This window comes from Streptomyces sp. NPDC002328 (genome assembly GCF_042890065.1).
Classification (GTDB): domain Bacteria; phylum Actinomycetota; class Actinomycetes; order Streptomycetales; family Streptomycetaceae; genus Streptomyces.
The window spans coordinates 1,128,544-1,186,214 of sequence record NZ_JBIARQ010000001.1; the positions used below are offsets into that span (position 1 = coordinate 1,128,544).

The following is a 57,671-nucleotide window of genomic DNA, read 5'->3' on the forward strand; positions in this document are numbered from 1 at the left end:
CGTCGGCGAGGTCGTCCTGCACGAATGGGACCCTGACGCCCGCAGCTGCACGTTCCGCACGCTGCTCGGGCCCCGGGGGCGCGACCGGGGGCTCGGCACCGAGGCGACCCGGCTCATCGTCGGCCATGGCTTCGAGCGACTGGGGCTGCACCGGATCCAGTTGGAGCTGTACGGCGACAACGCCCGCGCCCGCCGCGCCTACGAGAAGGTCGGTTTCGTGGTGGAGGGGGTGCGGCGGGAAGCCGCGTTCCGGGGCGGGGTGTGGGTGGACGAGATCCTGATGGCGCTCCTGGACCGGGAGTGGGCCGCCCTCACCGCCACGGCTCGATGACCGTCACCCCGGCCCCCGGCGCCGTCCCCATCGCGGCCAGCGCCTCCGGTACGGCGTCCAGCGCGATCGTCGACGTCACCAGCAGGTCGGGGCGCACCGCACCCGCCCGGACCAGTTCGAGCATCTCCGGATAGGCGTGGGCGGCCATGCCGTGGCTGCCGAGGAGTTCGAGCTCCAGGGCGACGGCGCGGGCCAGCGGGACGGGGGTGGTGCCGTCCGCCGAGGGCAGCAGGCCGACCTGGACGTGCCGGCCGCGGCGGCGCAGGCCGTTCACCGACGCGGCGCAGGTGGCCGGCGAGCCGAGGGCGTCGAGGGAGAGGTGGGCGCCGCCGGCGGTCAGCTCACGGACCGCCGCCGCGGTGTCCGGCGTCTCCCGCGCGTCCACGCACGCCGCGGCGCCGAACTTCCGGGCGAGGTCCAGCGCCTTCGGGGAGACGTCCACGGCGACCACCCTCGCCCCCGAGGCGGCCGCGATCATCACCGCCGACAGGCCCACCCCGCCGCAGCCGTGCACCGCCGTCCACTCCCCCGCCGCGACCCTGCCCTGCCGCACGACCGCCCGGAACGCGGTGGCGAACCGGCAGCCGAGGGAGGCGGCGGTGGCGTACGACAGGTCGTCGGGGACGGCGACCAGGTTCACGTCGGCGTGGTCCAGGGCCACGTACTGGGCGAAGGAGCCCCAGTGCGTGAAGCCGGGCTGGGTCTGGCGCTCGCACACCTGGTGGTCGCCCGCCGCGCAGGCGGGGCAGGCGCCGCAGCCGCACACGAAGGGCACGGTGACCCGGTCGCCGGGGCTCCAGCGCGTGACCCGGGCGCCCACCTCCTCGACGACCCCGGCGAGTTCATGACCGGGGACGTGCGGCAGGGCGATGTCCGGGTCGTGGCCCATCCAGCCGTGCCAGTCGCTGCGGCACAGGCCGGTGGCCTCGACCCGCACCACCACTCCATGGGGTGCGGGCCGGGGGTCGGCCACCTCCCGCACCTCGGCGGGTTCCCCGTACCGCTCGAAGACCACTGCCCGCATCCCACGACTCCCTCGGCCGGCTTCCGGACTCCCCGGGCATCACCCGGAGATCACCCAGCACGCTAGCCGCTGCGCGGAGAGGGCTCTGTGTCAGCGTCGGGCCGTGGTCGCCTGGCGGGCGGGTTCCGGGGCGTCCTCGGGGGCGGGGTGCTCCGCGGCGGCGAGGTGCTCCGCGGGCGGGTTCACCGGTGCCGGCTCGCCTTCGCTCAGGCCGAAGCGTCGGTGGAACCTGCGCAGCGGCGCCGGCGCCCACCAGGTGGCCCGGCCCGTGAGGCGCATGATCGCCGGGACCAGGAGGCTGCGGACGACCATCGCGTCCATCAGGACCGCCAGCGCGATGCCCAGGCCGAGCATCTTGGTGTTGGTCACGCGCGAGGTGCCTATCGCGACCATCACCACGGCCAGGATGACGGCCGCCGCGGTGATCAGACCGCCCGTGCGCTGAAGGCCCAGCCTCACCGCCCCCTCGTGGTCCCCGGTCCGGTCGTACTCCTCCTTGATGCGGGAGAGCAGGAAGACGCCGTAGTCCATGGAGAGGCCGAAGGCGACGCAGAACATCAGGACGGGCAGCGTCGTCTCGATGGAGCCGGGGCTGGTGAAGCCCAGGAGTCCGGAGAGGTGGCCGTCCTGGAAGACCCAGACCACCGCGCCGAACATCGCCGTCAGACTCAGGGCGTTGAGCAGCACCGCCTGGACCGGTATGAGCACGCTGCCCGTGAGCAGGAAGACCAGGAGCAGGGTGACGATCGCGATGAAGGCCACCGCCCAGGGGAGCTGCTCGGCGATCGCGTGCTTGGAGTCGACCAGGACGGCCGCCGTGCCGGTCACCTTGGTGTCGAAGGGGGCGTCCAGCGCGCGCAGGTCGCCGACCAGGCGCTGCGCGGCGTCGTCGACGGCCTCGCCCTCGGGCTGCACCGTGAAGTAGGCCGTGTCGCCGTTCACCAACGGGCCGTCCACCCGGGCCACTTCGGGCAGGTCGGCGACGCGGGCCTTGTAGCCCGCGTACTGGGCCTCGGTCGCGCTGCCCTCGGCGAGGACGTCGAGGCCGCCGCCGGGACTGCCCGGGAAGCCGTCGCGGATGTGCTGCTGCACCACGTGGGACTCGGCCGTGGAGGGCAGTTGGCGGTCGTCCGCGGTGCCGAACCGCACGCCGAGGAAGGGCAGGCCCAGGACGACGAGGACGGCCGTCGTCGCCAGGGCGAAGAAGGGGGCGCGGCGCATGACCAGCGTCGCCGTGCGCGCCCATGCCGCACCGCCCTCCGTGCCGGGGGCCTCGCCGGCTTCCTTCGTCGGTCGGTTTCTGCGGAACAGGCGGCGCAGGTCCAGGGAGTCGACGCGGTGGCCGAGCAGGATCAGGGCGGCCGGGAGCAGGATCAGGGCCGCCGCGGCGGCCAGCACGACGACCGCGATGCCCGCGTAGGCGAAGGACCGCAGGAAGTACTGGGGGAAGACGAGCATCGCGGCCAGGGACACCGCGACCGTGAGCGCGGAGAACAACACCGTGCGCCCCGCCGTGCGCAGGGTGGTGGCGATGGCGGCCGGCGGCTCGGCGCCGCCCGTTAGTTCCTCGCGGAAGCGGCGGACGATGAACAGGGCGTAGTCGATGGCGAGCCCGAGACCGAGGGCCGTGGTGAGGTTCATCGCGAAGATGGAGACGTCGGTGAACTCCGCGAGGCCGCTGAGCGCCGCGTTGGTGCCCAGGATGGCGACGATGCCGACGCCTAGCGGCAGCAGGGCGGCGACCGCGCTGCCGAAGACCATCACCAGCAGCACCAGCGTGATCGGCAGGGCGATGATCTCGGCGCGGAGGAGGTCCTCCTGGATGGTCGTCTGCATCTCGTGCCGTACGGCGACCATGCCGCCGAGCTTGACCTCCAGCGGGCCGTGCGTGCCGCGCAAGGAGGGGGCTATGCGGTCGAGGGTCTCGCCCATCGCCTTCTCGTCGCCCGTGAGGCGGGCGGCGATCAGCGCCTCGTGGCCGTCCTCCGCGCGCAGGGCGGGGGCCTGCGCTGCGGGCGCCTGCCAGTAGGAGCCGACGCCGACGACGCCCTTCTCGCCGGCCAGCCGCTCCACGAGCCGGGTCGCCTCTGCGGCGACCGCGGGATCGTCGACCGAGGCCCGGCCGGCGTCGACGAGCAGCAGCAGATTCGGCTGGGAGTCGGGGAACTCGCGCTCCAGGGCCTTCATCGCGTAGGTGGACTCCGCGGCCGGGTCCTCCCAGCCGCCGCTGCCCAGCCGGTCGGCGACCCCGCTGCCGGCCAGCACCGCGAGGACGGTGAGCAGCAGGGCGGCGAGCAGCGTCAGCCGGGGGCGCGCGGTCACGATGGGGGTACCTCCCGCGCGAGCGAAGCCGAGCGTGGGGGAGGGTCCAGCCCCGACGCGCGGCGGGCCATTGACTTCGGTCATCGTGCGGTGCCCCTTCACTTGACTCACCTGGATCCGCCGCGACCGCCGGGCGTGTTACGCCCCGGCGGTCCCGAACAGGCAGCATGGAGCTGCAATAGCCATAGACTGACAAACACGAGAAGTCGCTCGCGTTCTGCTGAGATCAAGAATGCGAGCGGTCACTCGCGTTTGTCAATCACGTCCGGAGAACTGGGGATAACGCGTGCCCGACACCGCCGAGAGCCGGGGCGAGAGCCCGGAGAAGGAGCAGCCGCGCCGCCGCCAGGCCCGCGGCGAGCGCCGCATCGCCCAACTCCTGGAAGCCGCCGCGTCGGTCTTCTGCACCACCGGCTACACGGCCGCCAGCACCAACGCCATCGCCCGCGAGGCCGGCGTCTCCCCCGGCACGCTCTACCAGTTCTTCCCGAACAAGGAAGCGATCGCGATCGAGCTGGGCGGCCGGCTCATGCACGAGATGCGGGAGACCTACGGCGAGGCGCTCACCCCGGTCGACCCCGCGACCCCGCTGGAGGAGGCCGTCGACGCCGCCGTCGACCGGCTCATCGCCTTCAACTGCGAGCACCCCGTGTTCTTCGCCCTGATGCACGGCCCCGACATCCCGGGCCGCATCGCCGAACAGCACGACGCGCTGCACACCACGCTGCTCTCCCGGATCGAGGACGTGCTCATTTCGTTCCTGCCCGCCGCGCCGCCCGCCGACCTCACCCGGACCGCCCACATGTGTTTCGGCATCTACAAATCGGGCCTGGAGCTGATCCTCGGCCACGAGGGCGCCGAGCGGGACGCGTACGTCCAGGAGCTGAAGGACGTCCTCATCCGCTATCTGGAGCCGCTGGCGGGCGACCGCCTCGGCAAGGGCTGACACCCCCCGCGGCAGGGCCGAGCCTCCTTTGAGAAATACCCCCTAGGGGTATAGTGTCCTGACTGGGGGCCTCTCACGGACCCCATCGGCCCCACATCTCGACGAGGAGCAACGACATGACCGCCCACACCGACACCACGGGCTCCGTCACCACCGTCTTCAAGGTGAGCGGGATGAGCTGCGGCCACTGCGAGGGCGCCGTCTCCGGGGAGATCTCCGAACTCCCCGGCGTCAGCTCGGTGCAGGCCGTCGCCTCCAGTGGCGAGGTCACCGTCGTCTCCGCCGCCGCGCTGGACGAGGAGGCCGTGCGGGCCGCCGTCGACGAGGCCGGCTTCGAGCTGGTCGGCCGCGTCTGAGCCTGATCCGAGGCGCCCCTACCCGTTCGCCCTCTGGAGTACGGACATGTCGAGCACCACAGCCGCAGGGACCCCGACAGCCGACGCCGCCGTCCCTCCGAAGGCGGGCGGAACCGCCGAGGTCGAGCTGCTCATCGGCGGTATGACCTGCGCGGCCTGCGCGGCCCGCGTCGAGAAGAAGCTCAACCGGATGGACGGCGTCACCGCCACGGTCAACTACGCGACGGAGAAGGCGAAGGTCACGTACCCCGCCGGGATCGAGGTCGCCGACCTGATCGCCACCGTCGTGAAGACCGGGTACACCGCCGAGGAGCCCGCGCCGCCCGCCCCGGACCCCGAGCCGGCCGAGGAGGCGCCGGCCGATCCCGAGCTGAGGGAGCTGCGGCACCGGCTCCTCGTCTCCGCCGCCCTCGCCGCGCCCGTCGTGCTCCTGGCGATGATCCCGGCATTCCAGTTCGACAACTGGCAGTGGCTGTCGCTGACCCTCGCCGCGCCCGTGGTCGTCTGGGGCGGTCTGCCGTTGCACCGGTCGGCCTGGACGAACCTGCGGCACGGCGCCGCCACCATGGACACGCTCGTCTCCATCGGCACGCTGGCCGCGTTCGGCTGGTCGCTGTGGGCGCTGTTCTTCGGCCACGCGGGCATGCCCGGCATGCGGCACCCCTTCGAGCTGACCGTCTCACGGACGGACGGCTCCTCGGCGATCTACCTGGAGGTCGCCGCCGGCGTCGTCGCCTTCCTCCTCCTCGGCCGCTACCTGGAGGCCCGCGCCAAGCGGCGCGCGGGCGCGGCGCTGCGGGCGCTGATGGAGCTGGGCGCCAAGGACGTGGCCGTGCTGCGGGACGGGCGCGAGGTGCGGATCCCGGTGGACGGGCTGGCCGTCGGGGACCGGTTCGTCGTACGGCCCGGGGAGAAGATCGCCACCGACGGCACCGTCGTCGAGGGCGTCTCCGCGGTGGACGTGTCGATGCTGACCGGCGAGTCGGCGCCGGTGGACGTCGGGCCGGGCGACGCGGTCACCGGGGCCACCGTGAACGCCGGCGGGCGACTCCTCGTCGAGGCCGCCCGGATCGGCGCCGACACCCGGCTGGCGCGGATGGCGCGGCTGGTCGAGGACGCGCAGAGCGGCAAGGCCGAGGTGCAGCGGCTGGCCGACCGGATCGCCGGGGTCTTCGTCCCCGTGGTGCTGCTGATCGCGGCGGCGACCTACGGCACGTGGCTCGGGCTCACCGGGGACGGCGTGGCCGCGTTCACGGCGGCCGTCGCGGTGCTGATCATCGCCTGCCCGTGCGCGCTGGGGCTCGCGACGCCCACCGCGCTCCTGGTGGGCACGGGCCGCGGCGCGCAGCTCGGCATCCTCATCAAGGGCCCGGAGGTCCTGGAGAACACGCGCCGCGTCGACACCGTCGTCCTCGACAAGACGGGCACGGTCACCACCGGCCGGATGGCCCTCCAGGAGGTGTACGCCGCCGAGGGCGTCGACGAGAAGCGGCTGCTGCTGCTCGCGGGCGCCCTGGAGCACGCCTCCGAGCACCCGGTCGCCCGGGCGGTGGCCGCGGGCGCGGAGGAGCGGGCCGGGCGGCTGCCGGCCGTCGAGGACTTCGAGAGCGTGCCCGGTCGTGGCGTACGCGGGCGCGTGGAGGGCCACGAGGTGGCCGTGGGGCGGCTCGCCGAGAACGCCGGGGAGCTGCCGCCGGAGCTGGCGCGCGCGAAGGACGAGGCCGAGCGGGACGGACGTACCGCCGTCGTCGTGGGCTGGGACGGGGCGGTGCGCGGGGTGCTCGCCGTCGCGGACGCGGTGAAGGAGACCAGCGCGCAGGCGGTGCGGGAGCTGCGCGCACTGGGGCTGACGCCGGTGCTGCTGACCGGGGACAACCGGGCCGTGGCCGAGGCGGTGGCCGCGCGGGTCGGCGTCGACGAGGTGGTGGCCGAGGTGCTGCCCGAGGAGAAGGTCGAGGTCGTCAGGCGGTTGCAGGGTGAGGGGCGGGTCGTCGCGATGGTCGGCGACGGCGTCAACGACGCGGCGGCGCTCGCCACGGCCGATCTGGGGCTGGCCATGGGGACGGGGACGGACGCGGCGATCGAGGCGGGCGATCTGACGCTGGTGCGCGGGGATCTGCGGGTCGCCGCGGACGCCATCCGGCTGTCGCGGCGGACCCTGGGCACGATCAAGGGCAACCTGTTGTGGGCCTTCGGATACAACGTGGCCGCGCTGCCACTGGCCGCGGCGGGGATGCTGAACCCGATGCTCGCGGGGGCGGCGATGGCCTTCTCGTCGGTCTTCGTCGTGACGAACAGTTTGCGGCTGCGGACGTTCCGCTGAGCGGAGGGCTGCCGGAGTTCGGCCGGGAGCCGAATGGGGCCGACCGGGGGGCCGGAAGTTACCGGTGGTTAGGCGAACTCGAAACAACAGTCCCCCTGGAGTCCGGCGCGCGCCTCACATAAGCTCTTCACAAGGCTCGCGCATCATCCTTACGCTTGGGCCTCGATCGCCGTATCCGGGCTCTTGCGTAGCTAACGGGACATATGCAAGAGACACAGATCACAGTGACGTGAACGTAACCATCGAAGGGGTTCGAAGGTCTAAGTTGACGAATGTCAGCGAGCGTCTTGGGGGGCGCGAACTGGCATCTGGGGATGTCTTGGGGGACTTCCTCGGAGATGCGTTGCCGGGGCACGTACACCGGGAAGCTTTGAGCGGCCCTCCCAGCGTGCGTTGTCCCGGCAGATCGCAGACGGCAGGAGTACGACGAGTTCTGCTCGTTATGCTCAACTCCCGCCGGTAGGACAACCGCATATGGCATCAGCGATTCAGGCGCTGTGTCCTCACAAGCGCCCGGCCGGATCCCGTGGGGGGAATCCGCACCGGGACATGGGAAGGCGCCCTGGTCGTCGGCCCGTGGGGGGACCGGCGCACCAGGGCGCCTTCTGTTACGCCCGCCCGTCTCGCCACCGGAGACGGGCGCACAGCCATGCCCACGCCCCCCGAAACTCACCCTCAGAACGCCAGCAGGGGCTGCCCTGACGGACAACCCCTGCTCACAGCAGACAACCGCTCAGCCCCGCAGGGTTCAGCGCGCTTCGACCGGGATGAAGTCCCGCTCCACCACTGCGGTGGCAGTGTCACCTTGGGGGACAACCCCCGGACCCCCGGCCGCGCCGCCCGAAGGCACGCGCCGACCGAGCGGCACCCGGCCGGCAGCGGCTCAACACACGCCGCTCGGGCGGTCGTTCACCGCGGCCCGACCGGCAGGACGTCAGCTGGGCCCGGCCGGCAGGGCCCGGAGAGCCCCGGCCGGCACGACCACCGCGCTCAGCCCCGCAGGGTTCAGCGCTCTTCGACCGGGATGAAGTCCCGCTCCACCACGCCCGTGTAGATCTGGCGCGGGCGGCCGATGCGGGAGCCCGGCTCCTTGATCATTTCGTGCCACTGGGCGATCCAGCCCGGGAGGCGGCCGAGGGCGAAGAGGACCGTGAACATCTCGGTCGGGAAGCCCATGGCGCGGTAGATCAGGCCGGTGTAGAAGTCGACGTTCGGGTAGAGGCTGCGCGAGACGAAGTAGTCGTCGGAGAGCGCGTGCTCCTCCAGCTTGAGCGCGATGTCCAGCAGCTCGTCGGACTTGCCGAGGGCCGACAGGACGTCGTGCGCGGCGGCCTTGATGATCTTGGCGCGGGGGTCGAAGTTCTTGTAGACCCGGTGGCCGAAGCCCATCAGGCGGACGCCGTCCTCCTTGTTCTTCACCTTGCGGATGAAGGAGTCGACGTCGCCGCCCGCGTCGCGGATGCCTTCCAGCATCTCCAGGACGGACTGGTTGGCGCCGCCGTGCAGCGGGCCCCAGAGGGCGTTGATGCCGGCGGAGATCGAGGCGAACATGTTCGCCTGCGAGGAGCCCACCAGACGGACCGTGGAGGTCGAACAGTTCTGCTCGTGGTCCGCGTGCAGGATGAGCAGCTTGTCCAGGGCGGAGACGACGACCGGGTCGAGCTCGTACTCCTGAGCGGGGACCGAGAACGTCATGCGCAGGAAGTTCTCGACGTAGCCGAGGTCGTTGCGCGGGTAGACGAACGGGTGACCGATCGACTTCTTGTAGGCGTACGCCGCGATCGTCGGAAGCTTGGCGAGCAGCCGGATCGTGGAGAGGTTGCGCTGCTTCTCGTCGAACGGGTTGTGGCTGTCCTGGTAGAACGTGGACAGCGCGGAGACCACCGACGACAGCATGGCCATCGGGTGGGCGTCGCGCGGGAAGCCGCGGTAGAAGTTCTTGACGTCCTCGTGCAGCAGGGTGTGCTGCGTGATGTCGTTCTTGAAGACACTGAGCTCGTCGACGGTCGGCAGCTCACCGTTGATCAGCAGGTAGGCCACCTCCAGGAAGGTGGAGCGCTCCGCCAGCTGCTCGATCGGGTAGCCGCGGTACCGCAGGATGCCGGCCTCGCCGTCGAGGTAGGTGACGGCGGATTTATAGGCGGCGGTGTTGCCGTATCCGCTGTCCAGGGTCACGAGACCGGTCTGGGCGCGAAGCTTCCCGATGTCGAAGCCCTTGTCGCCGACGGTGCTGTCGATCACCGGGTAGGTGTACTCGCCGTCGCCGTACCGCAGTACTACAGCGTTGTTGGTGTGCTCGCTCACGTCATCCCTCACCGACGTTGTGCCTCTTCTTCGAGGTTGCCCTGACTGTCTCTACCATCCCCCATTTGGCGCAGGAGAGTGCACTCGGGGTCGACCATTGGGCTTGCTGGCGGCACTCAGTGCCGTCAACTTGCTCATCCTGCCGCCTTCGTCACGCTTGTGGAAGTGCCTTGTGACCTTCACGACTCATTTGATCGATCATTTTTGGGCCCGGCGAGGTCAGGAGCCCGTGAGGCGGAAGTCGAGTGCCGTGCAGCGCCGCCCCGCCGACACCGTGCGCACGGCCTGTCCGATCGCCTTGCGCGAACCGACCAGCACGACAAGCCTCTTGGCGCGCGTCACGGCCGTATACAACAGGTTCCGCTGGAGCATCATCCATGCTCCGGTGGTGACGGGGATCACCACCGCGGGATATTCACTGCCCTGTGAACGGTGGATCGTGACCGCGTACGCGTGCGCCAGTTCGTCCAGTTCGTCGAACTCGTACGGCACCTCCTCGTCCTCGTCCGTCCGGACCGTGAGGCGCTGGTCGACCGGGTCGAGCGCGGTGACCACGCCCACGGTGCCGTTGAAGACACCGTTCTCCCCCTTGTCGTAATTGTTGCGGATCTGCGTGACCTTGTCGCCGACGCGGAACACCCGGCCGCCGAACCGCTTCTCCGGCACGTCGGGGCGGCCCGGGGTGATGGCCTGCTGGAGCAGGCCGTTGAGGGCCCCGGCCCCCGCGGGGCCGCGGTGCATGGGGGCCAGCACCTGCACATCCCGGCGCGGGTCGAGGCCGAAGCGGGCGGGGAGCCTGCGGGCGGCCACGTCCACGGTGAGTCGGCCGGCCTCCTCCGTGTCGTCCTCGACGAAGAGGAAGAAGTCCTTCATGCCGTCGGTGACCGGGTGCTGCCCGGCGTTGATCCGGTGGGCGTTCGTCACCACTCCGGACTGCTGGGCCTGGCGGAACACGCGCGTGAGGCGCACGGCGGGCACCGGGCTGCCGTCGGCCAGCAGATCCCGCAGCACCTCGCCCGCGCCGACGCTGGGCAGCTGGTCGACATCCCCCACGAACAGCAGGTGCGCGCCCGGCGGCACGGCCTTGACCAGCTTGTTGGCGAGCAGCAGGTCCAGCATCGACGCCTCGTCGACGACCACGAGGTCGGCGTCGAGCGGACGGTCGCGGTCGTACGCCGCGTCGCCGCCGGGCTTCAGCTCCAGCAGGCGGTGGACGGTGGAGGCCTCGGCGCCGGTCAGCTCGGCCAGGCGCTTGGCGGCGCGGCCGGTGGGGGCGGCGAGCACGACCTTGGCCTTCTTCGCGCGGGCCAGCTCCACGATCGAGCGGACCGTGAACGATTTGCCGCAGCCGGGGCCGCCGGTGAGGACGGCGACCTTCTCGGTGAGCGCCAGCCGGACGGCGGCCTCCTGCTCGGACGCGAGGTCGGCCCCCGTGCGGGACCTGAGCCAGCCGAGCGCCTTGTCCCAGGCCACGTCACGGAAGCCCGGCATCCGGTCCTCGCCGGTGCGCAGCAGGCGCAACAGCTGCGCGGACAGGGAGAGTTCGGCGCGGTGGAAGGGGACGAGGTAGATCGCGACGACCTCCTCGCCGTGCTCACCGGGCACCTTCTCCCGTACGACACCGGGTTCGCCGGAGTCCTCGTCCGGCCGGGCCAGCTCGGCGAGGCACTCGATGACGAGCCCGGTGTCGACCTGGAGGAGCTTGACCGCGTCGGCGATGAGCCGCTCCTCGGGCAGGTAGCAGTGGCCCTGGTCGGCGGACTGGGAGAGGGCGTACTGAAGGCCCGCCTTGACGCGCTCGGGGCTGTCGTGCGGGATCCCGACGGACTGGGCGATCTTGTCGGCGGTGAGGAAGCCGATGCCCCAGACGTCGGCGGCCAGCCGGTAGGGCTGGTTCTTCACCACGGAGATGGAGGCGTCGCCGTACTTCTTGTAGATGCGCACCGCGACGGACGTGGAGACCTCGACGGTCTGGAGGAAGAGCATGACCTCCTTGATCGCCTTCTGCTCCTCCCAGGCGTCGGCGATCTTCTTCGTGCGCTTGGGACCGAGCCCGGGCACCTCGATCAGGCGCTTCGGCTCCTCCTCGATGATCGTGAGGGTGTCGACGCCGAAGTGCTGGGTGATGCGGTCGGCGAAGACCGGGCCGATGCCCTTGACCAGGCCCGACCCCAGGTAGCGGCGGATGCCCTGGACGGTGGCGGGCAGGACCGTCGTGTAGTTCTCCACGGTGAACTGCTTGCCGTACTGCGGGTGGGAGCCCCAGCGGCCCTCCATCCGCAGCGACTCGCCCACCTGGGCGCCGAGCAGCGCGCCGACGACCGTGAGGAGGTCGCCGCCTCCCCGGCCGGTGTCGACGCGCGCGACCGTGTAGCCGTTCTCCTCGTTGGCATAGGTGATGCGTTCGAGCACGCCTTCGAGCGTCGCCGTGCGCCGCTCCCCCGCCGGGGCCGCCCCCGCCTGATCAGACATGCTCCGACGGTACCGGCGGGGTCTGACATCACGATCCGGTCTCGGGGTATTGCCTTCCGGCCGTGTAATCGATTCCAATCGTCCGCACACAGCGATGTAATCGATTCCAAGGTTCATGGAGTCGGCTGATTCCACAAGGAGGTGGACCGGCGATGGCGAGCATCAAGGACGTCGCCGCCGCGGCGGGGGTCTCCGTCGCCACGGTCTCGCGCGTCCTGAACGACCACCCGTCCGTGAGCGCCGACGCACGCACCCGCGTGCTGGCCGCCGTCGAGACGCTGGGCTACCGCCCCAACGCCGTCGCCCGGTCGCTGCGCACCGACCAGACCCACACCCTCGGCCTGGTCATCAGCGACGTGCTCAACCCGTACTTCACCGAGCTGGCCCGCTCCGTCGAGGAGGAGGCCCGCGCGCTCGGCTACAGCGTCGTCATCGGCAACGCCGACGAGCGGCCCGACCTCCAGGACCACCACGTCCGCAACCTGCTGGACCGCCGCATCGACGGTCTGCTCATCTCCCCCACCGACGGCGGCTCCCCGCTGATGCTGGACGCCGCGCGCGCGGGGACGCCGATGGTCTTCGTCGACCGGTGGATCCCGGGCGTGGACGTGCCGGTGGTGCGGGCGGACGGCCGGGAGGCGGTACGGGACCTGGTCGCGCATCTGCACGGGCTGGGGCACCGCAGGCTCGCCATTATCGCGGGCCCGGCCGCCACCACCACCGGCAGCGAGCGCGTCGAGGCCTTCCGGGCCGCCATGGCCGAGTACGGGCTCCCCCTGCCCGACGCCTACACAGGGCAGGGCGACTTCCAAGCCGAGAGCGGACGCCGGGTCACCGAGGGCTTCCTCGACCTGCCCGAGCCGCCCGAGGTCGTCTTCGCCGCGGACAACCTGATGGCGCTGGGCGCGCTGGACGCCGTACGCGCGCGTGGGCTGCGCGTCCCGGACGATGTCGCGCTGGCCGCGTTCGACGACATCCGCTGGTTCGTGCACACCGATCCGCCGATCACCGCCATCGCCCAGCCCACGGGCGAACTCGGCCGGGCCGCCGTACGCGCGCTCGTCGACCGCATCGAGGGGCGGCCCCCGCTGTCCGTCACCCTCGCCGCCCGTCTCGTCGTACGCCGCTCGTGCGGCGAGCCGGGCCCCGCACAGTCCCCCGTACGAAGGAGTACGTCGTGAGCAACCCGGACGAGTTGCTGCGCATCGAAGGCATACGCAAGACCTTCCCCGGTGTGGTCGCGCTCGACGGCGTCGACTTCGACCTGCGGCGGGGCGAGGTGCACGTGCTGCTCGGTGAGAACGGCGCGGGCAAGAGCACCCTCATCAAGATGCTCTCCGGCGCCTACACGCCCGACGCCGGGCGGATCCTGGCCGGCGGCGAGGAGGTGCGCATCAACGGTGCGCAGGACTCCGAGCGCCTCGGGATCGCCACCATCTACCAGGAGTTCAACCTCGTACCCGATCTGACGGTCGCCGAGAACATCTTCCTGGGGCGGCAGCCGCGCCGCTTCGGGATGATCGACCGAGGGCGGATGGAGGCCGAGGCGGCCGTCCTGCTGGAGCGGGTCGGCGTCACCGTGTCCCCCCGCGCGCGGGTGCGTGAACTCGGCATCGCGCGCCTTCAAATGGTCGAGATCGCGAAGGCGCTCAGCCTGGACGCGCGCGTGCTGATCATGGACGAGCCGACCGCCGTGCTCACCTCCGAGGAGGTCGAGAAGCTCTTCTCGATCGTGCGCAGGCTGCGCGAGGACGGCGTGGGCGTCGTGTTCATCACGCACCACCTGGAGGAGATCGCCGCCCTGGGCGACCGCGTCACCGTCATCCGCGACGGCAAGAGCGTCGGCCAGGTGCCCGCCTCCACGCCCGAGGACGAACTCGTCCGCCTCATGGTGGGCCGTTCCATCGAGCAGCAGTACCCGCGCGAACGCGCCGACAAGGGCGAGGCTCTGCTGTCGGTGGAGGGGCTCACCCGGGACGGCGTCTTCCACGACGTCAGCTTCGAGGTGCACGCCGGCGAGGTCGTCGGCGTCGCGGGGCTCGTCGGCGCAGGTCGTACCGAGGTCGTACGGGCCGTCTTCGGGGCGGACCCCTACGACCGGGGAGCCGTGCGGGTCGCGGGCGCCGGACTGCGGCGTCATGACGTGAACGCGGCCATGGCGGCCGGGATCGGGCTCGTCCCCGAGGACCGCAAGGGCCAGGGCCTGGTGCTGGACGCCTCGGTGGAGGAGAACCTCGGGCTGGTCACCATGCGGTCGGCCACGCGCGCGGGGCTCGTCGACCTCAAGGGGCAGCACGAGGCCGCCGACCGGATCGCCCGGCAGCTCGGCGTGCGGATGGCGGGACTCCACCAGCACGTGCGCACCCTGTCCGGCGGCAACCAGCAGAAGGTCGTCATCGGCAAGTGGCTGCTCGCGGACACCAAGGTGCTCATCCTCGACGAGCCGACGCGCGGGATCGACGTCGGCGCGAAGGTCGAGATCTACCAGCTGATCAACGAGCTGACGGCGGCCGGCGCCGCCGTCCTGATGATCTCCAGCGACCTGCCCGAGGTGCTCGGCATGAGCGACCGGGTGCTGGTGATGGCCCAGGGCCGGATCGCCGGGGAGCTGCCCGCCGACGAGGCCACCCAGGACGCGGTGATGGCACTCGCCGTGAGCACCCCCACCCCTACCACCCCTACGACCCCTGAAGTGGAGGCCGGCCGTGGCCGCTGACACGCTCAAGAGCACAACGGGCGCCGGTGGCGCCGCGGCGGTCCGCCGTCTGCTCCTCGACAACGGCGCGCTCACCGCGCTCATCGTCCTTCTCGTCGCCATGTCGGCGCTGTCGGGCGACTTCCTGACCGCAGACAACCTGCTCAACGTGGGCGTGCAGGCGGCCGTGACCGCCATCCTCGCCTTCGGTGTGACCTTCGTGATCGTCTCGGCGGGCATCGACCTGTCGGTCGGCTCGGTGGCGGCCCTGTCGGCCACCGTGCTGGCGTGGAGCGCCACCCAGCAGGGCGTGCCCGTGGCGCTCGCGGTCGTCCTCGCCGTCGTCACCGGCGTCGTGTGCGGTCTGGTGAACGGTTTCCTCATCGCGTACGGCAAGCTGCCGCCGTTCATCGCCACGCTCGCGATGCTGTCGGTGGCCCGCGGCCTGTCGCTGGTGATCTCCGAGGGCTCCCCGATCGCCTTCCCCGACTCGGTCTCGCACCTGGGCGACACGCTGGGCGGCTGGCTGCCCGTCCCCGTGCTGGTCATGATCGTCATGGGTCTGATCGCGGCGTTCGTGCTCGGCCGGACCTACATCGGCCGTTCGATGTACGCCATCGGCGGCAACGAGGAGGCGGCCCGGCTCTCCGGTCTGCGGGTGAAGAAGCAGAAGCTCGCCATCTACGCCCTGTCCGGCGTGTTCGCCGCCGCCGCGGGCATCGTGCTCGCCTCCCGGCTGTCCTCGGCGCAGCCGCAGGCCGCCGACGGCTACGAGCTGGACGCGATCGCCGCCGTCGTCATCGGCGGCGCCTCCCTCGCGGGCGGCACGGGCAAGGCCTCCGGCACCCTGATCGGCGCGCTGATCCTGGCGGTGCTGCGCAACGGGCTCAACCTGCTGAGCGTCTCGGCGTTCTGGCAGCAGGTCGTCATCGGCGTCGTCATCGCGCTGGCGGTGCTGCTGGACACCGTGCGCCGCAAGGCCGGGGCGGCCACCCCGGCGGCGGGGGCCGGCGGCGGCCGGGGCAAGCAGGCGGTGACGTACGGGCTGGCGGCCGTGGTCACGGCGGCGATCGTCGGCGCGACCTCCTTCCTGCACGGCGGCTCCTCCGCGAGCGCGAACCCGAAGGTCGGGCTGGCGCTGTCCACCCTCAACAACCCGTTCTTCGTGCAGATCCAGTCGGGCGCGAAGGCCGAGGCGAAGAAGCTGGGCGTGGACCTGACGGTCACCGACGCGCAGAACGACGCCTCGCAGCAGGCCAACCAGCTCCAGAACTTCACCAGTTCCGGCGTCGACTCGATCATCGTCAACCCGGTGGACTCGGACGCGGCCGGACCGTCCGTGCGGGCCGCCGGCAAGGCCGACATCCCGGTCATCGCCGTCGACCGCGGCGTCAACAAGGCGACCACGGACGCGCTCGTGGCCTCCGACAACGTCGCCGGCGGCGAGCTGGCCGCGAGGACGGTCGCCGAGAAGCTGGGCGGCACCGGCAAGATCGTGATCCTCCAGGGCCAGGCGGGCACCTCGGCGGCACGGGAGCGGGCGGAAGGTTTCGCCAAGGGGCTGAAGGCCTTCCCCGGCATCCAGGTCCTGGCCCAGCAGCCGGCCGACTTCGACCGCACCAAGGGCCTCGACGTGATGTCGAACCTGCTCCAGGCCCACCCGGACGTCCAGGGCGTCGTCGCCGCCAACGACGAGATGGCGCTCGGCGCGATCAAGGCGCTGGGCTCCAAGGCCGGCAAGTCGGTGCAGGTCGTCGGTTTCGACGGAACTCCGGACGGGCTGAAGGCCGTTGAACAGGGGACGCTGTACGCGTCCGTCGCGCAGCAGCCGTCCGAGCTGGGCCGGATCGCCGTGGACAACGCGCTCAAGGCGCTCCGGGGCGAGAAGGTCGAGCAGACGGTGAAGGTGCCGGTGAAGGTGGTCACCAAGGAGAACGTGGCCGGGTTCAGCGGCTGACACGGGCGAGCGGGCGGGCGGTCACCCCGGTGGGGGCCGCCCGCCCCTCGGCACGCGGCAGACACGCAACGGGCACGCAGCAGACACGCATCGGGCATTCAGCAGTCACGCAGCCCACGCAGCAGGGGAGTTCCTTCATGTACGACTACGACCTGCTGGTCGTAGGGTCGGCCAACGCCGACCTGGTGATCGGCGTCGAACGGCGGCCGGGGGCCGGGGAGACGGTCCTCGGCTCCGACCTGGCCGTCCATCCGGGCGGCAAGGGTGCCAACCAGGCCGTCGCGGCGGCCCGCCTCGGCGCCCGTACGGCGCTGCTGGCCCGGGTCGGCGACGACGCGCACGGGCGGCTGCTGCTGGACTCGCAGCGGGCGGCCGGCGTGGACACGGTGGGCGTGCTGGTGGGCGGGGCGCCGACCGGGGTCGCGCTGATCACGGTGGACCCGTCGGGCGACAACAGCATCGTGGTGTCGCCGGGCGCGAACGGCCGACTGGCACCGCAGGACGTGGGGGCCGCGGCCGGTCTCTTCCACGCCTCGCGGGTGGTGTCGGCGCAGCTGGAGATCCCGCTGGAGACGGTCGTGGAGGTCGTGCGCTCCCTCGCGCCCGGCAGCCGTTTCGTCCTCAACCCCTCCCCGCCGCGCCCGCTGCCCGCCGAGGTGCTGGCGGCCTGCGATCCGCTGATCGTCAACGAGCACGAGGCGAAGGTGATCCTCGGGGACGCGGCGGTGGGCGACGAGCCCGAGGACTGGGCGCGGATCCTGCTGGCGAAGGGGCCGCGCTCGGTGGTCGTGACGCTCGGCGCGGACGGCGCGCTGGCGGCGTCGGCGGACGGCGTCACCCGGGTGGCGTCGGTGAAGGTGGACGCCGTGGACACGACGGGCGCGGGCGACTCCTTCACGGCGGCCCTCGCCTGGAAGCTGGGGACGGGCGCGGCACTGGCCGAGGCGGCGGCGTACGCGGCGCGGGTCGGGGCGGCGGCGGTCACCCGGCGGGGCGCGCAGGAGTCGTTCCCGACGGCGGAGGAGGTCGACGCCCTGTGAGGAAGGCGGGGATCCTCAATCGCCATCTCTCCGGTGCGCTCGCCGAGTTGGGGCACGGGGACGGGGTGCTGGTGTGCGACGCCGGCATGCCGATACCGGACGGGCCGCGGGTGGTCGACCTCGCCTTCCGGGCGGGGGTGCCGTCCTTCGCGGTGGTCCTGGAGGGGCTGCTCGACGAGCTGGTCGTGGAGGGGGCGACGGCGGCGAGCGAGGTGCGGGAGGCCAATCCGGTGGCCTCGGCGCTGCTGGACGGGCACTTCCCCGGGCTGGCCCTGGTCCCGCACGAGGAGCTGAAGCGGCTGTCGGCGCGGGCGCGGCTGGTCGTGCGGACCGGCGAGGCCCGGCCGTACGCGAATGTGCTGCTGCGGTGCGGGGTGTTCTTCTGAGCCGCTGAACAGCGGGCGCGCGTGAACGCTTCGAAGGGCCCGGTCAGCGACCGGGCCCCTCGTCCACCCCCTCCAGCATCAAGACCCCCCGCGATCCCCCCAGATCCCCCTCCAAGAGTCCTGACGCCCTGTACGACCGCCGAAGGGCCGTCACGGTTGCACGGTTTCTTGAGAAAATCTTGACCGCCGCCGAACCGGCTCGTCAGCCGATGTGCTCCGCGAACCGCGCCGCCGTCTCGGCGAGCACCTCGCGGCCGTCCCTGGCCCAGAGGGCGTCGTTGAAGAGCTCCACCTCGATCGGGCCGGTGTAGCCGGCCGTCTCGACGTAGCCCTGCCACTCGCGCATGTCGATCGCGCCGTCGCCGATCTGGCCGCGGCCGTTGAGGACCCCCTCGGGCAACGGGGTGGTCCAGTCGGCCAGTTGGAAGGTGTGGATACGGCCGCCGGCGCCGGCGCGGGCGATCTGGGCGGGGGCCTGGTCGTCCCACCAGATGTGGTACGTGTCCACCGTGACGCCGACCTGGTGCGCCGGGAAGCGTTCCGCGAGGTCGAGGGCCTGGGCGAGGGTGGAGACCACGCAGCGGTCGGAGGCGTACATGGGGTGGAGGGGCTCGATGGCCAGCTTCACCCCGTGCTCCTCGGCGTAGGGGCCGAGGACCGCCAGTGCGTCGGCGATGCGTTCACGGGCGCCGTGCAGGTCCTTGGAGCCGGCGGGGAGGCCGCCGGAGACCAGGACCAGGACCTCGGTGCCGAGGGCGGCGGCCTCGTCGACGGCCCGGCGGTTGTCGGCCAGGGCTGCCGCGCGTTCGTCCGGGTCGATCGCCGTGAAGAAGCCGCCCCGGCACAGCGTCGTCACCGTCAGGCCCGCGTCGCGGACCAGCTTCGCGGTCGCCTCCAGGCCGTGCGCCTGCACCGGCTCCCGCCACAGGCCGACGTTGACGACGCCCAAGTCACGGCAGGCGTCGACGAGTTCGGGCATCGACAGCTGCTTCACCGTCATCTGGTTGATGGAGAAGCGGCTCAGGTCCGGGTTGCTCACTGGGTGACTCCGTACAGGGCGAGCAGGTTCCGCATCCGCTCCTCGGCCAGCTTCGGGTCGGGGAACAGGCCCAGACCGTCGGCGAGTTCGTAGGCGCGGGCGAAGTGCGGGAGGGAGCGGGCCGACTGGAGGCCGCCGACCATCGTGAAGTGCGACTGGTGGCCGGCGAGCCAGGCCAGGAAGACCACGCCCGTCTTGTAGAAGCGGGTGGGCGCCTGGAAGAGGTGGCGCGAGAGCTCCACGGTGGGGTCGAGCAGGGCGCGGAAGCCCGCCGTGTCACCGGTGTCCAGGACCCGGACGGCCTCGGCGGCCAGCGGGCCCAGCGGGTCGAAGATGCCGAGCAGCGCGTGGCTGAAACCCTGCTCGTCGCCCGCGATCAGCTCGGGGTAGTTGAAGTCGTCGCCCGTGTAGCAGCGGACGCCCTGCGGGAGGCGGCGGCGCAGGTCGATCTCGCGCTGGGCGTCCAGCAGCGAGACCTTGATGCCGTCGACCTTGTCCGGGTGCGCGGCGATGACCTCCAGGAAGGTGTCGGTCGCCGCGTCCAGGTCGGAGGAGCCCCAGTAGCCCTCCAGCGCCGGGTCGAACATCGGGCCGAGCCAGTGCAGGACCACCGGCGCGGCGGCCTGGCGGAGCAGGTGCCCGTAGACCTCCAGGTAGTCCTCGGGGCCCCGGGCGGCGGCGGCCAGCGCGCGGGAGGCCATCAGGATGGCCTGGGCGCCGGACTCCTCGACGAGGGCGAGCTGCTCCTCGTAGGCGGAGCGGACCTCGGCGAGCGTGCCGGAGGCGATCTGGTCGGTGCCGACGCCGCAGGCGATACGGCCGCCGACCGCCTTCGCCTCGGCGGAGGAGCGGCGGATCAGCTCCGCCGCGCCCGCCCAGTCCAGGCCCATGCCGCGCTGGGCGGTGTCCATCGCCTCGGCGACGCCGAGTCCGTGGGACCACAGATGGCGGCGGAAGGCGAGGGTGGCGTCCCAGTCGACGGCGGCGGGCGCGTCCGGGGTCGTGTCGGCGAACGGGTCGGCGACGACGTGCGCGGCCGAGAAGACCGTACGGGAGGTGAGGGGCGAACCGGGGCTCAGTGCGAGGGGCTCGGTGCGCGGCTCGTAGGTCCGCAAGGCACCGGTGGCGTCCGGGAGTCGAATGCTCACAGCGCGATCTCCGGGACGTCGAGGCGGCGGCCCTCCGCGGAGGACTTCAGGCCCAGCTCGGCGAGCTGGACGCCGCGGGCGCCGGCCAGCAGGTCCCAGTGGTACGGGGCGTCGGCGTAGACGTGCTTGAGGAACAGCTCCCACTGGGCCTTGAAGCCGTTGTCGAAGTCCTGGTTGTCCGGGACCTCCTGCCACTGGTCGCGGAAGACCTCGGTGGCGGGGATGTCCGGGTTCCAGACCGGCTTGGGGGTGGAACTGCGGTGCTGGACGCGGCAGTTGCGCAGACCGGCGACGGCGGATCCCTCGGTGCCGTCCACCTGGAACTCCACCAGCTCGTCGCGGTTGACGCGGACGGCCCAGGAGGAGTTGATCTGGGCGACGGCGCCGCCCTCCAGCTCGAAGACGCCGTAGGCGGCGTCGTCGGCGGTGGCGCCGTAGGGCTTGCCGTTCTCGTCCCAGCGCTGCGGGATGTGGGTGGTGGCGAGGGCCTGGACCGACTTCACCCGGCCGAACAGCTCGTGGAGGACGTACTCCCAGTGCGGGAACATGTCGACGACGATGCCGCCGCCGTCCTCGGCGCGGTAGTTCCAGGAGGGCCGCTGGGCGGGCTGCCAGTCGCCCTCGAAGACCCAGTAGCCGAACTCGCCGCGGATGGAGAGGATCCGGCCGAAGAAGCCGCCGTCGATGAGGCGCTTCAGCTTCAGCAGACCGGGGAGGAAGATCTTGTCCTGGACGACGCCGTGCTTGATGCCGGCCTCGTTCGCCAGGCGGGCCAGTTCGAGGGCGCCGTCGAGGCCGGTGGCGGTGGGCTTCTCGGTGTAGATGTGCTTGCCCGCGGCGATCGCCTTCCTGATCGCCTCCTCGCGGGCGGAGGTCACCTGGGCGTCGAAGTAGATGTCCACGCTCTTGTCGGCGAGGACCGCGTCCAGGTCCGTCGAGACGTTGTCGAGGCCCAGGCCGTGCTGCTCGGCGAGCGCCTTCAGCGCGTGCTCGCGACGGCCGACCAGGATCGGTTCCGGCCACAGCACGGTGCCGTCGCCGAGGTCGAGTCCGCCCTGCTCGCGCAGGGCCAGGATGGAGCGGACCAGGTGCTGGCGGTAGCCCATGCGCCCGGTCACGCCGTTCATGGCGATACGCACCGTCTTGCGTGTCACGTCGGTCCCTTCGTAGGCGTCGTAGGCGGCGCTGGTGCGCGTCTCGTACGCGTCTGGTCGCGGATGTGCGCTCCGCCTACGCCTCGTCCTGATCAGCGATGCAGCAAGCGCTTTCTATCTGATGAGAAGCTAGCCTCTGAGCAGTGGTCCGGACAAGACCGTGTCCATCCCGAGTTGTTCGAGGGGGCGAACAAACGGGGCTCCTGGCCGTAAGGTCTGCTCGGCACGCCCCGGAACCATGCCTCCCGCATGGCTGTCTACGTGGGCGAACGACGAAGCAGGACGAGATGCGCGACCGGAGGACGACGAAATGACGGTGACCCTGGCGGACGTGGCGGCCCGCGCGCAGGTCTCCCCCGCGACGGTGTCGCGCGTGCTGAACGGGAACTACCCCGTGGCCGCGTCCACCCGGGAACGGGTGTTGCGGGCCGTGGACGAGCTGGACTACGTGCTGAACGGGCCCGCGAGCGCGCTGGCGGCCGCGACCTCCGACCTGGTGGGCATCCTGGTCAACGACATCGCCGACCCCTTCTTCGGGATCATGGCGAGCGCGATCCAGTCCGAGATCGGGGGGCCCGGCGGCAGAGCCGGCGGCGAACGGCTTGCGGTGGTGTGCAACACCGGGGGCTCGCCCGAGCGGGAGTTGACCTATCTGACCCTGTTGCAGCGGCAGCGGGCGGCGGCCGTGGTGCTGACCGGCGGGGCCGTGGAACACGAGCCGCACGCGTCGGCGGTGTCGGCGAAGCTGCGGAAGCTGGCGGAGGCGGGCACGCGGGTCGTGCTGTGCGGACGCCCGCCCTCCGCCGACACCGGCGCGATCGCGCTGACCTTCGACAACCGGGGCGGCGGGCGCAAGCTCACCGAGCACCTGATCGGCCTCGGCCACCGGCGGCTCGGCTACATCGCCGGCCCCGAGGAGCGCACCACGACCCGGCACCGGCTCGAAGGCCACCGGGCGGCACTGGAGGCGGCCGGCATAGCGGAGGACCCCCGCTGGACGGTGTACGGACGCTACGACCGGCAGTCCGGCTACGAGGCCACGCTGGAGCTGCTGCGCCGCGACCCGTCCCTGACGGCCGTGGTCGCCGCGAACGACTCCGTCGCCCTGGGCGCGTGCGCCGCGCTGCGGGAGTCGGGACTGCGCATCCCGGAGGACGTCTCCGTCGCCGGCTTCGACGACCTGCCGTTCAGCATCGACGCGGTGCCCTCCCTGACGACGGTACGGCTGCCGCTGGCAGAGGCGGGCGCCCGAGCGGGCCGCATCGCCATGGGCCGCGAGGAGCCCCCACCGGGCGGAATCGCGACGGTACGGGGGGAGTTGATGGTGCGGGGGTCTTCTGGGGGGCCTCGGGGGTAGTTGGGGGTGGCTCGGGGGTAGTCGGGGCGGTCCGGGGTGGGGACCCAAGGCCGCTGACCGGGGGCACCCCAGGGGGCCGACGCAGGCGGGGGTGACCCGGGGCGGCCGGGGTCGACGGGGATCCGAGGTTTCCGGAGAAACCCGGGCGTCCCGGGGGTGACGGAATCCGGGGGTGTCCCGAGGCCGGCGTAGGCGCCGGTTGTGGGGCGTCAGGTGCAGGGGGTCGGGGTTGGCGTCCTGGGGGTGGCGGCCAGTTTCAGGCCGAGTTCCACCAGGGTCCAGCCGAGTCGGGTGCGTACGCTCCGGGTGGGCACCGCCCGGGGGCGTCGGGCCGTCGTGGCGAGGCGGTGGGCGTCGGCCTCGGCGCGCAGGTCCGCGACGCGGAGTCCGGCGGCGTGGGCGCGGTGCGGGGCGAGGTGGGTCTCGGGATGCATCGAGCGGCCTCTCAGTCCGTGCGGATGGGAATGACGTGCGTGTGAACGCGCACCTGCTCGGCGTCCGGAGCGCCCTCGTCGACGGCCAACGCCCGGTAGCTGCCCACGAGTTCGTGCATCTTGCGGACGAGTTCGAGAGCCAGCTCGGGCGTGAGGCTCAGCGTCCAGTCGCTCATGTCGGTGGAGCGGTTCCACTCCTCGGACCAGTCGTGACGGGTGCCGAGCCAGGTCGACAGCTCCCGGGTGTGCTGGTTCGCGACCTCGTGCAGGAACAGGTCCGCGGCGCCGCGCACCTCGGGGTCGCGGTCCTCCAGCAGCGACTCGTCGAAACGCACGCCCTGGTGCGCCGACTTCCACCACCGCTCCCGCCCCTTGCCGTGCTCCGGCGCGTCCTCGACGAAGCCGTGCGCGGCGAGCTGACGCAGGTGATAGCTGGTGGCACCGCTGGACTCGCCCAGTTTCACGGCCAGTTGGGAGGCGGTCGCCGGGCCGCCGCGCCGCAGGGTGTTGAGCAGCCGCATGCGCAGCGGGTGCGCGAGACCGCGCAGCGAGCGGGCGTCGAGACGGTGCAGCGGCAAGTCCTGTGACTGCGGGTCGTCGACTGCGTCCGCGGCGTCCGTGCCGTGCGTGCCGTGCGTGTCGTCCATGAGTACAAAGGTATCTTTGCAAAGAGTTCTCTGCAAGGATTTCTTTGCAACCGGCCCGGGGATGGTCCTCGGGGGGGTGGCGAGTAGTGTCGATCGGTATGAGGCTCGCCTTCTCCACCCTCGGTGTTCCCGGACTGTCGATCGACGAGGTGCTGCGGCTCGCGTCCGCGCACGGCTATCACGGCGTCGAGTTGCGCGCTCATCCCGAGGAGCCGGTGCATCCCGGCCTCGACGCGGAGCGGCGGGCCGAGGTGGCCGCCGCGTTCAAGGCGTCCGGGGTCGAGATCCTCGGTGTAGCGGGGTACGCGCGCGTGGCCGCGCCGGGTGACGACGACGCCGTGATCGAGGAGGTGCGCACGCTCGCCGAACTGGCGCGCGACCTGGGCGCGCCCTACGTCCGCGTCTTCCCCGGCGGCGCCGACGGGCAGTCCCCCGCCGAGGCGGACGCCGTCGCCGCCCGGCGGCTCGGGGTCGCCGCGGAGTTCGCCACCGACCTCGGCGTCCGGATCCTGCTGGAGACCCACGACTCTCACCCCACCGGCGCCGCCGCGATGCGCGTCCTCGGCCTGGTCGGACACCGCCAGGTCGGCGCGCTGTGGGACGTGATGCACACCTGGCGGGGCGGCGAGCAGCCGTTGGAGTCGTACGCGGCGCTCTCGCCGTATCTCGGATACGTACAGGTCAAGGACATCGCCTCGACCGAGGACACCACCCCGCTGGCACTGGGCGCGGGCGTGCTGCCGCTCGCGGAGTGCGTGGAGGTCCTCTCCCGGCACGGCTGGGACGGCTGGCTGTGCTGGGAGTACGAGAAGCGGTGGTACGAGAACGCCGAGCCGCTGGAGGGGCTGTTGGGTGCCGGGCGGGAGCATCTCGGGCGGCTGTTGAACGAGTCGGCTTGAGTGTCGGCGCGGTCGCGCCGGGCGGCGGCGATCAGGGGCCCGGAGGGCTCCCGGCTGCCGCTGCTCCCGCCGGACCCGCGAGGCCCTGAGGCGCGTCCTCCGGCCGGGGCGCGAGGACTGTGCCCTCGTCGACGCACCACTCCAGCACGGACGGCCAGGAGCCGTACCCGGCGTCCAGATCCAAGTGGGCCGCGCCGGGGAGCAGTTCGGCGGTGCGGCCCAACGGGTCGCCGTACGCGCACTGGACGCCTTCCGGGCAGTACGGGTCGTCGTCGCCGGCGACCAGCCGGGTGGACCGGGGCAGGGTGAGCGCGCGGAGGTCGGGAGGCGTGAAGCCGGCGACCTCCGGGTGGCGGGCGAGCACGGAGGCGGACGGGGGCGCGACCAGCAGGACGCGGTCGACGGCGTCGAGCCCCGGCAGGCCGCGGGCCGTGGCGTGCAGCCACAGCAGGACGGACAGGCTGTGGGCGACGACGATCCGCTCACGCCGGGCGTCGAGCGCGCCGAGGTGCGCGGCGAGCGCGTCCAGCCACTCTTCCAGCAACGGGGTGTCAGGGGCGGGTAGTTGAGGGTAGATGACGGCGTGGCCCTGCTCGGTCAGCCGGTCGGCGAGCCAGTGCTGCCAGTGACCCTCGGGGCGGTGGTTCTGCCAGCCGTGGAGGATGAGGACGGAGCGTGCGGTCATGCGTCCCATGATTTCCGGGACCGTCCGCCAAGGTCCAGTTAATCTTTGCGCGTGGAACCGTTAAGCCCTGCCTTCACCATCGATCTGCGCCGTCTCACCGTCCTGCGCGAGCTGAGACGCCGGGGCAGTCTGGCGAGGACCGCCGAGGCGCTGCATCTCACGCCGTCGGCGGTCTCCCAGCAACTCGCTTCACTCGCGCGCGACTTGGGTGTCCCCCTGACGGAACGCGACGGCAGAGGCGTACGCCTCACCGGGCAGGCGAAGGTCCTGCTCGCGCACGCCGACGTCATCGCCGCCCAGTTGGAACGGGCCCGCGTCGACCTGGCGGCGTACGCGGAGGGCGGCCGGGGGACGGTGACGCTCGGCTGCTTCTCCAGCGGCATCCTGGGGCTGCTGCCGGCCGCGCTGCGGGGGTTGCGCGCGCGGCTGCCGGAGCTGCGGGTGGACGTCGTGGAGGCCGAACCGCCGGATCTGTTCACGGCGTTGGACGGCGGGCAGGTCGACGTGGCGGTGGCCGTCGACTTCGCGGCCGCGCCGCCGTCCACCGACCGCCGCTACAGCCGCTCGGACCTGCTCACCGACGTCCTGGACATCGCCCTCCCGCCCGACCATCCCCTCGCCGGCCGGGCCGAAGTGCCGCTGCGCGAACTGGCCGGGGAGACGTGGGTCGTCGGCAACACGCTGAGCTGCTGCGGGGCGGTGACGCGTTCGGTCTGCGCGGCGGCCGGCTTCACCCCGGAGATCCGGCACGCCGTCGACGACTGGGCCGCGCTGGCCGGCCTGGTCGAGGCCGGCCAGGGCGTCGCCCTCGTCCCTCGCCTGGCCCGCTCCCTGTACACCCACCGCAACCTGACCCTCCGCCCGGCCGAGGGCACCCCGCCGTCCCGGAACGTCTTCGTCGCCGTACGGAAGGGGTCGGAGGGGGATCCGGTACTGACAGCGGTACGAGAGGAACTGGGGGAGGCGGCGGCGCAGTTGGGGTGACGGCACGTGTCGCCTCCGGCGGGGGGCGGTGTGGCACGGGGGGCGGCATGCGTCGCTCGCGCCGGCGGAGGGTATCGCTCACGGCGGCATGCGCTGCGCGCGGCGGCGCACGTTGCGCACGGGGCTGCCCGTGTCACGCGGTGCAACCCGTGCGGCGCGGTGCAACCCGTGCGGCGCGGTGCGGCACCCGTCACCCGGGACTGCCCGTGCCGCGCAGACCCCGCCCCTCACCTCCCCCGGCCCGCCGCTGTCACCTCGTCCGGGACGTGGACCTCGTCAGCCGGCGCCTCCTCCGGCGGCGGTCCCGAAGTCACCCGTACCTCTCGGCCCCGTCGACCCGCCGGTGCCAGTGAGGTCAGGGCGACTCCGCCCACCAGCAGGGCCGCCGCGCACCAGCGCAGGCCGCTGACCGGTTCGTCGAGGAACACCGCCGCCGACGTCATGCCGAAGGCGGGGACGAGGAGGGAGAACGGGGCGACCGTGGACGCCGGGTGGCGGTGCAGGAGCCAGCCCCACGCGCCGAAGCCGAAGACCGTCGTGACCCAGGCGACGAAGGCGATCGTGCCCGCGCCCTGCCAGTCCAGCGTGCGCAGCGCCTCCCAGTCCCGCGACGGGCCTTCCGTCAGGAGGGACAGCGCGAGCAGCGGCAGCACGGGGACCGTGCTGACCCACACCATGAAGTTCAGGGCGTCCGGCGGGGACGCCCGGCGGGTGAGGACGTTCGACGCGCCCCAGCACGCCGCCGCCGCGACGACCATCGCGAAGGCGCCGAGCGGGCCCGACGACCCCTCGTCCACCGCGGCCACGGCGATGCCCGCGAGGGCCACTCCCATGCCGCACAGCCGCAGCGGGGTGGGTCGTTCACCCAGGAAGACCGCGGCGATCACCGCCGTGAACACCGCCTGTATCTGGAGGACCAGGGAGGTCAGTCCGGCCGGCATCCCCGCGTCCATCCCGACGAACACCAGCCCGAACTTGGCGACCCCGAGCGCCAGGCCCACCGCGACGATCCACTTCCACGCCACCTTGGGACGGCCCACCAGGAACACCGCGGGCAGGGCGGCCACCAGGAAGCGCAGGGCGGAGAAGAGCAGCGGCGGGAAGTGGTCGAGGCCGATCTCGATGACCGTGAAGTTCACGCCCCAGAGGGCGGCGACCAGCACGGCGAGGGCGAGATGGGAGGGAGGGAGGCGCATGCGTAGAGGATCGCGCCGCACGACCGTGAAGCACCAGCGATGATTGCTGCATGATTGGATGAAGCATCGCTTACGAGAGTGAGGAGCCCGCCGTGCTCGATCTCCAGCGCCTGCGCGCCCTGCACGCCGTCGCCGTCCACGGCACCGTCGGCGGCGCGGCCGCCGCCCTCGGCTACACCCCGTCGGCCGTGTCCCAGCAGATCGCCAAGCTGGAGCGGGAGACCCGGACCGTCCTGCTGGAACGCGAGGGCCGCGGCGTCCGGCTCACCGACGAGGCCCTCCAACTCGCCTCGACCGCACAGGAGTTGCTGACGATCATCGAGCGGGCGGAGACGGGGCTCGAGGAGCGCAGGGGCGTTCCGGCCGGGCGGCTGACCGTGGCCGCGTTCGCCTCGGCGGCGCGCGGTCTGATGCCCGCCGTGCTGGCCGACCTCGCGCGCAGGCACCCGGCGCTGGACGCCCGTCTCACCGAGGTCGACCCGGACCTGTCCGTGGACCTGGTCGCGAAGGGCGCCGTCGACCTCGTCGTCGCCCACGACTGGGACATCGCGCCGCTGCCCGCCCCGGCGGGGGTGGAGCACGCGGTGATCGGGGACGACCTGTGCGACCTGCTGGTCCCGGAGGGGCACCCCTTCGCCGGGCGGAGCGCCGTCCGGCGGGAGGAGCTGGGCGGCGAGCGGTGGATCTGCCAGCCGCCGGGCCGGGTCTGCCACGACTGGCTGGTCCGCACCCTGCGCGCGGCGGGGCACGAGCCGGAGCTCGTCCACCAGGCCGAGGAGAACCCTACCCTGGTCGCCCTGGTCGCCGCGGGCCTCGGCGTCGCCCTCATCCCGCGGCTGGGGCGCGGGCCGCTGCCCGCGGGGGTGGTGGAGGTGCCGCTCGACCCGATGCCGGTACGCCGGCTGTACGCGCTGTGGCGCACGGGCGCGGCACGCCGCCCGGCGATCGCGGAAACGGTACGGACACTGACCGAGCACTGGCCGAAGGCAGCAGCCGTCCACTGACCGCCAGGGGGCCACCCGGCAGAGGTAGCCACTCGGCAGAGAGGCCACCGGGCAGGGGGCCACCCGGCAGAGAGGCCACCGGGCAGGGGGCCACCCGGCAGAGAGGCCACCGGGCAGGGGGCCACCCGGCGAGAGGCCACCGGGCAGGGGGCCACCCGGCGAGAGGCCACCGGGCAGGGGGGCCACCCGGCAGAGAGGCCACCGGCCAGAGAGGCCACCGACCAGAGGGGCCACCCGGCAGAGCGGCCACCGGGCAGAGGGGGCGAACGTCGCCCCACCCGTCACATCTCCTCACTCCCGTCCCGACTTCCGGGAATCCGTCCCCGACCGGGAACCCCGCCCGCGTGCCGATCGTCCAAACGGCGAGCTGTCGGAGAGTCACCTCGGTGCGGTGTCGGCCCTCGCTGCTGGCTGCGATCGCTGACCCACCCTCTCCGCCGTACCGCGGCCGGCAGCACGCCGCCATCGGCGCGCCCCCCTCCAATGCGCCGATGGCGGCCCCGCCGGAGGTACCGTGCGCCACCGGAACCCCCGCCGGCCCCGCAAGGAGCGCGCATGCCCTCCAGACGTACCGTCCTCGCCGCCACCGCCGGCCTCACCGCGGCCCTCTCCCTCAGCGGCACGGCCCACGCCGACGACCGCCGGCTGCGCGCGCTGATCTCGCGCATGACCGTCGAGGAGAAGGTCGGCCAGCTCTTCGTCACCCGGGTGTACGGGCACTCGGCGACCGACCCCGACCCGGCGGACGCCGACGCCAACCTCGCCGAGCTGGGCGTGCGCACCGCCGCCGAGCTGGTCGAGCGCTACCACGTCGGCGGGGTCGTCTACTTCGGCTGGGCGCACAACACCCGTGACCCGTACCAGATCGCGGAGCTCTCCAACGGGATCCAGCGGGCTTCGCTGCGACGGCCGCGCGGGCTGCCGGTGCTGATCTCCACCGACCAGGAGCACGGGATCGTCGCCCGCGTCGGCGCGCCGGCCACGCTCCTTCCGGGCGCGATGGCGATGGGGGCCGGCGGCTCCCGCGCGGACGCCCGCACCCTCGGACGGATCGCGGGCCGGGAGCTGCGCGCGATGGGTATCCGGCAGGACTACGCCCCCGTCGCCGACGTGAACGTCGACCCGGCCAACCCGGTGATCGGGGTGCGCTCCTTCGGCGCCGGCCCCGAGGCGGTGGCGGCGATGGTCGACGCCGAGATCAGGGGCTACCGCTCGGCGGGGGTCGCGGCGACCGCGAAGCACTTCCCGGGGCACGGGGACACCGCCGTCGACAGCCACCACGGCTTCCCGGTCATCACGCACAGCCGCGAGGTGTGGGAGGAGCTGGACGCCGTGCCGTTCCGGGCGGCGATCGCGGCCGGCGTCGACTCGATCATGACGGCGCACCTGCTGATGCCCGCCCTGGACGACTCGGGCGACCCGGCCACCCTCTCCCGGCCCGTCGTCACCGGTCTGCTGCGCGAACACCTGGGCTACGACGGGGTCGTGGTGACCGACGCCCTCGACATGGCGGGCGTCCGCACCGAGTACGGCGACGACCGCGTCCCCGTGCTCGCGCTCGGGGCGGGCGTCGACCAGCTCCTCAACCCGCCGAAGCTGGACCTCGCCTGGAACGCCGTCCTGACGGCCGTCCGGGCGGGAGAGCTCACCGAGGCGCGGCTCGACGAGTCGGTCCTGCGGATCCTGCGGCTGAAGAGAAGGCTGGGCCTCTTCTCGGAGCCGTACGTCAGCCGGGCCGGCGTACGGCGGACGGTCGGCACGCGGGCGCACCTCGCGGCGGCGGACCGGATCGCCGAACGGACGACGACCCTGCTGGTGAACGAGGGCCCACTGCTGCCGCTGTCCCCGCGCACGCACGGCAGGCTGCTGGTGGTGGGCGCCGACCCCGCCTCCCCGACCGGCACCACCGGCCCGCCCGTCACGGTCCTCGCCGCCGCCCTCGTCGAGCTGGGCTTCACGGCGACCGCCCTGTCCACGGGCACGGCCCCGTCCGCCGCGACGATCGACCGGGCCGTGGCGGAGGCGGGCGAGGCCGACGCGGTGGTGGCGGCGACGTACGACGTCACCGCGGACAGCCCGCAGCGGACGCTGGTGGAACGCCTGCTCGCCACCGGCCGCCCGACGATCGCCCTCGCGATCCGCAACCCGCACGACGTGGCCCAACTGCCCTCCGTACGGGCATACTTGGCGTCGTACTCCTGGACCGACGTCGAACTGCGCGCCGCGGCACGGGTGATCGCGGGAGTCGTGCCGCCGCTCGGCAAGCTCCCCGTGCCGGTACCGCGCGCGGACGACCCGGCGCAGATGCTGTATCCGATCGGCCACGGCTTGACGTACTGACCCCTACGCCGCCCGCCGAGACGGCCTCCCTCACCTGCCGCAAAGCCCCCGCCGCGACCAGCGTGCGCCCGCCTGGCCGGGCGCACGCTGGTCGCGGGCAAGCGGGAGCGGCGATGCACGAACAACGGCCGATCGAACCGGCAACCTGTCCACCGGCCACCGGCCACCGGACAGCCACTGTCCACCGGGCGGCTGCTGTCCACCGGACTGCTGCCGGCCCTGGCCGCCCTCCTGCTGGCGGCCTGCCAGGCCCGTCCGGCGACGGCGCGCACACCGACGGCACGCACGCCGAGGGCACGCACGCCGACGGTCAGCACACCGACCGCACCGCGACCGCGGCGGCCCCCTCCACCCCGGCCCCCGCCGACCCGCCCACCCCCGCCGTCTTCCTCGGTGTCGGCGAGTGCGGCTCCTTCGGGACGACCCGTGTCACCGAAGTCCCGTGCTCCGGCGAGCGGGCCGGGGGCCGGGTCGTCGCCCGGCACGACGGACCGGCCGACGCGGGCCCGCCGTGCCCCGGGACCACCGACTTCGTCCTGCACATCGGCGAGCAGACGGCAGCCGAGGGCGCCGGCCGCATCCCGCGCGGCTACGCGTGCATGCGCGCCCTCCAGCCGCCGCACGATCGTCGGCGACTGCGTCCGCGCCACGGGCGGCGGCCGGGTCCGGGAGACGGCGTGCGACGGAACGGGGACGAGCAGACCGCAGTTCAGGGTGATGAAGGCCGTGGACACCCGCTCCGCGTGCCCCGCGTCGACCACCCTGTACGTCCGCCTCGACGGCGACGCCCCGGTGGGATGCGCACGGCCGCTGTGACCGCCGAGAACCGCGCCGGCCTCACGCCGACAGCTCACTCCGGAATGCGGCATATGCCGGAGACCGGGAAGCTGACGGAGTCCCGGGAGATCCTGCGCGAGCCGCCGAGGAGGCGTCGTGGCACCTCTGACTCGAATCCCGCTGGAGGGCGGGGGCAGCGTGCTGGTCGAGCAATCGGCGGCCGCGGGGGACGGTCCGGTGAAGGCCGGACGTGTCGGTGACGCCATCCGTGACATCCCGGTGACCCTGCAAGAGGCTCTACAGCCGGTCACGGCGGTGGCGCAGGCCGCACTCGACCAGCTGCGCAAGGCCCGCCCCGACGAGATCACGGTCGAGTTCGGGGTGGACCTCGCCTTCAAGGCCGGAGCCGTGATCACCAGCAGTCAGGCCGGTTGCCATCTGCGGGTGACCGTGTCGTGGACGAGCGATCACGAGAATGCGGGGGCCGATCACCCGTGACCAGCGCGCAGAAGACGCCGGGCGACGGCATCGGACCGGACCTGCTCACCGCCGTGGCCCGCGTCCTCGGACCGGACGGGACGGTGGCCGGGACGGGGTTCATGGTGGCCGAGGGTGTGGTCGTCACCTGCGCGCACGTCGTCGACACGGCCGGAAGCGGGCCCGGACGACGGATTCTGCTGTCCTTCCCCCATGTGGCGGGGGCGGACCGGGTGGAGGGGCGGGTGCCCGAGGAGCTGTGGCGCCGCGCCGAGCACGAGGACGTCGCCTTCATCCGGCTGAGCGGTACCGTGCCCGGCCTGCGGGCCCTGCCGCTGGGCTCCGCGGCGGGGTGCCGGGGCCACGAGGTGCGCTCGTACGGCTTCCCGGCCCAGGCCTGGCCCGAAGGACACTTAGGCTTCGGCGTGGTCGGCGACCTGCTGCCGGGCGCGGACGGCCGCGGCGCGCATCTCCAGCTGACCGCCGCCAACGACCTCACCACCGGCTTCAGCGGCGGCCCCGTCCTCGACGAGAGGACGGGCCTGGTCCTCGGCATGCTGACCGAGATCACCGCGCCCGACGCCTACAACCGGGGACAGGGCATCGCGTACGTCACCCCGACGCAGGTGCTGCGGGAGATCCTGCCGGAGCTGGCCGAGCGGGAGGTGTGCCCCTACCGGGGACTGGAGCCCTTCACGGCGGAGCACGCCCGGTGGTTCCAGGGCCGCAAGGAGGCCGTACGGCAGGTGCTGGCGAACCTGGCCCAGCAGCGGCGGCTGAACCTGCTGCTCGGGCCGTCGGGGTCGGGCAAGTCGTCGTTGATCCAGGCGGGGGTGCTGCGGGCGCTGGCGGCCGGGGATCTGCCGGGCAGCGACCGGTGGCTGCCCGTGCTCACCCGGCCGAGGCAGGACATGCTCGCGGAGCTCGAGCGGGCGGGGCTGCCGGGGGCGAGCGGCGACGGCATCGTGGCGGCGGTCAACCAGAGGCTCGCGGCCGATCCCGGTTGTCAGCGCGTCCTGCTGGTCATCGACCAGTTCGAGGAGCTTCTGGTCCAGACGACCAACGGACGGCTGCGGGACCTCCTGGCCGTCATCGACGAGGTCACCACGGCCGCGGACGCGTACACGAAGATCACCGTGATCCTGATCATGCGGGACGACTTCTACCACCAACTGGCCGCCACAGCGCCCAGGTTGCTGGAGGCGGCCATGCCGGGGCTGCTGAACGTGCCGGGCACGCTGAGCCAGCAGGATCTGCGCGACATCATCGTGCTGCCGGCCGAGGACGTGGGGCTCCACTTCCAGCCGGGGCTGCCCGAGTGGATCATCGATGACGTCCTGAACATCACCCCCGAGGCCGCGCTCACCCGCGAGGCGCCGGTCACCGTGCTGCCCCTGCTGGAGATGACGCTCAGCCAGCTGTGGCTCCGGCGGCAGGACGGCTATCTCACCCATGAGGCGTACCGGCGCATCGGAGGGGTCAGCGGAAGCGTCACGACGTGGTGCGACAGCGCCCTGGCGGAGCTGTCCGCCGAGGAACGGCTCATCGCCCGGCGGACGCTGACCTCCCTGGTGCACCCCGCCGACCCCAGCCACAACGTCACGGCCGTGCGCACCCAGGTCCCCCTCGACGAACTGCGCGACCTGGCGGCCGACCCGAGCGACGCGCCCGACGACGAGAAGGCGGCCGTCGACGCCGTCATCGCCGCGCTCGCCCGCCGCCGCATCATCACCACGCAGACACTCCACGCCCCGCAACGCCCGGGGGCTCCACCCGGGGAGCCGGTGGCCGAGCTGATCCATGAGGCGCTGATCCGGGACTGGGGGGCGCTGCGGGAGTGGGTCGACCAGGATCGTCGCTTCCAGGAATGGCTGGTGCGCACGAAGGAGCGGCGCCGCCGCTGGGCCCTGAAGAAGGACCCGGGTGACCTGCTCGGGGGAACCGCGCTCGCGGAGGGCCTGGAGTGGTCGCGGCGACGGCGGCTGCCGGGGGACATCACCGGGTATGTGGAGGCGAGCAGGGAGCGCCAACGGGCCTCCAAGCGCCGAAGCAAACGGATCAACAGATTCCTCGGCGGCATGCTGGCCCTCGCCGTCTTGGCCTTCACGGGCGCGTTCTGGCAGTGGAGGATGGTGATCTCCGAACAGCGGGAGGCGCTGTCCCGACAGCTTGCCGCGCAGGTCGACGAACTCGTGTACACGAATCCGGAACTCGCCTCGCTCCTGGCGGTCAAGGCGTACCGCAGCAGTCACACGCCCGAGGCGTTCGACAGTCTGCAAAGTGTCGCGGCCCTGCCGGCGCATCACCGCCTGTCCAAGCACACCAGCGGGGTGCGCGCGGTGGCGTTCAGCCCCGATGGCCGCACCCTCGCCTCCGGTGGCGTCGACACAAGGGTCCACCTGTGGAACCTGGCCACCCGTAAGACCCGCGCCACTCTCGGCGAACACACCGACGCGGTGAACGCGGTGGCCTTCACCCCGGACGGCCGGACCCTCGCCACCGCCAGCACCGACAAGACCGTCCGACTGTGGGACCCCGCCACCGGCAGACACCTCACCGCGCTCAAGGGGCACACGGGGCAGGTGAGGTCGGTGGCCTTCAGTCCCGACGGCCGGACCCTCGCCACCGCCGGTGCCGACGCGACCGTCCGACTGTGGGACCTGGCCACCCGCAAGACCCGCGCCACCCTCAACGGACACACTGATGTGGTGACGTCGGTGGCCTTCAGCCCCGACAGCCGCGCGCTCGCGACCGGTGGGGCCGACAAGACCGTCCGACTGTGGGACCCCGCCACCGGCAAACCCGTCACCAAGCTCGAGGGGCACACGCTGCCGGTGACCTCGGTGGCCTTCAGCCCCGACAGCCGCACCCTCGCCACCGGCGACAGCTACGACACTCACCTCAGGGACGCTGTCACCGGCAAGATCCGCACCACACTGTACGACTATGCACCCCTGCTGACCTTCAGCCCCGACGGCAAGACCTTCGCCACCGGCAGCGACCGCTTCGTACGGTTGTGGGACGCGGCCTCCGGTGCGCCCCGAACCACCTACACCGGGCACGCCAACGCGGTTCTCGCGCTGGCCTTCAGTCGGGACAGCCGTACCCTCGCCACTGCAAGCCGTGACAAGTCGGTACGCCTGTGGAACGCGTTCACCGACGACGACCGCACCACACTCTCCGGACACAAGAACGCCGTGTTGTCGGTGGACTTCAGCCCCAACAACCGTACTCTCGCCACTGCCAGCGCCGACAGAACCGCTCTCCTGTGGGACCGGGCCACCGGCAAACCCCTCACCCCTCTCAAGGGGCATACCGGCGAAGTGAACAGGGTGGCCTTCAGCCGCGACGGCCGCACTCTGGTCACCGGCGGCGCCGACGGAACCGTCCGCCTCTGGGACGCCGCGACCGGCAAGCCGCTCACCCCGCTGGAAGGACACCGCAACGCGGTGTGGTCGGTGGAGTTCAGCCCCGTCGGCCACACCCTCGCCACCGGCGGCGACGACGGATCCGTCCACCTCTGGAACACGAAAACCGGCAAGGATGTCGGCTCACTGACCGGACACAACGAGGCCGTGTACGCGCTGGCCTTCAGTTTCGACGGCCGTACCCTCGCCACGGCGAGTGAAGACTCCACCGTACGCATCTGGGACGTGGCCTCCCGCCGAACCCTCGACTCACTCATCGGCCACGACGGCTCGGTGCTGACGGTGAGCTTCAGCCCCGACGGCCGCACCCTCGCCACCGGCAGCAGCGACGGAACCGTCCGTCTCTGGGACGCCGCCACCGGCAAGACGCGTACCTCGATGACCAAGCACTCCGCAGCAGTGCAGGCAGTGGACTTCAGCCCCGACGGCCGCACCCTCGCCACCACCGGCAACGACGGAACCGTCCGCCTCTGGGACGCCGTCTCCGGCAAAGCCCGCGCCACACTCACCGGTGCCGCCGATGCCATCTACTCGCTGGCGTTCAGTCCTGACAGCCGCACCCTCGCGACCACCGGCTACGAAGGGACGGTCCGGCTGTGGAATGTCGTCCCTCCGCAACCCGACCGAGCGATCCGGCGGATCTGCCGCACAGTCGGCCGTGACCTCACCCCCGAGGAACGCAACGCCTACCTCCCCGCAGAAGATGAAGACCCCGTATGCCCGCGAGACTGAACGAGGGCGGGCCGTCTCCGGCCCGCCCTCAGCTCACTGCTTCACTCATTCACTCGTCGATCGACAAACGTCACGGCCGCAGCGTCGGCTCCCGCTCCACATCGCGGACGTCCAGCTTCGCGTCGAACTTCGCCAGGGGCTTCGCCTGGGTGGCGTCCGCCTGGACCTTGGGTGGGGCTACGCCCGCCCAGTTCAGGATGCGGGCCGTGGCGAGGGCCTTCTCGTCGGCGACCAGGCCGGCCACGTTCGCGCCGTGGTTCATGCCGGGCGCGGTGAAGACGTAGGAGTCCTTCGCGCCCCGGCCGAGGCGGAACGGCTCCGCGCCCCACGGGTCGTTCTCGCCGTAGACGAACAGCATGTGGCGGGCGTTGTGCTTGACCCACGCGTCGACGTCCGGCATCGCGAACGGCTGGAAGCGCATCCGGATGTCCCGCGGGACGAAGTTGCGCGGCGGCTGGTAGCCGTAGCGGATGTACTTCTTCTCGATGTGCGGGAAGTGGATGGTGGGCGCGCCGAGCTGGGTGCCCGCCTGGTAGTAGTACGGGGTGTACGGGGACAGACCCTGGTCGGTGTAGAAGGAGAACCCGGAGATCGTGTCGATCGAGGTCCAGATCTCGTCGTCCGTCGCGGTCTTCGCGTCCGCCGGGATCGTGTCGCAGTCCGACAGCAGGCTGTACTGCCAGAAGCCCCAGACGTAGTCGAGGACGACGGCCTCGTAGGCGCGGTCCAGGCCGCCGATGGTGTCGAAGGTGAAGCCCTCCGCCGCCGCGTACGCCTCGTACTTCTTCTCCAGCGGCTCACGGCGCACCAGCGCCTCGCGCTGGACGGCGTTCAGCCGGTCGCGGCACTCCTTGGTGCCGACCTTCGCGAAGAAGCGGTCGTAGGCCGAATCCTCCTTGTTCACCACGTCGTTGGGGGCGACGTAGGCGACGACGCCGTCCATGTCACGCGGGTAGAAACGCTCGTAGTAGGTGGCCGTCATGCCGCCCTTGGAGCCGCCCGTGGAGATCCACTTCTTGTCGTAGATCTTCTTCAGGGCCCTGAAGATGCGGTGCTGGTCGCTCGCGGCCTGCCAGATGTCCAGCTTGGACCAGTCGGCGGGCTCGGGGCGGGACGGGGTGAAGAAGCGGTACTCCATGGAGACCTGGTTGCCGTCCACGATCTGCGTGGGCTCGCGGCGGCCGGGGTTGGTGGAGACGCTGTAGCCGCCGGTGTGGAAGACCGTGGGCCGGCTGACGTCCTTGTGCAGCACGGTGATCCGCTGCTGGAACGTGCCCTTGGAGGGGTGCCGGTGGTCGACGGGCTGGGTGAAGTTCAGGACGAAGTATCGGTAGCCGGGGTACGGCTTCTCCTGAATCAGGCTGACGCCCGGTATCGAGAGCAGCCGGTCCTTGATGTCGGTGGCTTCCGGCTGTGCGGCGGTCGCCGCCTGGGCCGTGCTCAGCGTGCCTATGAGCACGGTGAGAGCCAGCAGCCATCTGAGCGCCTTGCGCATGCGCGTGCACCCTTCCCTGTGAGTCGGATGTGCCGGAAGCTATCGGAGCAACACCCTTCACACCAGAGGGGGTTGGGCAGCGGCCCAGGTCCGCCGCGCGCGCCTCGCCCACGCCTCGCCCACCACGACCGCCGCGACCGTCAGCAGCGGAACCAGCCCGAGCTGCCCGAGCCGCGCCCCACGGATCCCCTGACCAGCACCCAGCGGTGGCCGGCGTACACGTCGATCGGCCCGATCCGGGCGCTGCGGTTGCCGGCCAGCTGCCGGGCCCGGTGGCCGCGCGCCTGCACGCTGACGGACATCCGCTTGCTCGCGCCGGGGCGCTTCTGGACGGTGAAGGCGCAGACCATGCCGTGGTTCTTGTAGACGTGCACCGAACCGGTGGAGAACGTCACCGTCCGCACCTTCCGGCCGGCGCAGGGCGCGGAGGCGGCCTCGGCGCTGCCCGGCGCGAGCAGCCCGAGCAGGAAGGACGCGACGAGCACGGCCAGCGCGGTCGGTGCGGCCGTCAACCGCCCATGTGTCGCACCAGAGTCCACGGTCCGCGCCTCCCCGCTCCGCCGTCATCGCCGTACTGGTGTACGGACGCACAGCGGGGGGCGAACGGTTGCCCGGCCCCCCGCTTCGACGTCAGCCGGACGTGCCGACCGGCTCCCCCACGAACGTCCGCCACAGCCGCGCGTACCGTCCGTCGCGCGCGAGCAGTTCCTCGTGGGTGCCGTCCTCGGCGACCCGGCCGTGGTCCATCACCACCACCCGGTCGGCGCGCGCCGCCGTGGTCAGCCGGTGCGCCACCACGAGCGTCGTACGGCGGCCCGCTATGCGGTCGGTGGCCTGGTTGACCTGGGCCTCCGTGGCCAGGTCCAGGGCGGCCGTCGCCTCGTCGAGGAGCAGGACGTCGGGGTCGACCAGCTCGGCGCGGGCCAGCGCGATCAACTGCCGTTGCCCGGCGGACAGGTTGCGGCCCCGCTCGGCGACCTCGTGCAGATAGCCGCCGTCCAGCGTGGCGATCATCTCGTGCGCGCCGACCGCCCGCGCCGCCGCCTCCACCTCGGCGTCGCCGGCGTCCGGGCGGCCGTAGGCGATGGCGTCGCGGACCGTGCCGGGGAAGAGGTACGCCTCCTGCGGGACCACGCCGAGCCGGTGGCGGTAGGAGGTGAGGTCGAGGGAGCGCAGGTCCGTGCCGTCGACCAGCACCCGGCCGGAGGTCGGGTCGTAGAACCGGGCCACCAGCTTGACGAGGGTCGACTTGCCCGCGCCGGTCTCGCCGACGAAGGCCACGGTCTGCCCGGCGGGGATCCTCAACTCGATGCCGGTCAGGGCCTCTTCGGGCGCGTCGTCGGGACCGTAGCGGAAGTGCACGTCCTCGAATGCGATCTCGCCGCGCAGCGACAGCACCTCCAGCGGCTCGTCGGCGGAGCGCGTGGACGCCGGCTCGCGCAGCAGCTCCTGGATGCGGCCCAGCGAGACGGTGGCCTGCTGGTAGCCGTCGAAGACCTGGGAGAGCTGCTGGACGGGGGCGAAGAACAGGTCGATGTAGAGGAGGTAGGCGACCAGGGCGCCCGTGGTGAGCGTGGCGTCGTCGATCCGGCCCGCGCCCACCACCAGGACGGCCGCGGCGGCCGTCGACGACAGGAACTGCACGAACGGGAAGTACACCGAGATCATCCACTGGCCGCGGATGCGCGCCCGGCGGTAGCCGTCGCTGCGCTCCGCGAACCGCTCCGAGCCCTCCCGCTCGCGCCGGAACGCCTGCACGATCCGCAGCCCGGCCACCGACTCCTGGAGGTCGGCGTTGACCGACGCCACCCGCTCGCGGGCGAGTTCGTACGCCTTCACACTGGCCCGGCGGAAGAAGTACGTGGCGAGGACCAGCGGCGGCAGGGTCGCGAACACGACGAGGGCGAGCTGCACGTCCAGCACCAGCAGGGCGACCAGGATGCCGAAGAAGGTGACGACCGAGACGAACGCGGTGACCAGACCGGTCTGGAGGAACGTCGACAGCGCGTCCACGTCGGTGGTCATCCGCGTCATGATCCGGCCGGTCAACTCCCGCTCGTAGTAGTCGAGTCCGAGCCGCTGGAGCTGGGCGAAGATCTTCAGGCGCAGCGAGTACAGGACGCGTTCGCCGGTGCGGCCGGTCATCCGGATCTCGCCGGTCTGCGCGGCCCACTGGGCGAGGACGGCGAGCAGGGCCAGCAGCGAGGCCGCCCAGACCGCGCCGAGCGCCGCCCGGCCGACCCCGTCGTCGATGCCGTGCCGGATCGTCACCGGCAGCAGCAGTCCCATGCCGGCGTCCACGGCGACCAGGCCCAGGCTGGCCAGCAGCGGGAGACCGAAGCCGCGCAGCAGCCGGCGCAGCCCGTAGGACTCCTCGGGGGTGACCGCGCGGGACTCGTCGACGTCCGGGACGTCGGTCGCGGGCGGAAGCGCCTCCACCCGGGCGAGCAGCTCGGGCGTGGCCGGGGTGCCGGCGAGCGCGGCGTCCTTGGGCACGCGGTCGCCGGTCCACAGCCTGGGGGTGACCCCGCGCTCGGCGTCGAACTCGGCGTCCAGCTCGTCCCGCACGGAGGTGTCCTCGCGGGGCGCGGCGGGGTGGGCGCGGCCCGGGGAGACGCCGCCCAGCTCGTCGGGGTCGGTGAGGAGGCGGCGGTAGAGCGCGGAGCGTTTCTGGAGCTCCTCGTGGGTGCCCAGGTCGGCGAGCCTGCCGCCGTCGAGGACGGCGATGCGGTCGGCGAGGTTGAGGGTGGAGCGGCGGTGGGCGATCAGGAGGGTGGTGCGGCCCTCCATGACGTGCTTGAGCGCCTCGTGGATCTCGTGCTCGACCCGGGCGTCCACGGCGGAGGTCGCGTCGTCCAGGACGAGCAGCCGCGGGTCGGTGAGGATCGCGCGGGCGAGCGCGATCCGCTGGCGCTGGCCGCCGGAGAGGGTCAGACCGTGCTCGCCGACCGTCGTGGCGTAGCCGTCGGGCAGCTCGGCGATGAACCCGTCCGCCTGGGCGGCGCGGGCGGCGGTCTCGATCTCCTCGTCGGTGGCGTCGGGGCGGCCGTAGGCGATGTTGGCGCGGACGGTGTCGGAGAAGAGGAACGAGTCCTCGGGGACCAGGCCGATCGCCGCGCGCAGCGAGTCGAGGGTGAGCTCGCGCACGTCGTGGCCGCCGACGAGGACCGCGCCCCGGGTGACGTCGTAGAACCGCGGCAGAAGCAGGGAGACGGTCGACTTGCCGGAGCCGGAGGAGCCGACCACGGCGAGGGTCTCGCCGGGGCGGATCTCGAAGGTCAGCCCGTCCAGGACGGGGCGGCCGTCCTCGTAGGCGAAGGAGACGTCGTCGAACTCGACGGTGGCGGGCGCGTCGGCGGGGAGCTCCTTGGCGCCCTCGCGGATCGACGGCTCGGTGTCGATCAGCTCCAGGACGCGTTCGGTGCCGGCGCGGGCCTGCTGGCCGACGGTGAGGACCATGGCGAGCATGCGGACCGGGCCGACCAGCTGGGCGAGGTAGGTGGAGAAGGCGACGAAGGTGCCGAGGGTGATGTTCCCGCGCACGGCGAGCCAGCCGCCGAGGGCGAGCATCGCGACCTGGCCGAGCGCGGGGACGGCCTGGAGGGCCGGGGTGTACCGCGAGTTCAGGCGGATCGTGCGCAGCCGCCCCGCGAAGAGCCTGCGGCCGACCTCCCGCAGCTTCCCCGTCTCCTGCTCCTCCTGCCCGAACCCCTTCACCACGCGGACCCCGCTGACGGCGCCGTCGACCACGCCGGCGACGGCCGCCGCCTGGGCCTGCGCGTACCAGGTCGCGGGGTGGAGCCTGGCCTTGCTGCGCCGGGCGATCCACCACAGGGCGGGGGCGACGGCGAGCGCGACGAGGGTGAGCGCCGGGGACAGCCACGCCATGATCCCGAGGGAGATCAGGAAGAGCAGGACGTTCCCGATGGTCATCGGGAGCATGAAGAGCAAGCTCTGGATGAGCTGGAGGTCGCTGGTGGCGCGGCCGACGACCTGCCCGGTGGACAGCTCGTCCTGCCGGCGGCCGTCGAGCCGGGCGATGGTGCGGAACATGTCCGTCCGCAGGTCGTGCTGGACGTCGAGGGCGAGCCGTCCGCCGTAGTAGCGGCGCACGTAGGTGAGGCCGTAGACGAGGACGGCCGCGGCGACCAGGGCGCCGGCCCAGGGGGCCATGGCGCGGGTCCGGTCGCCGATCACGTCGTCGATGATCACCTTGGTGACCAGGGGGACGAGGGCCATGACGGCCATGCCGGCGAGGGAGGAGACGAGCGCGAGGGTGACGTCCGTCGGGTGGCGCCACGCGTAGCCCCACAGTCGGCTGGTCCATCCCCGTCGCGATTTCACTCGGTGCCCTCCGGTCGGCCTGATCTTCCAGAAGGCACCAACGCGGATGTAAGCGGATTTCATCCCTCCGTTACGTTGCGGGCTGCTTCGTGGGCGCCGACGCGGACCCTGAGACGGCGTGGGCCGCCGATGCGGACCCTGAGACGGTAGGCGCGGGTCGTCTGCGTCGCGTTCTGGTTGTCGTCGCTCACCAGGAGCACCCGGAGCCCGCCCTTGCCGTACCCCGTGATCGTCATGCCCTCGATGTTGTCGAGGAGCGGGTTGGGCTGCGGCTGCTTCGCCGTCGCTCCCAGTGACGGGCAGGTGACGATGTCCGTCAGCAGGGTCTTATCGATCAGGCGTACGCCGTCCTGGCCCGTGAGGTTCTCGACGGCGGACGTGTCCGTGGCGTGGCGCGGGTCGGCCAGGTAGAGGCGGACGGTGTTGCCGACGCCCGCGGTGAAGCCGCGCTCCAGGACCAGGAGGCGGCCGTCCGGGGTGGCCTGGACCTCCGGGACGCCCAGGCCGGCGTCCGCGCGGTAGGCGTACTGGGCGGCGAGGGCGAAGCGGCCGTCCCGGGTCCGCCGCCAGGTCTGGAAGCGGACGGTGCCGGCGCTGTCGCCGGAGAGCGCGTACTCCATGGAGGCCAGCAGGGTGCGGCCGCCGGGGAGGAGGGTCAGGCCCTCGAAGGTGCCGTTGGAGGGGGCGCGCCCGGCCGGGGCGACCCGTAGGGGGCCGGGGACCGGGAGCCGGTCGAGGATCCTGCCGTCGCGGGAGTAGCGGCGTACGGACGGCTCGGTCTCGGAGCTGATCAGCCGGGTGCCGTCCCGGTCGATCACCAGGCCCTCGGAGTCGAGGGGCGCGCCGGTCTCGTCGGCGAGGGGGACGACGCCGGCCGGCTTCAGGGTGCGCGGGTCCAGGCGGAAGAGGGACGAGCGGTCGGAGAGGGCCGCGAGGGAGCCGTCCCTGTCGACGGCGAGCGCGGAGAAGTTGCCGACGAAGGTTCCGTCGTAGGAGGTCTTGTCGAGGGCGTCGGAGAAGCCGTCGAGGGCGACTCGGGGCGAACAGGCCCTGCTCTGCTGGGCGTTCTGCTGGGCGTTCGCGGGCCCGGCGGCGGTGAGACAGGCTGCCGCCGCCAGGCAGGCGGTGAGGGTGGCGAGTACGGATCGCAGGCGCATGGCCGCCACCGTAGGAGCGCCGGGTGACGGCCGGTAGGACGCATCTTGAACCCTCCCCCAGCTGAAGGCAGGGGGATTCCTGGCTCAGGAAGCCTCACCGGTCAGCGACCAGCGAGGTCTGACTCCCTCAGCGCCAGCCGGGACGGAACCTGCCCGGTTGCCCGAAAGCGTTGGCGTGCGCCGGCTTGGTTCTCGCTCGGCGCGTCGTGCGCGCTTGGTTCTCGCTACGCACGGTATGCCGCTTACCCGATCCTGTAGTCGGGGTTTCGCGGTGTCGCGGAGCTCGCGGGGCTCAGGAGGCCGCGAGGTCCCGGTGGACGACCTTGGCGACGCCCTGGATGGTGGCGATGCCGTAGTTCATCGTGCTGTTGCCGTGGGTCAGGACGGTGATGTGGTAGTCGTGGCCGCCGCCCTTGAAGTGCCCGACGCTGTGCACCCGCCAGCCGTTCGTCGCGCGCGACAGCCAGCCGTTCTTGACCTGGAGGGTGACGTTCGCGGGCTTGCCGTACGGCGTGCCCCAGCGCTGACCGGCCACGACCTGGCCCATCAGCCGGTTGACGTAGGCGCGGGAGGAGTCGAGCAGGACCGCGTTCTTCGCCGTGAGCAGTCGCAGCAGCTTCTGCTCGTCGGTGACGGTGATCTGGGTCAGGCCCCAGTAACCGTTCGCGCCCGGCTTGGTCTGCGTCATCTTCGCGGCGGCGAGGAAGCCCTTGATCTTCGTCAGACCGAGCTGGTTCCACAGGGCGGTGGTGGACGCGTTGTCCGACTTGGTGATCATGGCCGTGGCGAGGGTCCGCTCACGGGCGGTCAGCCCCCGCTTGGTCTTCTGCGCGTCCCACATCAGGGCGCCCAGGACGGTGACCTTGACGACGCTGGCGGAATCGAAGGCGGTGGAGGCGCGCAGCCCGCACGTGGTGTTGGTGGTGCGGTCGTAGACGCCGACGGCGACCGTGCCCTTGCGGCCCGCGAGGGCGGCCGTGATGTCCTTCTGGAGCTTGGCGGCGAGTCCCGCCTTGGCGGAAGTGCAGCTGACGGCGGGAGGGGCGGCCGCGGCAGGTGATGCGGCGGCCACGCCCGATATGAGGATGCCGGCGCCGATGGTGGTGGCGAGCATTCTCCTCGTACGTCTGAATGTCCGGTGAGTCATGCGGGGTTGACACACGAGTTCGGCGAAAAGTTGTACGAGCCATTCGGGGCGATACAAACAGTTGACCGAGCTGTCGGCCCGATCCCGGTCACGGCATTGCCAGGCCCTGAGCGTCTTCACAGCAGACGGCCAGCTTCGGCACAGCGGTCACCCACAACCGGCGTACAGCATGCGCAGGGTGACCTCAGCCACCGATCCACTCCCCCACGCGACCGCGTCCGCCGCGTCCGGCGCCTCCGTGTCCCCCGACTGGCCGCCGCCGGCGACCGCGTCCGATGTGACGCCCCCGCCGGAGCGGGCGCCGCGCTGGTCGCTGCCCGCCCTGATCGCGATCATGATCCTGGCGACGGCCCTGTACTCCTGGAACCTCTCGGGCTCCAGCCTCAACACCTTCTACAGCGCCGCCGTGCTGAGCGGCACCGAGAGCTGGAAGGCCTGGTTCTTCGGCTCGCTGGACGCGGGGAACTTCCTGACCGTCGACAAGCCGCCCTTCGCCCTGATGGTGATGGGCCTGTCCTGCCGTCTGTTCGGCTACGGCACCTGGCAGATGATGCTGCCGATGATCCTGGTCGCCGTCGCGACGATCTGGATCACGCACTCCTCCGTGAAGCGGGTGTGGGGCCACGGCGCGGCCACGGTCGCCGCGCTGGTGCTCGCGCTGACCCCGATCACCGTCGCCATCAACCGGGACAACAACCCCGACACGCTGCTGGTGTTCCTCATGGCGGGCGGTGCGGCGCTGGCCCTGCGGGCCGTGCACAACGGCAGGCTGCTGCCCCTCGTCGGCTCGGCGACCTGCTTCGGGCTGGCCTTCAACACCAAGATGCTCCAGGGCTACATCGCGCTGCCCGCCGTCTTCGCGGTCTATCTGTACGCGGCGAAGCCCAAGTTGGCGAAGCGGATCGTCAACCTGCTGATCGCGGGCGTGGCGTTGGCGGTGTCCAGCTTCTGGTGGGCGGCGGCCGTCTCGCTCGTCCCGGCCGACGAGCGCCCCTACATCGGCGGTTCGACCGACGGCAGCGCCTGGAACCTGATCATGGGCTACAACGGCCTCGGCCGGATCCTCGGCGGCGAGGGCAACGGCGGGGGCGGTGGAGGCGGCGGCGGAGGCTTCTCCGGGACCGCCGGCATCGGCCGGATGTTCAACGACATCCTCGGCGGCCAGATCTCCTGGCTGCTCCCCTTCTCGGCCGTCGCGCTCGTCGCCGGCCTGGTGCTGTGCGGCCGTCGCGCGCCCCGCACCGACCTCACCCGCGCCGCGCTGCTGCTGTGGGGCGGCTGGACGGTGCTGCACTACCTGACCTTCAGCCTGGCCGAGGGCACCATGCACCCGTACTACACGACCGCGCTCGCCCCCGGCATCGCGGCCCTGTGCGGGGGCGGCGGCGCGATGCTGCTGCGCGCGTTCCGCGCCGACCGGCGCTGGGCGTGGGTGCTGCCGCTCGCGCTCGGCGTGACCGCGGTCTGGGCGATCGTGCTGCTGCGCCGGGCGTCCGGCTGGAACACCTGGCTGTGGCCGGCGATCGGCGTCGTCATGGCGCTGGCGATCGTGGGCCTGTTCCTGTTCCGTTCCGGGGCGCGGGCGCGGCTGCTGGCCGCCTCCGTGGCCGCGGCGGTCGTCGCGGCGGTGGCGGGTCCGGCCGCGTACGCCTGGTCGGTGCCGACCGGCGCCGGCGGCGGCATGGGCGGCACCAACCCGACGGCCGGCCCGACGACGGGCAGCGGCGGCTTCGGGGGCGGCGGCGGCGGTCGGGGCGGGTTCCCCGGCGGCGGCCAGGGCGGCGCTCAGGGCGGTGCTCAGGGCCAGGCGGGCGGGCAGCCCGGTGCGCAGGCCGGCGGACAGCCCGGCGGGCAGGCGGGCGGCGGGCAGAGCGGCAGCGGGCAGGCCGGCGGCTTCCCCGGCGGCGGCTCGGCAGAAGGCGGCCAGACGGCGCCGGGCGGCGGCACCGGCGAACTGCCGGGCGGCGGGACGGCCGGCGGCACGCCTCCGGGCGGCACCGGCGACGGCGGCGCCGGCGGCACGGCCGAGGGCGGCGCGCCCCAGGGCGACGCGTCCGAGAACGGCGCCGGAACCGGCGGCGGCCCCGGCGGCGGGGGCGGCTTCGGCGGAGGCATGGGCGGCGGCGGGATGGGCGGCGCGAGCAGCGAACTCATCACGTACCTGAAGAAGAACCAGGACGGTGGCAAGTGGCTGCTGGCGGTGTCCAGTTCGCAGAGCGCGGCGCAGCTCATCGTCAGCAGCGGCGAGCCCGTCATCTCCATGTGGGGCTGGTCCGGCAGTGACAACGCGATGACCCTGGCCAGGCTGAAGGAGCTGGTGAAGAACGGCGAGCTGCACTACATCCAGCTCGGCGGCGGCATGGGCGGCGGCCCCGGCGGCGGCTCCACCGTCAGCTCCGAGGTGACGGCGTGGGTGCAGCAGAACGGGACGGCGGTGAAGGAGAGCGACTACAGCTCCGACGCGGCTTCGCAGGAGTCGACTTCGAGCGGCGCGTCCTCGAACGCGTCGGACTCCTCGAACTCTTCGAACTCCGCGAACTCCTCGGACTCGTCGAGCTCTTCCAACACCTCCGACTCCTCCAACTCCTCCAACTCCTCCAACTCCTCCAACTCCTCCAACTCCTCCAACTCCTCGACGATCTACCGTCTGGACGCCTCGGACGTGAACTGACGCACCGTCAACGGCCCCCGACCCAACGGTCGGGGGCCGTTCCCGTGCGCCGGGGGCAGTCGACTCGCGTAGACAAAGCCCGACTTGCCAGTTTCCGTCATCCGATCGACATGTCGGATTCATTTACAAGGCCGCATGTCCATGTCACTCTCCCGATTGCCGCCTCCCCTCAACCCGCGTAGATCGGACTCCCCACATGCTGGCTACGACGACACGCACACGCCGGTGGAAGTCGGTGGCCCTCGCCACCTCCGCCGTCCTGGTCGGCCTCACCGCCCCCGCCCTCACCGCGACCCCCGCCGCTGCGACCACGACCGCGTACGACTCGACGTACTACAAGAACGCGATCGGCAAGACGGGGACGAGCCTGAAGTCGGCCCTGCACACGATCATCACGCCGCAGACGAAGCTCTCCTACGCCGCCCTGTGGGAAGCGCTGAAGGTCACCGACCAGGACCCGAGCAACAGCAGCAACGTGAAGCTGCTCTACTCCGGGATCTCCCGCAGCAAGTCGCTCAACGGCGGCAACAGCGGCAACTGGAACCGCGAACACGTGTGGGCCCAGTCGCACGGCGACTTCGGCACCTCGGCGGGACCCGGCACCGACCTGCACCACATCCGCCCCGAGGACGTGACGGTCAACGCCGTCCGCGGCAACAAGGACTTCGACAACGGCGGCAGCAGCTTCACCAATTCCGGCGGCAGCCTCACCGACTCGAACTCCTTCGAGCCGCGTGACGCCGTCAAGGGCGACGTGGCCCGCATGATCCTCTACATGGCCGTCCGCTACGAGGGCGACGACGGCTGGCCGAACCTGGAGCCCAACGACCTCGTCACCAACGGCGGCACCCGCTACCACGGCCGCCTCTCCGTGCTGAAGCAGTGGAACGACGAGGACCCGCCGGACGCCTTCGAGGAGCGCCGCAACCAGGTCATCTACGACACCTACCAGAAGAACCGCAACCCGTTCATCGACCACCCGGAGTGGGTCGAGGCGATCTGGTAGGCGGCCGCGACAGCCGGCCCGCCTGAGAGGCGCTTCTCACTCCAGGTGCGTCGGCGCGAACATCCGCAGCACCGCCGGGAGGACGACCACCGAAGGCCCCGGTGTCGCCAGCGCCTTCGCGAGGTCGGCTTCCAGCGTCTCCGGGGTCGTCCGCACCCCGGGGACGCGGAACGACTCGGCCAGCGCCACGTAGTCCGGGCGGGTCAGCTCGGTCGCCGTGGCCTGGCCGAAGGCGTCGGTCATGTACTCGCGCAGGATGCCATAGCCGCCGTCGTCCACGATCAGCCAGGTGACGTTCAGCCCGTACTGCTTCGCCGTCGCCAGTTCGGCGATCGAGTACAGGGCGCCGCCGTCGCCCGACACCGCCAGCACCGGGCGGGTGGGGTCGGCGACGGCCGCGCCGAGCGCCGCCGGGAAGCCGTAGCCGAGGCCGCCCGCGCCCTGCGCGGAGTGCATCTGGTTGGGGCCCTTGGCGTCGAAGGCCGACCAGGCCCAGTACGCGAGGATCGTCATGTCCCAGAAGGACGGGGAGCCGGCCGGGAGCGCCCGGCGCACCGACGCCAACACCTCCTGTTCCAGGGTGAGTTCCTGGGCGGCGATGCGGTCGGCGACCTTCGCGAGGACGGCGCGGACGCGCTCGGGGGCGGCCGGGTCAGGGCGCTCGGACACCGTCTCCAGCAGCGCCTGGAGCGCGAGGCGGGCGTCCGCGTGGATGCCCAGCGCCGGGTGGTTGGACTCCAGCTTGCCGAGGTCGGCCTCGATCTGGACGACCCGGCCCCGCGGCTTGAACGTGTGGTAGTTCGAGGAGAGTTCGCCGAGACCCGAGCCGACCACCAGGAGCACGTCGGCGTCCTCCAGGAAGTCCGTCGTATGACGGTCCTCGATCCAGGACTGGAGGGAGAGGGGGTGGTTCCAGGGGAACGCGCCCTTGCCGCCGGGGGTGGTGACGACCGGCGCCTGGAGCGTCTCGGCCAGCTTCCTCAGCTTGCCGGCCGCGTCCGCCCGGATGACTCCCCCGCCCGCGATGATCGCGGGGCGGGCGGCGCGGGACAGCAAGTCGGCTGCCACGGCGGTCAGTTCGGGGCGCGGCGGCAGCTCCTCCGGGAAGGCGTCCCCGCCGGTCACCACCGGGATCGACGTCTTCGCGAGGAGGACGTCCTGCGGGATCTCCACCCACACCGGGCCGTGCGGCGCGCTCAGCGCCGACTTCCAGGCCGCCTCGATCGCGGACGGGATCTGCGACTGGGTGCGGACGGTGTGCACCGACTTGACGACGCCCCGGAACGAGGCGGCCTGGTCGGGGAGTTCGTGCAGATAGCCGTGACGGCCGCCGCCCAGCCCGGCCGTCGGCACCTGGCTGCTGATCGCCAGCACGGGCGCACTGGCCGCCGCCGCCTCCTGGAGGGCGGCGAGCGAGGTCAGGGCGCCCGGCCCCGTCGACAGCAGCAGCGGGGCCGCCTCGCCGGTGACGCGGCCGTACGCGTCCGCCGCGAAGCCCGCGTTGTTCTCCACCCGCAGGCCGACGTACCGCAGGTCGGAGCGGCGCAGCGCGTCGAACATGCCGAGGGCGTGCTGTCCGGGCAGGCCGAAGACGGTCGTCGCGCCGAGCCCGGCCAGCGTCTCCACGACCAGGTCTCCGCCGTTGCGGCCGGGGGGAGGGTTCAGCGCGGCCTCCGTCTGGGCGGCGGTCGGACGGAGCACCAGGTCGTGGTCGTGGGTCACTTGCCCTCGTTCTCCTCACGCGCCGCGGCGATCTGGCGGGACATGATCGTGGTCAGTTCGTACGCCGTGTGGGAGGCCGCCACCGACGTGATCTCGGCGTGATCGTACGCGGGGGCCACCTCGACGACATCGGCCGAGACCAGGTTGCAGGAGGCGAGGCCGCGCAGGATCTCCAGCAGTTCGCGGGAGGTCATGCCGCCGGCCTCGGGGGTGCCGGTGCCGGGGGCGTGGGCCGGGTCGAGGCAGTCGATGTCGATGGAGATGTAGAGGGGCCGGTCGCCGATGCGCTGGCGGAGCTGGTCGGCGACCTCGTCGGCGCCACGCCGGTAGACGTCCGCCGAGGTGACGATGCCGAAGCCCATCTTCTCGTCATCGGTGAGGTCCTGCTTGCCGTAGAGCGGGCCGCGGATGCCGACGTGGGAGAGCGCCTCGGTGTCGAGGATGCCCTCCTCCACCGCCCGGCGGAACGGCGTGCCGTGGGTGTACTCGGCGCCGAAGTAGGTGTCCCAGGTGTCGAGGTGGGCGTCGAAGTGGAGCAGGGCGACCGGGCCGTGCTTCTTCGCCACCGAGCGCAGCAGCGGCAGCGCGATGGTGTGGTCGCCGCCCAGGGTCATCAGGCGGGCGCCGGTGCCGAGCAGGTCGTCGGCCGCTGCCTCGACCGTCTCGACGGCCTCGTGGATGTCGAACGGGTTCACCGCGATGTCGCCGCCGTCCGCGACCTGCGCGAGGGCGAACGGGGAGGCGTCCTGGGCGGGGTTGTACGGCCGCAGCAGCCGGGACGCCTCACGGATGGCGTTGCCGCCGAAGCGGGCGCCGGGCCGGTACGAGACGCCCGAGTCGAACGGCACGCCGACGACGGCGACGTCCGCGCGGCCCACCTCGTCGAGGCGGGGCAGCCGGGCGAAGGTCGCGGGGCCGGCGTACCGGGGGATCCGCGAGGAGTCGACCGGGCCGCGCGGCGTCTCGTTGCTGCTCATGAACTGCCTTCTTTCCTACGCTTCATCGCGTATGCACTGCTCTGTACCACTGAGGACGACTCTACTGGGGAGCCGGGACGGGGTCGGACACGAGTTCGGGGTCGCGTCCGGCGAGCCGCTCGCGCCAGGCGGCGAGGACGGCGGCGTCGGTGGGCCGGGTCGCCAGGGACACCACGGCGTAGGCGGCGAGGGATGCGAGCAGACCGTAGTAGACCGGCTCGTTGGCGAGGATGCCGTGGGTGATCATCAGGACGACGACCGTGAGTCCGCCGGCCGCGACGGAGGCCAGCGCGCCCCGGTCCGTGCCCCGCCGCCACAGCAGCCCGCCGAGGATCGGCACGAGGAGCCCGCCGACGAGCAGGTTGTAGGCGACGGTCAGCGCCTCGACGACGTTGTTCAGCGCGATGGCGGTGCAGATCACCGCGACGCCCATGAGGAGGATGAAGGCGCGGTTGCCCTTGACCTCGTCGTGCTCGCCGTCCGGGGTCCGCGCCGCGCCCCGCAGCCGGGACCAGATGTCGTTGTTGGCGACGGTCGCGCAGGCGATGAGCGCGCCGGAGGAGGTCGACATCACGGCCGCGAGCGCGGCGGCCAGCACCAGCCCCCGCACGCCGACGGGCAGTTCGTGCTTGACGATCGTGGCGAAGGCGTCGTCGGCGGCGGCCAGGTTCGGGTAGAGCACCTTCGCCGCGGTGCCGATGACGGCCCCGGCCAGGGCGTACACCAGACAGTAGGCGCCGGCGACCGTGCCGCCCCACCTGGCCGTCCTGTCACTGCGGGCGGTGAACACGCGCTGCCAGATGTCCTGCCCGATGAGCATCCCGAAGGTGTAGATCAGGACGTAGGTGAAGATCGTCTCGCCGCCGATGCCCAGCGGGTCGAAGTACTCGGTGGGCAGCTTCGCCCGCATCTCGCCGAACCCGCCCGCCCGGACGACGGCGATCGGCAGCAGCAGGAGCAGCACGCCGATCGTCTTGACCACGAACTGCACCATGTCCGTCAGCGTGATCGACCACATGCCGCCGAGCGTGGAGTACGCGACGACGATCGAGCCGCCGAGGACGATCGCGAGCGTCCGGTTCACGTCGAACAGGACGTCGAAGATCGTGGCGTAGGCGATGGTCGAGGTGACCGCGAGCATGAGGGTGTACGCCCACATGACGACACCGGAGATCACGCCGGCCCGGCCGCCGTAGCGCAGGTCGAGCATCTCGGAGACGGTGTAGACCTTCAGCCGGGCGATGCGGGCCGAGAAGAAGACCGACAGGGCGAGCAGCCCGAGGCCGATGGTGAACACCATCCACGCGCCGGACAGCCCGTACTGGTAGCCCAGCCCCACGCCGCCGATGGTGGACGCGCCGCCCAGGACGATCGCCGCCATGGTGCCGGAGTACAGGGCGGGGCCCAGGCGGCGTCCGGCCACCAGGAACTCGCTCTTCGACCTGGCGCGGCGCATGCCCCACCAGCCCATGGCCAGCATGCCGGCCAGATAGGCGACGATCACGATGTAGTCGACGGCCATGGGGGCCCACCCTTCGTTCGACGGCCGAGGTGGTTCGGGCACTGACCCTAGGTGGCTGGAAAGTGGCCTGGAAGTGTACGTTTCATCCACTCGACGCATCCGGGCTGGAAGGAACGCACACCATGCCCGTCTCCCCGCCCGATCCCGCCGTCCCGCCCACGCCGCCGGTGCCGCTCGCCGCCCTGCTGGCCCGCGAGGACCTGGGCCTGCGGCAGATCGCCGGGCCGTCGGACCCCAGCCTGGTCGTGCACTGGGCGCACACCTCGGAAATGGCCGATCCGTATCCGTACCTGCTCGGCGGCGAGCTGCTGCTGACGGCCGGGGTGCACGTCCCGGAGGCGGCGGGGTCGGGCACGTACTTCGACGACTACGTCTCCCGGGTCGTCGCGGCGGGCGGGGCGGCGCTCGGCTTCGGTCTCGCGCCGGTGCACGACTTCGTGCCGCGCGCGCTGGTCGCGGCCTGCGAGAGGTACGGGCTGCCGCTGCTGGAGGTCCCGCCGCGCACCACCTTCTCCGGCGTCGCCCGCGCGGTCTGGCAGCTCATGGCCCAGGCCCGGCACGCCGAACTGCGCCGGGTGACGGAGGCCCAGCAGAGCCTCGCCGCCGCCGCGTCCCGCCCGGACCCGGCCTCGTCGGTGCTGCGGCAGCTCGCCCAGCGGGTCGGGGGGCGCGCGGTGCTGTACGGGCCCGACGGCACGGAGATCGCGTCCGCGGGCAGGGACCAGGGCGGCCGGGCGCGGACGGCGCTGGCCGGGCTCGCGGCCGTCGTACGCCCCGACACCGCGCCCCGCGCTCCGGAGGCGGGCATCGCCGGCGCGGACGCCCCGACGCCGACGGGAACTCCTGCTGCCGCCGGCCCGGCGGGGACGGGCGGCGTCGGGCGGGCCGTTCCCTCCTCCGCCACCGACACCGTCGACGGGAACCACCTCGCCGCCTACGCGCTCGGGGCCGGGCAGGGATTCGTGCTCGGCGTGGCGTCGCCCCGACGGGAGCCCGGGGACCACACCATCGCCTCCGTCGCCGCCGTGCTGCTCTCCCTCCTCACCGGCGAGCACCGCAGCGGCACGGGGGCGGCCCGTTCCTCGGCGCTCGTGCGGCTGCTGCTGGGGGCCGCGCCGGAGACGGTGGCCCCGCTGCTGGGCGGGGAGCGGTGGCGGGTGGCGCACGGGCGGCCGGAGGCGGCGGGGGCCCCGGACGCCGTTGCCGCCTCCGCGCTGGGCGCGGCCCTCGGTTCGCCGTTGGCCGACCTCACCGAGGGGGTCGTACGGGTGCTGGTGCCGGCCGAGCGGGAGGTCGCCGCCCAGGCCGGCTGGACGCTGGGGGTGTCCGCCGTCGTGGAGCCCGCCGAGTGGGCCGCCGCCGACGTGCAGGCGGCCCGCGCCCTGGCCCGCGCCCGCGCGACCCGCACCGCGCTCGTCCGGCACGGCGCGCCGTCCGCCCTCGCCGACCTCGTCCCGCGCGACGAGGCCGAAGCGCACGCCCGTGCCCTCCTCGGCCCGGTCGCCGCCGCCCCGGCCCTCACCGAGACCCTGCGCACCTGGCTCTCCCTGCACGGCAGTTGGGACCGCACGGCGGTCGCGCTGGCCGTGCACCGCAACACCGTCCGGCAGCGGATCGCCCGCTGCGCCGCCCTCCTCGACACCGACCTGGACGACCCGGACGTGCGCATGGAGCTGTGGTTCGCGCTGAAACGGCTGTGAACACCGCAGGCTCACGCAGACGGTGGGCCCCCGGCTGCCTCACAATAAGGACCATGCCGATACCCGGGACTCCCAGCCGCGACGAGCTCGTCGCCCACCTCGTCAGAACCCGTATCGCGGGTGACGTCGCCACGCCGCGCGAGAACAACCTCTCCCACTACCGCCAACTCGCGAACGGCGTACGCAACTTCTGGCTCGGCCTGGAGCTCGGCGACCGCTGGACCGACGAGCAGGACGTGCTCGCGGTGATGGCGGAGCGGGTCGGCGTCAACGACGACCCCGAGTTCCGGTACGGCCAGGACACCATCGACCCCGAGCTGACGGTGGACGCCCTGGACCGGATGGCGGGCCGGCTGCGCAAGGCGGCCGAGGACCGGCAGCGGGTGCTGTTCGCCACCGGTCACCCGGGCGGCCTGCTGGACGTGCACCGGGCCACCGCCGCGGCCCTGCGCACGGCCGGCTGCGAGATCGTCGTCATCCCGGACGGGCTCCAGACGGACGAGGGATACGTCATGCAGTTCGCCGACGTGGCGGTCCTCGAACACGGCGCGACGCTCTGGCACACCCACTCGGGCGAGCCGATGAAGGCCATCCTGACCGCCCTGGAGCGCGCGGGACGCCCCCTGCCGGACCTGGTCGTCGCCGACCACGGCTGGGCTGGGTACGCCGGTCAGCACGGCGTCGACTCCGTCGGGTACGCCGACTGCAACGACCCGGCCCTGTTCATCGCCGAGGCGGAGGGCACCGTGCAGGTGACGGTGCCCTTGGACGACCATGTGGTCAGCCCGCGCCACTACGACCCGATGACGGCGTACCTGCTGGCGGCGGCGGGACTGGCGTAGGCGGGCGGCTCAGAAGCTGCTCGGCCCTTGAGTCCGCTCAGCCCTTGAGTCCGCTCAGCCCTTGTAGCGGTGGTCGCCGCCGTTGCCGCCGAACCCGTCTCCGCCGAATCCGTTGCCGTAGCCGTAGCCGTAGCCGCCGAACCCGTTGTCGTAGAAGACGTTGCCCACGAAGGGGCTGTAGGGGCTGACGAAGAACGGGCTCAGGCCGTAGACGTCGCCGGCGTACCGGTTGCTGTGACAGCTGCCGTACCACCAGTAGTAGCCGTCGTAGCAGTGGCCGTGGCCGCTCTGGGTGCTGCGGTCCAGGGAGGCGGTGGACGCCGAAGCGGTGCCCGCCGTGCCTGCCGCGATGCCGCCGGCCAGCAGCAGGCCGGCGGCGGACAGCGCGGCGAAGCGCCTCGCACCTCGTGCTCGCATGGGAATCACCTTTCGCTCCATCGTCGCCCGCGCCGCCTTCGAGGGGCGCGGGACTGGATGGCCGCAACCGCGGAACGGACGACGCGGCAGGGTCCCGGGGTGTCACCGCGGGTGTCGCCCCGGGTGTCGTCGCTGGTGTCCGGGAGGCTGCCTCGGGGCTGTCCCTGAGGCACGGGCTCGACCACGTGTCCTCGGGCGCCGCGCCGGGTTCGGTGGCTCACGGCGCTCGCGTCGGACGCGTCCCGTGCTGTGCCGGAACCGGTCGGCCGGATGTGCCGCGCGTGCGGCGTTCAGTCTTCGAGCCTAGTCCCGGGGCGGCACGTCGGCATCTCGGACCGCGGGCGTGGCGTCCGCCGTCCCCTTGCCTACCGGGGGACGCGGACCACGCCCTCCTGGATCACCGAGACCGCGAGCTGTCCGTCCTGCGTGTAGATACGGGCCTGGCCGAGTCCGCGGCCGCCGTGCGCCGACGGCGACTCCTGGTCGTACAGCAGCCATTCGTCGGCGCGGAACGGGCGGTGGAACCACATCGCGTGGTCCAGCGAGGCGCCGACGACGTCGCCGACCGCCCAGCCGCCGCGGCCGTGCGCGAGGAGGACGGAGTCGAGCAGCGTCATGTCGGAGACGTAGGTGGCGAGGACGACGTGCAGCAGCGGGTCGTCCGCCAGCTTGCCGTTGGTGCGGAACCAGACCTGGCTGTGCGGCTCGCGCGGCTCGCCGAACTTCCCGTAGGGCGGCTCGTCGACGTAGCGCAGGTCGATGGCCTGGCGGGCCTCGAGGAACTTCTCGACGACGGCCGGGTCGAGGTGGTCGTAGCCGCGCAGCCGCTCGTCGGAGGTGGGCAGGGTCGCCGGGTCGGGCGAGGGCGGCATCGGGGCCTGGTGGTCGAGGCCCTCCTCGTACGTCTGGAAGGACGCCGACAGGGCGAAGATCGGCCTGCCGTGCTGGACCGCGACCGCGCGCCGGGTGGTGAAGGAGCGGCCGTCGCGGATGCGTTCGACGTTGTAGACGATGGGCGCGCCGGGGTCGCCCATGCGCAGGAAGTACGCGTGCAGGGAGTGGGCGTGCCGGTCCTCGGGGACCGTGCGCCCGGCGGCGACCAGGGCCTGGGCCGCGACCTGTCCGCCGAAGACGCGGGGGACGACGGCGGACCGGGACTGGCCGCGGAAGATGTTCTCCTCGATCTGCTCCAGGTCGAGCAGATCGAGGAGATCCTGAAGTGCCTGGCTCATGGAGTCAGTTGTATCGGCCGGTGATTGCGCACGGCTTACAGGCCCATGTCCTTCGCGATGATCGACTTCATGATCTCGCTGGTGCCGCCGTAGATGCGGTTGACGCGGTTGTCCGCGTACAGGCGGGCGATCGGGTACTCGTTCATGAAGCCGTAGCCGCCGTGCAGCTGGAGGCAGCGGTCGATGACGCGGTGGGCGACCTCGGTGCAGAACAGCTTGGCGGAGGCGGCCTCGGCGGGGGTCAGCTCGCCGGCGTCCAGGGCCTCGGTGGCGCGGTCGGCGACGGCCTCGGCGGCGTCCACCTCGGCCTGGCAGGCGGCCAGCTCGAACTTGGTGTTCTGGAAGGACGCGACGGTCTGGCCGAAGACGGTGCGCTGCTGGACGTAGTCCTTGGCGAACCGGACGGCGGCCTTGGCCTGGGCGTAGGCGCCGTAGGCGATGCCCCAGCGCTCGGAGGCGAGGTTGTGGCCGAGGTAGTAGAAGCCCTTGTTCTCCTCGCCGAGGAGGTCCTCGACGGGGACCTTCACGTCGACGAACGCCAGCTCGGCGGTGTCGGAGGTCTTCAGACCCAGCTTGTCGAGCTTGCGGCCGACGGAGTAGCCCTCGGCCTTGGTGTCCACCACGAAGAGGGAGATGCCGTGGCGGCGGTCCTCGGCGGTGGGGGCGGCGGTGCGGGCGCAGACGATCATGCGGTCGGCGTGGACGCCGCCGGTGATGAAGGTCTTGGCGCCGTTGAGGACGTAGTGCGTGCCGTCCTCGGAGAGCTTGGCGGTGGTCTTCATGCCCGCGAGGTCGGAGCCGGTGCCCGGCTCGGTCATCGCGATCGCCCACATCTCCTCGCCGGAGACGAACTTCGGCAGGAAGCGCTTCTTCTGCTCGTCGTTGGCCAGCATCTTGATGTACGGCAGGCCGAGCAGCACGTGCACGCCGGAGCCGCCGAAGGTGACGCCCGCACGGGCGGTCTCCTCGTACAGGACGGCCT

Annotated in this window: 42 protein-coding genes and 1 pseudogene (2 of these 43 only partly in view); 21 read left to right on the forward strand and 22 right to left on the reverse strand. The window is 72.3% G+C overall.

Annotation, left to right across the window (positions count from 1 at the left end; translation table 11 throughout):
- A protein-coding gene (locus ACFYX4_RS05020; protein WP_389325903.1) for a GNAT family N-acetyltransferase crosses the window boundary here: on the forward strand, positions 1 to 331 show its 3' portion. 245 nt of this gene lie to the left of the window's left edge; only the last 331 of its 576 coding nucleotides appear in the window; its start codon lies beyond the left edge, outside the window; its stop codon occupies positions 329 to 331.
- Here the strand turns inward: ACFYX4_RS05020 and ACFYX4_RS05025 are convergent.
- Positions 312 to 1,355, reverse strand: a complete 1,044-nt coding sequence (locus ACFYX4_RS05025; RefSeq protein ID WP_389325906.1) for a zinc-dependent alcohol dehydrogenase family protein — start codon at positions 1,353 to 1,355, stop codon at positions 312 to 314. The genes ACFYX4_RS05020 and ACFYX4_RS05025 overlap by 20 nt on opposite strands.
- Positions 1,356 to 1,445: 90 nt before the next feature.
- Positions 1,446 to 3,761: an MMPL family transporter gene (locus ACFYX4_RS05030; RefSeq protein WP_389325909.1), complete on the reverse strand. Its 2,316-nt coding sequence runs from the start codon at positions 3,759 to 3,761 to the stop codon at positions 1,446 to 1,448.
- 202 nt (positions 3,762 to 3,963) lie between these two features.
- Between ACFYX4_RS05030 and ACFYX4_RS05035 the strand changes: the two genes are divergently transcribed.
- From ACFYX4_RS05035 to ACFYX4_RS05045, 3 genes are all read left to right on the forward strand, one after another.
- The gene (locus ACFYX4_RS05035; protein WP_389325913.1) at positions 3,964 to 4,623 is read left to right on the forward strand and encodes a TetR family transcriptional regulator; all 660 of its coding nucleotides are present in this window, start codon (positions 3,964 to 3,966) and stop codon (positions 4,621 to 4,623) included.
- A 116-nt stretch (positions 4,624 to 4,739) separates the two neighbouring features.
- Positions 4,740 to 4,979 carry a heavy-metal-associated domain-containing protein gene (locus tag ACFYX4_RS05040; protein WP_389325916.1) on the forward strand — a complete coding sequence of 80 codons (240 nt, stop codon included), beginning with the start codon at positions 4,740 to 4,742 and terminating at the stop codon, positions 4,977 to 4,979.
- A 46-nt stretch (positions 4,980 to 5,025) separates the two neighbouring features.
- On the forward strand, positions 5,026 to 7,302 hold the full coding sequence (locus tag ACFYX4_RS05045) for a heavy metal translocating P-type ATPase (RefSeq protein WP_389325920.1): 2,277 nt from the start codon (positions 5,026 to 5,028) through the stop codon (positions 7,300 to 7,302).
- Between the two features lie 1,005 nt (positions 7,303 to 8,307).
- On the opposite strand, the gene ACFYX4_RS05050 is transcribed toward ACFYX4_RS05045, so the two are convergent.
- Both ACFYX4_RS05050 and ACFYX4_RS05055 read right to left on the reverse strand, forming a co-directional pair.
- Positions 8,308 to 9,606: a citrate synthase gene (locus ACFYX4_RS05050; RefSeq protein ID WP_389325924.1), complete on the reverse strand. Its 1,299-nt coding sequence runs from the start codon at positions 9,604 to 9,606 to the stop codon at positions 8,308 to 8,310.
- Between the two features lie 219 nt (positions 9,607 to 9,825).
- Complete coding sequence (locus tag ACFYX4_RS05055) at positions 9,826 to 12,078, reverse strand: ATP-dependent RecD-like DNA helicase (protein WP_389325927.1); 2,253 nt, start codon at positions 12,076 to 12,078, stop codon at positions 9,826 to 9,828.
- 152 nt (positions 12,079 to 12,230) lie between these two features.
- On the opposite strand from ACFYX4_RS05055, the gene ACFYX4_RS05060 reads away from it, so the two are divergent.
- The 5 genes from ACFYX4_RS05060 (at position 12,231) to rbsD (ending at position 18,156) form a co-directional block, all read left to right on the forward strand.
- Entirely contained in the window at positions 12,231 to 13,259 is a 1,029-nt protein-coding gene (locus ACFYX4_RS05060; protein WP_389325930.1) for a LacI family DNA-binding transcriptional regulator, read from the forward strand.
- Positions 13,256 to 14,794, forward strand: a complete 1,539-nt coding sequence (locus ACFYX4_RS05065) for a sugar ABC transporter ATP-binding protein (RefSeq protein WP_389325933.1) — start codon at positions 13,256 to 13,258, stop codon at positions 14,792 to 14,794. Before ACFYX4_RS05060 ends, ACFYX4_RS05065 begins: the two co-directional genes overlap by 4 nt.
- Entirely contained in the window at positions 14,784 to 16,730 is a 1,947-nt protein-coding gene (locus ACFYX4_RS05070; RefSeq protein ID WP_389325936.1) for a substrate-binding domain-containing protein, read from the forward strand. Before ACFYX4_RS05065 ends, ACFYX4_RS05070 begins: the two co-directional genes overlap by 11 nt.
- Before the next feature lie 137 nt (positions 16,731 to 16,867).
- Positions 16,868 to 17,770: a ribokinase gene (locus tag ACFYX4_RS05075; protein ID WP_389325939.1), complete on the forward strand. Its 903-nt coding sequence runs from the start codon at positions 16,868 to 16,870 to the stop codon at positions 17,768 to 17,770.
- Entirely contained in the window at positions 17,767 to 18,156 is a 390-nt protein-coding gene (rbsD, locus tag ACFYX4_RS05080; protein ID WP_389325942.1) for a D-ribose pyranase, read from the forward strand. The genes ACFYX4_RS05075 and rbsD overlap by 4 nt, the downstream gene beginning before the upstream one ends.
- Before the next feature lie 202 nt (positions 18,157 to 18,358).
- On the opposite strand, the gene ACFYX4_RS05085 is transcribed toward rbsD, so the two are convergent.
- The 3 genes from ACFYX4_RS05085 to ACFYX4_RS05095 are packed head-to-tail and all read right to left on the reverse strand — an operon-like array spanning position 18,359 to position 21,497.
- A complete protein-coding gene (locus tag ACFYX4_RS05085) occupies positions 18,359 to 19,156 on the reverse strand; it encodes a sugar phosphate isomerase/epimerase family protein (RefSeq protein WP_389326750.1) in 798 nt (265 codons plus the stop codon).
- A 35-nt stretch (positions 19,157 to 19,191) separates the two neighbouring features.
- Entirely contained in the window at positions 19,192 to 20,343 is a 1,152-nt protein-coding gene (locus tag ACFYX4_RS05090) for a dihydrodipicolinate synthase family protein (RefSeq protein WP_389325945.1), read from the reverse strand.
- The gene (locus tag ACFYX4_RS05095; RefSeq protein WP_389325948.1) at positions 20,340 to 21,497 is read right to left on the reverse strand and encodes a Gfo/Idh/MocA family protein; all 1,158 of its coding nucleotides are present in this window, start codon (positions 21,495 to 21,497) and stop codon (positions 20,340 to 20,342) included. The genes ACFYX4_RS05090 and ACFYX4_RS05095 overlap by 4 nt, the downstream gene beginning before the upstream one ends.
- A gap of 310 nt (positions 21,498 to 21,807) precedes the next feature.
- On the opposite strand from ACFYX4_RS05095, the gene ACFYX4_RS05100 reads away from it, so the two are divergent.
- Positions 21,808 to 22,854 (forward strand): LacI family DNA-binding transcriptional regulator, encoded by a 1,047-nt coding sequence (locus ACFYX4_RS05100; protein ID WP_389325951.1) that lies wholly within the window; start codon positions 21,808 to 21,810, stop codon positions 22,852 to 22,854.
- A gap of 209 nt (positions 22,855 to 23,063) precedes the next feature.
- On the opposite strand, the gene ACFYX4_RS05105 is transcribed toward ACFYX4_RS05100, so the two are convergent.
- A complete protein-coding gene (locus ACFYX4_RS05105; RefSeq protein ID WP_389325954.1) occupies positions 23,064 to 23,288 on the reverse strand; it encodes a hypothetical protein in 225 nt (74 codons plus the stop codon).
- An 11-nt stretch (positions 23,289 to 23,299) separates the two neighbouring features.
- Positions 23,300 to 23,935, reverse strand: coding sequence for an ArsR/SmtB family transcription factor (locus ACFYX4_RS05110; protein ID WP_389325956.1), 636 nt, complete (start codon positions 23,933 to 23,935; stop codon positions 23,300 to 23,302).
- 98 nt (positions 23,936 to 24,033) lie between these two features.
- Between ACFYX4_RS05110 and ACFYX4_RS05115 the strand changes: the two genes are divergently transcribed.
- Positions 24,034 to 24,834, forward strand: a complete 801-nt coding sequence (locus tag ACFYX4_RS05115) for a sugar phosphate isomerase/epimerase family protein (RefSeq protein ID WP_389325960.1) — start codon at positions 24,034 to 24,036, stop codon at positions 24,832 to 24,834.
- Between the two features lie 31 nt (positions 24,835 to 24,865).
- Here ACFYX4_RS05115 and ACFYX4_RS05120 read toward each other — a convergent pair whose 3' ends face one another.
- Positions 24,866 to 25,519 (reverse strand): RBBP9/YdeN family alpha/beta hydrolase, encoded by a 654-nt coding sequence (locus ACFYX4_RS05120; RefSeq protein WP_389325963.1) that lies wholly within the window; start codon positions 25,517 to 25,519, stop codon positions 24,866 to 24,868.
- Positions 25,520 to 25,570: 51 nt separating this feature from the next.
- Between ACFYX4_RS05120 and ACFYX4_RS05125 the strand changes: the two genes are divergently transcribed.
- The gene (locus tag ACFYX4_RS05125; RefSeq protein WP_389325966.1) at positions 25,571 to 26,503 is read left to right on the forward strand and encodes a LysR family transcriptional regulator; all 933 of its coding nucleotides are present in this window, start codon (positions 25,571 to 25,573) and stop codon (positions 26,501 to 26,503) included.
- A gap of 227 nt (positions 26,504 to 26,730) precedes the next feature.
- Here the strand turns inward: ACFYX4_RS05125 and ACFYX4_RS05130 are convergent, their stop codons facing one another.
- A complete protein-coding gene (locus tag ACFYX4_RS05130) occupies positions 26,731 to 27,699 on the reverse strand; it encodes an EamA family transporter (RefSeq protein ID WP_389325969.1) in 969 nt (322 codons plus the stop codon).
- 92 nt (positions 27,700 to 27,791) lie between these two features.
- Between ACFYX4_RS05130 and ACFYX4_RS05135 the strand changes: the two genes are divergently transcribed.
- From ACFYX4_RS05135 to ACFYX4_RS05155, 5 genes and pseudogenes are all read left to right on the forward strand, one after another.
- Positions 27,792 to 28,703, forward strand: coding sequence for a LysR family transcriptional regulator (locus ACFYX4_RS05135; protein WP_389325972.1), 912 nt, complete (start codon positions 27,792 to 27,794; stop codon positions 28,701 to 28,703).
- A gap of 555 nt (positions 28,704 to 29,258) precedes the next feature.
- Complete coding sequence (locus ACFYX4_RS05140) at positions 29,259 to 31,043, forward strand: glycoside hydrolase family 3 protein (protein WP_389325975.1); 1,785 nt, start codon at positions 29,259 to 29,261, stop codon at positions 31,041 to 31,043.
- A 219-nt stretch (positions 31,044 to 31,262) separates the two neighbouring features.
- Positions 31,263 to 31,859 (forward strand): annotated as a pseudogene (locus ACFYX4_RS05145) (hypothetical protein).
- Positions 31,860 to 31,976: 117 nt separating this feature from the next.
- Positions 31,977 to 32,318: a CU044_2847 family protein gene (locus tag ACFYX4_RS05150; RefSeq protein WP_389325978.1), complete on the forward strand. Its 342-nt coding sequence runs from the start codon at positions 31,977 to 31,979 to the stop codon at positions 32,316 to 32,318.
- Positions 32,315 to 36,457, forward strand: coding sequence for a trypsin-like peptidase domain-containing protein (locus ACFYX4_RS05155; protein ID WP_389325981.1), 4,143 nt, complete (start codon positions 32,315 to 32,317; stop codon positions 36,455 to 36,457). Before ACFYX4_RS05150 ends, ACFYX4_RS05155 begins: the two co-directional genes overlap by 4 nt.
- A 70-nt stretch (positions 36,458 to 36,527) precedes the next feature.
- Here ACFYX4_RS05155 and ACFYX4_RS05160 read toward each other — a convergent pair whose 3' ends face one another.
- The 5 genes from ACFYX4_RS05160 to ACFYX4_RS05180 form a co-directional block, all read right to left on the reverse strand.
- Positions 36,528 to 37,952, reverse strand: coding sequence for a S28 family serine protease (locus ACFYX4_RS05160; protein WP_389325984.1), 1,425 nt, complete (start codon positions 37,950 to 37,952; stop codon positions 36,528 to 36,530).
- A gap of 140 nt (positions 37,953 to 38,092) precedes the next feature.
- The gene (locus ACFYX4_RS05165; protein WP_389325987.1) at positions 38,093 to 38,464 is read right to left on the reverse strand and encodes a hypothetical protein; all 372 of its coding nucleotides are present in this window, start codon (positions 38,462 to 38,464) and stop codon (positions 38,093 to 38,095) included.
- A 118-nt stretch (positions 38,465 to 38,582) separates the two neighbouring features.
- Positions 38,583 to 42,296 carry an ABC transporter ATP-binding protein gene (locus ACFYX4_RS05170; protein ID WP_389325990.1) on the reverse strand — a complete coding sequence of 1,238 codons (3,714 nt, stop codon included), beginning with the start codon at positions 42,294 to 42,296 and terminating at the stop codon, positions 38,583 to 38,585.
- A 59-nt stretch (positions 42,297 to 42,355) separates the two neighbouring features.
- Positions 42,356 to 43,453: an esterase-like activity of phytase family protein gene (locus tag ACFYX4_RS05175; RefSeq protein ID WP_389325994.1), complete on the reverse strand. Its 1,098-nt coding sequence runs from the start codon at positions 43,451 to 43,453 to the stop codon at positions 42,356 to 42,358.
- Between the two features lie 292 nt (positions 43,454 to 43,745).
- The gene (locus ACFYX4_RS05180) at positions 43,746 to 44,600 is read right to left on the reverse strand and encodes a serine hydrolase (protein WP_389325998.1); all 855 of its coding nucleotides are present in this window, start codon (positions 44,598 to 44,600) and stop codon (positions 43,746 to 43,748) included.
- Positions 44,601 to 44,778: 178 nt separating this feature from the next.
- Between ACFYX4_RS05180 and ACFYX4_RS05185 the strand changes: the two genes are divergently transcribed.
- The gene (locus ACFYX4_RS05185; protein ID WP_389326001.1) at positions 44,779 to 47,271 is read left to right on the forward strand and encodes an ArnT family glycosyltransferase; all 2,493 of its coding nucleotides are present in this window, start codon (positions 44,779 to 44,781) and stop codon (positions 47,269 to 47,271) included.
- Between the two features lie 196 nt (positions 47,272 to 47,467).
- On the forward strand, positions 47,468 to 48,277 hold the full coding sequence (locus ACFYX4_RS05190) for an endonuclease I family protein (protein ID WP_389326004.1): 810 nt from the start codon (positions 47,468 to 47,470) through the stop codon (positions 48,275 to 48,277).
- A gap of 36 nt (positions 48,278 to 48,313) precedes the next feature.
- On the opposite strand, the gene ACFYX4_RS05195 is transcribed toward ACFYX4_RS05190, so the two are convergent.
- The 3 genes from ACFYX4_RS05195 to ACFYX4_RS05205 form a co-directional block, all read right to left on the reverse strand.
- Complete coding sequence (locus ACFYX4_RS05195; RefSeq protein ID WP_389326007.1) at positions 48,314 to 49,999, reverse strand: thiamine pyrophosphate-binding protein; 1,686 nt, start codon at positions 49,997 to 49,999, stop codon at positions 48,314 to 48,316.
- Positions 49,996 to 50,976 (reverse strand): agmatinase, encoded by a 981-nt coding sequence (gene speB / locus ACFYX4_RS05200; RefSeq protein WP_389326010.1) that lies wholly within the window; start codon positions 50,974 to 50,976, stop codon positions 49,996 to 49,998. The genes ACFYX4_RS05195 and speB overlap by 4 nt, the downstream gene beginning before the upstream one ends.
- 61 nt (positions 50,977 to 51,037) lie before the next feature.
- Entirely contained in the window at positions 51,038 to 52,498 is a 1,461-nt protein-coding gene (locus ACFYX4_RS05205; RefSeq protein WP_389326013.1) for a sodium:solute symporter, read from the reverse strand.
- Positions 52,499 to 52,620: 122 nt separating this feature from the next.
- Between ACFYX4_RS05205 and ACFYX4_RS05210 the strand changes: the two genes are divergently transcribed.
- Both ACFYX4_RS05210 and ACFYX4_RS05215 read left to right on the forward strand, forming a co-directional pair.
- Positions 52,621 to 54,198: a helix-turn-helix domain-containing protein gene (locus ACFYX4_RS05210; RefSeq protein ID WP_389326016.1), complete on the forward strand. Its 1,578-nt coding sequence runs from the start codon at positions 52,621 to 52,623 to the stop codon at positions 54,196 to 54,198.
- Between the two features lie 53 nt (positions 54,199 to 54,251).
- The gene (locus ACFYX4_RS05215) at positions 54,252 to 55,040 is read left to right on the forward strand and encodes a phosphatase (protein ID WP_389326019.1); all 789 of its coding nucleotides are present in this window, start codon (positions 54,252 to 54,254) and stop codon (positions 55,038 to 55,040) included.
- A 54-nt stretch (positions 55,041 to 55,094) separates the two neighbouring features.
- Here ACFYX4_RS05215 and ACFYX4_RS05220 read toward each other — a convergent pair whose 3' ends face one another.
- The 3 genes from ACFYX4_RS05220 to ACFYX4_RS05230 all read right to left on the reverse strand — a co-directional run.
- The gene (locus ACFYX4_RS05220) at positions 55,095 to 55,457 is read right to left on the reverse strand and encodes a hypothetical protein (protein ID WP_389326022.1); all 363 of its coding nucleotides are present in this window, start codon (positions 55,455 to 55,457) and stop codon (positions 55,095 to 55,097) included.
- Between the two features lie 365 nt (positions 55,458 to 55,822).
- Positions 55,823 to 56,689, reverse strand: a complete 867-nt coding sequence (locus tag ACFYX4_RS05225; protein WP_389326025.1) for an acyl-CoA thioesterase — start codon at positions 56,687 to 56,689, stop codon at positions 55,823 to 55,825.
- A gap of 35 nt (positions 56,690 to 56,724) precedes the next feature.
- Positions 56,725 to 57,671 carry the 3' portion of an acyl-CoA dehydrogenase family protein gene (locus ACFYX4_RS05230; RefSeq protein WP_389326028.1) on the reverse strand. It continues 211 nt past the right edge of the window, so only the last 947 of its 1,158 coding nucleotides appear in the window; its start codon lies off the right edge, out of view; it ends in the stop codon at positions 56,725 to 56,727.

Coding starts and splice junctions, on each gene's coding strand:
- ACFYX4_RS05215 (WP_389326019.1), top strand. CDS start 54,252: ATGCCGATACCCGGGACTCCCAGCCGCGACGAGCTCGTCGCCCACCTC.
- ACFYX4_RS05220 (WP_389326022.1), bottom strand. CDS start 55,457: ATGCGAGCACGAGGTGCGAGGCGCTTCGCCGCGCTGTCCGCCGCCGGC.
- ACFYX4_RS05060 (WP_389325930.1), top strand. CDS start 12,231: ATGGCGAGCATCAAGGACGTCGCCGCCGCGGCGGGGGTCTCCGTCGCC.
- ACFYX4_RS05115 (WP_389325960.1), top strand. CDS start 24,034: ATGAGGCTCGCCTTCTCCACCCTCGGTGTTCCCGGACTGTCGATCGAC.
- ACFYX4_RS05120 (WP_389325963.1), bottom strand. CDS start 25,519: ATGACCGCACGCTCCGTCCTCATCCTCCACGGCTGGCAGAACCACCGC.
- ACFYX4_RS05045 (WP_389325920.1), top strand. CDS start 5,026: ATGTCGAGCACCACAGCCGCAGGGACCCCGACAGCCGACGCCGCCGTC.
- speB (WP_389326010.1), bottom strand. CDS start 50,976: ATGAGCAGCAACGAGACGCCGCGCGGCCCGGTCGACTCCTCGCGGATC.
- ACFYX4_RS05040 (WP_389325916.1), top strand. CDS start 4,740: ATGACCGCCCACACCGACACCACGGGCTCCGTCACCACCGTCTTCAAG.
- ACFYX4_RS05130 (WP_389325969.1), bottom strand. CDS start 27,699: ATGCGCCTCCCTCCCTCCCATCTCGCCCTCGCCGTGCTGGTCGCCGCC.
- ACFYX4_RS05180 (WP_389325998.1), bottom strand. CDS start 44,600: ATGACTCACCGGACATTCAGACGTACGAGGAGAATGCTCGCCACCACC.
- ACFYX4_RS05160 (WP_389325984.1), bottom strand. CDS start 37,952: ATGCGCAAGGCGCTCAGATGGCTGCTGGCTCTCACCGTGCTCATAGGC.
- ACFYX4_RS05110 (WP_389325956.1), bottom strand. CDS start 23,935: ATGGACGACACGCACGGCACGCACGGCACGGACGCCGCGGACGCAGTC.
- ACFYX4_RS05105 (WP_389325954.1), bottom strand. CDS start 23,288: ATGCATCCCGAGACCCACCTCGCCCCGCACCGCGCCCACGCCGCCGGA.
- ACFYX4_RS05085 (WP_389326750.1), bottom strand. CDS start 19,156: ATGACGGTGAAGCAGCTGTCGATGCCCGAACTCGTCGACGCCTGCCGT.
- ACFYX4_RS05075 (WP_389325939.1), top strand. CDS start 16,868: ATGTACGACTACGACCTGCTGGTCGTAGGGTCGGCCAACGCCGACCTG.
- ACFYX4_RS05205 (WP_389326013.1), bottom strand. CDS start 52,498: ATGGCCGTCGACTACATCGTGATCGTCGCCTATCTGGCCGGCATGCTG.
- ACFYX4_RS05030 (WP_389325909.1), bottom strand. CDS start 3,761: ATGACCGAAGTCAATGGCCCGCCGCGCGTCGGGGCTGGACCCTCCCCC.
- ACFYX4_RS05190 (WP_389326004.1), top strand. CDS start 47,468: ATGCTGGCTACGACGACACGCACACGCCGGTGGAAGTCGGTGGCCCTC.
- ACFYX4_RS05210 (WP_389326016.1), top strand. CDS start 52,621: ATGCCCGTCTCCCCGCCCGATCCCGCCGTCCCGCCCACGCCGCCGGTG.
- ACFYX4_RS05055 (WP_389325927.1), bottom strand. CDS start 12,078: ATGTCTGATCAGGCGGGGGCGGCCCCGGCGGGGGAGCGGCGCACGGCG.
- ACFYX4_RS05225 (WP_389326025.1), bottom strand. CDS start 56,689: ATGAGCCAGGCACTTCAGGATCTCCTCGATCTGCTCGACCTGGAGCAG.
- ACFYX4_RS05100 (WP_389325951.1), top strand. CDS start 21,808: ATGACGGTGACCCTGGCGGACGTGGCGGCCCGCGCGCAGGTCTCCCCC.
- ACFYX4_RS05025 (WP_389325906.1), bottom strand. CDS start 1,355: ATGCGGGCAGTGGTCTTCGAGCGGTACGGGGAACCCGCCGAGGTGCGG.
- ACFYX4_RS05175 (WP_389325994.1), bottom strand. CDS start 43,453: ATGCGCCTGCGATCCGTACTCGCCACCCTCACCGCCTGCCTGGCGGCG.
- ACFYX4_RS05140 (WP_389325975.1), top strand. CDS start 29,259: ATGCCCTCCAGACGTACCGTCCTCGCCGCCACCGCCGGCCTCACCGCG.